Origin of the sequence: Streptomyces sp. NPDC057623, from assembly GCF_042800355.1 — a bacterium.
Taxonomy (GTDB): domain Bacteria; phylum Actinomycetota; class Actinomycetes; order Streptomycetales; family Streptomycetaceae; genus Streptomyces.
Window position 1 is genome coordinate 56,409 of the sequence record NZ_JBHVGZ010000025.1, and the last position, 48,929, is coordinate 105,337.

Genomic DNA, 48,929 nt, shown 5'->3' on the forward strand with positions numbered 1-48,929 from the left:
TTCCCCTCTGGCCACGGTTGCCTCCTCCATCGTCTGTTCCCCCCAGAACCCCGTCCCCCCTTCCTGGTCGGCGGCCGCCTCCGCGACTCCTGCGATGGTCGAGCAGGTGCACAGCACGGCCCGCGCACCCTGCGCGACCGCCTGCTGGAGGGCCGCCCGGACGTCGTCCGTGACGGACTCGGCGCCTTCACGGCGGGCGCGGTCCAGCAGCTCCGCGTCGACGAAGTGCCGTAGGTCCAGACCCTGGTGGTCCTCGTCGCGCAGCGCGTCGAAAACCGGGATGTGCAGGGGCGAGGTGTGCAGCAGGGCGAGCATCAGAACCGACCGGGATGCGCCCGCAGCCAGTCCTTCGCCGCCTCCAGCAGCTCGGGGTCGGCAGCCGGGGCCGCGTCGGGGTGGCGTTCGGCCCACTTCACGACGTAGGGGCACAGCGGCGCGACGACTGCTCCCTCGCGCGCCGCGATGCCGTACAGCTCACGGGCCAGGGAGCCCGCGATGCCCTTCCCTTCGTGGGCGCCTTCCACGACGGTGTGGACGGGGACGAGCGCGCGGGCCGGGGCGGTGAGGACGAAGTACTCGATACGGCCGGTGACTTCGTCCCCCTGGAGGGCCTCCAGACGGCCCGCCGCCCGGTCGTCGCGGATCTCTGTGTCGCTCATGCCACGCACGCTCCTGTCCGTCGTCAGGCTGAAGAGCCGAAGCCGAGTGCGGTCAGGCCACCGGCACGGCCTGCGGGCTGCGCTCCTGGTCGGAACCCGGCACCGGCTCGGACGGGTCGGCGCCCAGGGCCACGATGCGGTTGGCACCGTCCACGTGCACGACCCTCGGCTCGAACTGCCGCGCCTCGGCGTCGGTCATCTGAGCGTAGCTGATGATGATCACCAGGTCGCCGGGGTGGACGAGGTGGGCGGCGGCACCGTTGATCCCGATGACCCCCGACCCGCGCGCGCCCTCGATGACGTACGTCTCCAGGCGGGCGCCGTTGGTGATGTCGACGATGTGGACGAGCTCGCCGGGGAGCAGGTCGGCGGCGTCGAGGAGGTCGGCGTCGATGGTCACCGATCCCACGTAGTGCAGGTCGGCCTGGGTGACGGTGGCGCGGTGGATCTTCGACTTGAACATTGTGCGCAGCATGAGGCGCTCCGAGTGGTCGGCTCCCTGCCTGGTCGCCAGGTCAAGGGCTCTGTGGTGCACGGGCGCGTCCAGGGTACTGACCGGGGTCCCGGCAGCGCACCGAGACCCCGGTCACGTCGGGTCACTCCACGGCGGTCGGCCTGCGTGACGCCCTCATCGCCTCGTCGACGTCGGCCAGGGGGCGCAGTCGGTAGGTGTAGGCGTAGTCGCGGCTCGCGAACAGCTTGTACTCGTCGTGGGTGTGGGCGCCCCAGCTGTTGTCGCCGCCCAGGCCCATCTGGCGGTGGTTCACGCGCAGGACGACCTCGTCGCGCGGGGCGAGCTGGTAGTCGTGGCGGACGCCGGACGAGAGGTCCTCCGGGGTGAAGTGCGAGGCGTTGACCTCCAGGAGGGGTTCGCCGGAGACGAGGAGGCCGGTGCCGGCGGCGTCGGTCAGGGCGATCCAGCGGACGTCGGTCTTGTTGCCGTTCTCCTGGGGGCGGATGTACGGGGTCCACTGGCCGGAGACGGTGCCGGAGTAGACGCCCACGTCGGTGCCGTCCTTGCGGTCGAAGTAGTTCTCCTCGGGCCCCCGGCCGTAGTAGCGCAGGCGCTCGAAGCGGCCCGGCAGGAAGAGCATGGTGCCGATCTCCGGGATGTACGGCAGGGACGTGGCGCCCGGGTGCAGGGTGTTGTCGACCTTGATCTCGCCGTTGCCGAACACCGTGTAGGTGGTGCTGTACGTCGACTCGGCCGTCGTCGGCAGGGTGCCGCTGACCTTGATCTCGACGGCCTTGTCCCCGAGGGCGCGCACCGTCACGTCCGTCACCTTGCGCCGGTCGCCCGCGTCGCGCCAGGTCTGGTTGCGGGTGTGCTGCCCGTTGCCGCGGTCGTTCTCGGTGGGCGCCCGCCAGAAGTTCGGCACCGGTCCGGAGGTGATGAGCCGGGTGCCCCGGGCCTCGTACGACGTGATGACGCCGTTGCCCTTGTCGACGGTGACGGAGAAGCCGTTGCCCTTGACCGTGACGTCCGCGTCCCTGTCGGTGTGGCGGAGGGCCGGCACGGTGGCCAGCGGTACGGGGGTCACGGCCGGGCTTTCGGCGTCGACGGGGAGCTGCCGCTTGGCCACCTCGAAGCCGGCCTTCGCCCAGGGGGTGGATTCCTTGGTGGTGAAGGACAGCTGGAGGAAGTACTCGGTGCCCGGGGGCGGGGTGGTCGGCAGTTTCACCGGGACCGTGATGTCCTTGCTGCTGAGCGGCGGGACGTCCAGCTGGGTGCGGCTCAGCCTGCCGCGCCGGATCACCTCACCGTCGGCGACCAGGGCCCAACGGGCGTCGAACTCACGGAGGTTGGTGAACAGGTACTCGTTGGTGAGGGTGATCGGCGTTCCGGGAGCCAGTGCGTCACCGGAGGCCGGTGCGATGCCCACGGCCTGGTAGATCTGCTTGACCTCGGCCGCCTTGCCGGTGAGCCGGCGGTCGGCGGTGATGATGCCGTCCGCGTTGGAGGTCCCGTCGTTGGGGTTGTCGCCCCAGTCGCCGCCGTACGGGAAGAAGGTCTTCTCACGGGGCCGCTTCTCGGTGAGTTCGACGGTGGCCGCGTCGAACCAGAACCGTACGCCCTCGTCGCCGGGGCCGCGGCTGTCGGAGTCGAGCTCGGCCGCGGTCAGTGCGCGGGCGTACACGCGGGCGCGGCGGATCGTGCCGCTGAACTCGCGGGTGGAGTTGTCCACGTCGGTGGCGAGCGCGAGGGGCGCGGTGTTCGCGGCGGGTCGCCGTGTGGTGGTCCGGGTGGCCTTCACCGCGCCGTCGACGTGGAGGGTCAGCGTGCCCGCGTCCGCGTCGAAGACACCGGCGATGTGGTGCTCACGGCCGGTCCAGTCGTCCGGGAGGGCCCAGTTCGCGGTGATCCACTGGCCGCCGCCGTAGAGGAAGAACTCCAGGGTCCGGTCCGACTGCTTGAGGGCGTACTGGGTGTCGCCCTTGGCGATGATCGGCTGGTGGTAGCCGGTGACGTGCGGGGTGACCCAGGCTTCCAGGGTGAGCGAGCCCGTGAGGTCGAGACGCTCGTCGCGGGCGAAGACGGTGGCGCCGGACAGGCCCTCGGCACGGTCGAAGGTGCCGCTCGCGGTGAGGATCTCGCCGCGCAGGGCGCCGGGCCCGGACTCGGTGAGGATCTTGCGCGCGGGGACGGGCCAGCTCAGGGACTGGTCGACGAAGTCCCAGATCCAGCCGCCCTGGAGGACGTCGTAGCGGCGGACGATGTCCCAGTACTTCTTGAAGTTGCCGTTGGAGTTCCCCATCGCGTGGGCGTACTCGATCATGACGTACGGCCGGGTGTCGGCCGTGTCCTTGGCGCGCTGCTCGACGCGGGACGGACTGTCGTACATCTCCGAGCGGATGTCGCTGATCGTCGGACGGTCGTCGCCCTCGTACTGGATGACGCGTGTCGGGTCGTAGGACTTGATCCAGTCGTGCATGGCGACGAAGGTGCTGCCGCCGCCGGCCTCGTTGCCCAGTGACCAGATGACCACCGAGGCGTGGTTCTTGTCCCGGTGGACCATGTTCTGGGCGCGGGCCACGCACGCCTTCGTCCAGTCCGCGTGGTTGCCGGGGTACTCGCCGCGGATGCCGTGGGTCTCCAGGTTGGTCTCGTCGACGAGATACAGGCCGTACTCGTCCGCGAGTTCGTACCACAGCGGGTTGTTGGGGTAGTGCGAGGTGCGGACGCTGTTCATGTTCATCCGCTTGATGATCTCGATGTCCTTGGCCATGTGCGCCCGGGTGAGCGTCATGCCGCTGTCGGGGTGCATCTCGTGGCGGTTGGTGCCGCGGAAGGAGACGGGCTGCCCGTTGATCCGCATCAGGCCGTCCCTGAGCGCGAACTCGCGCAGGCCCACGCGGTGCGAGAGCGTCTCGACGACCTTGCCGGCCGGGTCGCGCAGGCGCAGGACGGCGGTGTAGAGGTTCGGGTGCTCGGCCGACCACAGCTTCGGCTCGGGGACCGCTCTGCTCGCCCGGACGGTGACGTCCTCGCCGGCGGTGGCGGACGCGAGGTCGACGGGCTGCTGGAGCGGGCGGGACCAGACAGCGTGGCCGCGGGAGTCGTACAACTGCGTCTCGACGGAGTAGCCGCCCTCGCTCCGGCCCGCGTACGAGCGCACGTGGGCGGTCACGGACAGTTCGGCGGCCGTGTAGTCGTCGCTCAGCGGGGTGTCCAGCTTGAAGTCGCGCAGGTGGACTTCGGGCGTGGAGTAGAGGTAGACCGAGCGGAAGATGCCGCTCAGCCGGATCATGTCCTGGTCCTCGAGCCAGTCTCCGTCGGAGAAGCGGTACACCTCCACGGCGATCTGGTTGGTGCCCGGCTTGAGGTGCTCGGTGATGTCGTACTCGGCGGGCGTGAACGAGTCCTCGGCGTACCCCACCAACTCGCCGTTGATCCACACGTAGTGCGCGGACTTGACTCCTTCGAAGTGCAGGAAGGTCCGCCGTCCCGCCCAGCCGCGCGGCACGGTGAAGGTCCGCCGGTACTGCCCCACCGGGTTGAAGCGCGTCGGCGCCGCCGGGGGCTGTGCCTCCTCGCCGAGCCCGTTGGGTCCCCACCACGGGTAGGTGATGTTGACGAAGATCGGGCGGTCGTGGCCGTGCATCTGCCAGGCGGAGGGGACGGGGATGGTGTCCCAGTCGCTGTCGTCGACGTCGGTGCGGTAGAAGTCGGTGTCCCGGTCGTCGGGCCGGTCCGCGTAGGCGAACTTCCACTTCCCGTCGAGGCCGAGTCGGTACGGCGAGCGCGTCCGGTCCGCCTCCAGGGCCTGTCTGACGTCCGCGTACGGCATGAGTGTGGTGTGGGGTGGCTGGGTCCCGATTTGGAAGACGTCGATGTGCCCGTTCCACTCCGGGGTGGCGGCCGCCGTCGCGGCTTTGTCGGCGGCGTGCGCGGTGGCGGCGGACGATCCGGACAGGGCCAGTGCGCCGAGGACGGCGGCTCCTCCCTCCAGGAGGCGGCGCCGGCTGACGGGCACACCCTGCGGGTGGGGCGTGGCAGGAGACTCGGGAGAGTGCGGCATGACCGTGGCCTTCCTCGGGACGACAGTGCGCTGCGCGGCTGGAGGGAGCGTCAGATCCTGTGCGGTGCTGTTGGGAAACCGAACGCACACTAGGTTGTGAACACAGTCGAAGCAATGATGCTGTCGATGTTTGTGTGTTCCTGACGGGTCCTGCCGAGGACGTTGGCCGAATCCCGGCCACGCGCCGTCGCACCGAGGGTCCCGGTTCCTTCACGGGCCGACGGAAGGAAGCGGGACTGGCCCCCGGTGACGAACGGTCGGCTATGCGGCCTCTCCCGCGACTACGGCCTCGGCCTCCTCCGCCATTCCAGCGGACCCCTGCTCGAACTGCGTCCGGTACAGCTCGGCGTAGCGTCCCCCGGCCGCCAGCAACGCGTCGTGCGTGCCGCGTTCCACGATCCGGCCGGCCTCGACCACCAGGATCTGGTCCGCCGCCCGCACGGTGGACAGCCGGTGGGCGATCACGACCGCGGTCCTGCCCTGGAGCGCCTCGGTGAGCGCCTCCTGCACAGCCGCCTCGGAGGTGTTGTCGAGGTGGGCGGTGGCCTCGTCGAGGATGACGACGCGCTGGCGGGCCAGCAGCAGCCGGGCGATGGTCATCCGCTGGCGTTCACCCCCTGAGAGTCGGTAGCCGCGCTCACCGACCACGGTGTCGAGGCCGTCGGGCAGGGACCGTACGAGGTCGTCGAGGCGGGAGCGGCGCAGGGCGTCCCAGAGTTCGGGGTCGGTGGCGGCGGGGCGGGCCAGCAGCAGGTTGGCGCGGACGGTGTCGTGGAAGAGGTGGCCGTCCTGGGTGACCATGCCGAGGGTGGAGCGCAGGGACTCGGCGCTCAGGTCGCGGACGTCGGCTCCGCCCACGCGGACGGCGCCCTCGTCGACGTCGTACAGCCGCGGCAGCAGTTGCGCGATGGTCGACTTGCCCGCGCCGGACGAGCCGACCAGGGCGACCGTCTGCCCGGGTTCGGCGCGGAAGGAGATCCCGTGCAGCACCTCGGCGCCACCGCGGGTGTCGAGGGACGCCACTTCCTCCAGGGAGGCGAGGGAGACCTTGTCGGCGGACGGGTAGCCGAAGCGGACGTTGTCGAACTCCACTGACACCGGGCCGTCGGGGACTTTCCCCGCGTCCGGCCGGTCCTCGATCAGCGGCTTGAGGTCGAGCACCTCGAAGACCCGCTCGAAGCTGACGAGGGCGCTCATGATCTCGACGCGGGCTCCGGCGAGCGCGGTGAGCGGCGCGTACATACGGGTCAGGAGCAGGGCCAGCGCCACGACGGCGCCCGGCTCCAGGGTGCCGCGCAGGGCGAACCAGCCGCCGAGACCGTAGACCAGGGCGAGGGCCAGGGCGGACACCAGGGTGAGCGCGGTGATGAACACGGACTGGGCGGTGGCCGTCCGTACGCCGATCTCCGCCACCCGCCCGGCCCGGCTCGCGAACTCCCGCGACTCCTCCCCCGGGCGCCCGAAGAGCTTGACCAACGTGGCGCCGGGGGCCGAGAAGCGCTCGGTCATGCGGGTGCCCATCGCCGCGTTGAGCTCGGCCGCCTCCCGCTGCATCAGGGCCATACGGTGGCCCATGCGCCGGGCCGGGATCACGAACACCGGGAGCAGGACGAGGGCGAGCAGGGTGATCTGCCAGGACAGGGTGAGCATGACGGCGACGGTGAGCAGCAGCGTGACGAGGTTGCTGACCACTCCGGACAGGGTGTTGCTGAAGGCGCGCTGCGCGCCGATCACGTCGTTGTTGAGACGGGAGACGAGCGCTCCCGTACGAGTGCGTGTGAAGAACGCGACCGGCATGCGCTGCACATGATCGAACACAGCCGTCCGCAGATCGAGGATGAGGCCCTCACCGAGAGCGGCCGACAGGCGCCTCGCGATGATCCCGAGGGCCGCCTCCACCACCGCGATCAGGGCGATCAGCAGGGCCAGGCGGACGACCCGGCCCTCGTCGCCGCGCGTCACGATCGCGTCGACGACCTGTCCGGCCAGAACGGGGGTCGCGACGGCGAGCAGCGCCGTCATCATCCCGAGCACGACGAAGAACGCGATCCTGCGGCGGTGTGGGCGGGCGAACGCGCCGATGCGGCGCAGCGTGGCGCGGGCGAACGGGCGCCGCTCCCGCTCGGCGTTCATGACGCTGTACAGCTGTGTCCAGGCTGTGGTCTCCATGCTCATGGAGTGGACCGTAGAACCTCAAGCGACGTTGAGGTCAACTGCCATCCGCAGCCGGTCCGTAAGCCGCCGTCTCCGCTGCCGCAACCCCGCGTTGGCGCGGCGCGGAGAGCCTCTCCGAGTGTGACAGCCGTACTACTCCCCGCGGGACGCCTTCTCGGACGTCTCCCGCTCCGCCGGATCCTGTGCCTGCTTCCGCTCGTCCTCGTCGTCGTGGTCGCGGTGCGGCACCGGGCCGTGCTCGCCGAGGGCATCGGCCATATGGCGTCGGCCAAGTGGCCGTGGCTGCTCGCAGCGGTCGGTGCCACCTGTCTGACCTGGGTCGCGGCGGCGGTGACCCGGCAGGGGGCCGTGATCGACCGGCTGCCCAGACTCCGGCTGCTCGTCACCCAGTTCGCGGCGGGCTCGGCCAACCACCTGCTGCCGACCGGGCTGGGCGCGAGTGCGGTCAATCTGCGTTTCATGACGGTGTGCGGGCTGCCGCTCGCCCGTTCCTCGGCCGCGCTGGCGTTGTACCTGCTCGCGGAGAGCGTGGCGCGGATCGGCCTGCTGGCCGCGCTGTTGATCGCCTTCCCGGACGCACTGCGCCTCGGGCCGCTCCTGCCGGACGGGGCCTGGGGCCCGCTGCTGCTGGCCGTCGGGGCGGCGGCGGTCGTGGTGGTGGCCGTCTTCGCACTCGTACGGCGGCTGCGCACCGCAGTGTTCTCGTTCCTGCGCACCGCGCTGGACGAGGCGCGCTCGGTGCACACCCGTCCGGCCCGGGCGCTGGCGCTGTGGGGCGGTTCGCTGGCCTTTCCCGTACTCCAGGCGGCCGGGCTGGTCCTGGTCGGGCTCGCCCTGGGGCTGCCGGTGCCGCCGGCCCACATGGCGCTCGCGTACCTCGCGGCGACCGTCGCCGTCGCCCTGGTGCCCACGCCGGGCGGGATCGGCTCGGTCGAGGCGGCGCTGATCGTGGCGCTGGTGGCGGCGGGCGGCCCGGTGGCGGTGGCGACGGCGGTGGTGCTGGCGTACCGGATCATCACGGTGTGGCTGCCGCTGCTGCCGGGGGCGTTGACGCTGGGTGCGCTGGTGCGGTGGAAGGTGATCTGACCGGTCGTTCGGGTGGTGGGTCATGTGACCGCTCAGTAACCTGCGGGGTCCGACCACAGAAAGGGGTCCCGCCATGCCGGTCCGTGTCGAGCGCCAGGGACACGTCAGCACCGTCGTCCTCTCCCGGCCCGAGGCCCGCAACGCGGTCGACGGACCCACCGCGGCCGAACTCGCCGCCGCCTTTAGGGAGTTCGAGGCCGACGACGCGGCACGGGTGGCGGTGCTGTGGGGTGAGGGCGGCACCTTCTGCGCGGGCGCCGACCTCAAGGCGCTGGGCACGGAGCGGGGCAACCACGTCACCGAGGACGGGGACGGTCCCATGGGGCCGACCGGCTGCGGCTGTCGAAGCCGGTGATCGCCGCGGTCGCCGGGCACGCGGTGGCCGGGGGCCTGGAACTGGCGTTGTGGTGCGATCTGCGGGTCGCCGAGGAGGACGCCGTCTTCGGGGTGTACTGCCGCCGCTGGGGCGTGCCGCTGGTCGACGGCGGCACGGTACGGCTGCCCCGGCTGATCGGCACGAGCCGCGCGATGGACATGATCCTCACCGGACGTCCGGTACCGGCGGGCGAGGCCCACGACATGGGGCTCGCCAACCGTGTCGTGCCGACCGGACGGGCCCGCGCCGAGGCGGAGGAACTGGCCGCCACGATCGCGCGGTTCCCGCAGGCGTGTCTGCAAGCCGACCGGGCCTCGGTGCTCGACCAGGAGGGGCTGGACGAGGCGGGCGCGATGCGGGGTGAACTCCGGCACGGCATGGGCGTGCTGGCGCAGAGCCTGGAGGGCGCGTCCCGCTTCGCGTCCGGTGCCGGGCGGCACGGCTCGTTCAGGGACGTCTGACACGGTCGTTCAGGGACGTCTGGAACACGATGCGCCACTCGGCGCCCCCGCGCCCCGCCCCGGGGCACGTGCAGCGTGAAGCGCCCCTCGCGCGCCGCCCGAACGCCGAGCGAGCCCCAGGAGGCGGGCGATGGGCCCTCGGCGCCGACGGGAGTCCGGGAGAGAATGCCCGAAAGCGACCGATGCGGCCGTCCGGCCGACGATCCTGGCACGAACACATGTACCCGATACGGCAGGATGAGCCCTCGCGTCGGTCTCGGGGGATGGGGTGGCCGGCGCGACGGCACATCGCGGAATCGAGCAGGTGACAACGTGACGAGACTTCACATCCGGCCGTCGGCGAAGGGGTTCGCCGCAGCATTTCTCCCCGGAGGTGACCGGTGAACCGAGCGCTCACCGTGGACGACCTGGTCATCGCCGGAATCGCGGTGGCCGCGGGGCTGCTCGCCGCGGTCCTGCTGCGGATGCTGCTGCGCTGGCTGGGCAAGCACGCCGACCGCACCCGCTGGAGCGGCGACGACCTCATCGTGGACACCCTGCGGACCGTGGTGCCGTGGGCGGCCTTCCTCGGCGGCGCGGCCTCCGCCGGCGCGGTGCTGCCGCTGACCCGGACGGTCCAGCACAACGTCAACCAGATCCTGACCGTGCTGCTCATCTTCGTCGTGACGCTGGCCGTGGCCCGCGGGATCGCCGGACTGATGCGCACGGTCACCCAGTCCCGGCCCGGCGTCGCCGGGTCGGCCACGATCTTCGTGAACATCACCCGGATCCTGATCCTGGCCATCGGCTTCCTGGTGGTGCTCCAGACCCTGGGCATCTCCATAGCGCCCCTGCTCACCGCCCTGGGCGTCGGCGGTCTCGCGGTGGCGCTCGCCCTCCAGGACACGCTCGCCAACCTGTTCGCGGGCATCCACATCCTCGCCTCCAAGACCGTCCAGCCCGGCGACTACATCCGGCTGAGCAGCGGTGAGGAGGGCTACGTCGAGGACATCAACTGGCGCCAGACGACGGTCCGCAACCTGTCCAACAACCTGGTCGTGATCCCCAACGGGGAACTCGCCAAGACGAACATGACCAACTTCATGCGTCCCGAGCAGCAGTTGACGATCCTGGTCCAGGTCGGTGTCGCCTACGACAGCGACCTGGACCACGTCGAGCGGGTGACGAACGACGTCATCGGCGAGGTGATGGCCGAGGTCGAGGGAGCCGTACCGGACCACGAGCCGATCATCCGCTTCCACACCTTCGGCGACTCCCGGATCGGCTTCACCGTGATCCTGGGCGTCGGCGAGTTCAGCGACCAGTACCGGATCAAGCACGAGTTCATCAAGCGCCTGCACCGGCGCTACCGCAAGGAGGGCATCCGCATCCCCGCACCGACGCGCACGGTGGCGATCCAGCAGGGGACGGTGGCCATTCCGCAGCAGCGCGTCCCCGGCGAGGCGGACGAGATGGTGGCCCCCGTCCGCCTCGACTGACCTGCTCCGACGTGTCTAGAGGGTGGCCGAGTTGTCGTGGGACCGGCTGCCCTTGCGGCTGTGCGGCGCGGCGAGCGCCGGGTTCACCGGCGTGACCGTCCAGTCCGGATGTCCGGGCATCCGCGGTGTCTTCGTGCCGTAGAGCCAGTCCCGCAGGAATCCGGTCAGATCCTGGCCGGAGATCTCCGAGGCGACGGCGATGTAGTCCGCCGTGGACGCCGAGGAATTGCGGTACCGGGCGAGGAAGGCGCGCTCAAGGGCGGTGAAGGCGTCCTCGCCGACGAGGTTGCGCAGTGCGTACAGGACGAGGACGCCGCCCAGATAGCGCTGGCTCTCGAACAGGTTCACCGCGTTCGGCGCCGCGACCGGCCCCCAGTCGCGGCGCCACTGGTCGCCCTGGGCATAGGTGTTCTTCATCCGGGCTTCCATGGTGGTCATGCCCAGGGAGTCGGCCCAGCCGCGTTCGTAGCGGTAGAGCAGCCCGTAGAAGTCCGCGTGCCCCTCATTGATCCACAGGTCGGCCCAGCCGGCGGGGCTGACGCTGTTGCCGAAGTAGGAGTGGACCAGCTCGTGCATCATGTGCGAGCCGATCTTCGGCTCCGCCTGGAGCAGATAGTTCGGCTTGTAGATGGTCAGGGTCTGGCTCTCCAGACCGGTGAAGTCGAAGGCGTTCTGTGCGTCGGAGTTGCAGGGCAGCAGGCCGTACGTCTCGAAGGGGTAGGCCCCGAGCCGCGCCTCCAGCCACTCGACCAGGTTCGGCGTCAGCGCGAGCGCCGGCTCCAGTGCCTCGGCGCGCGAGACCGGGACGACGTCGCGCAGCGGGAGGCCGTGCGGGCCCTGCCGCTCCTTGATCACGTAGTCGCCGACCGTGATCTGCACCAGCTCGGTGGCCATGGGCTCGCGGGAGCGGTACGTGTACGCGGTACGGCCGCCGGAGAGGCTCTCGGTGCGTTCGAGCAGGCCGGAGGCCACGCCGCGCAGGCCGCCGGGGACGGTGACGCGGAACGTGAAGTCGGCCTTGTCGGAGGGGTGGTCGTTACACGGGAAGACGGTGTGCGCCAGGTTCGGCTGGCAGCAGACCGCGAACCCGTCCAGCGTGTCGACCCAGCCGGTGTTCGGCTGCGGAATACGGCGCGGGTCCGCCGAGTACTCGACGCACACGGTCACCCAGGACTTGTTCGGCAGCGTCCGTGCGGGCGTGATGCGCAGCTTCTCGGCCACCTGCTCGAACGTCGCCGTGCGGCCGCCGACACGCACGGAGCGGATGTCGAGGCCGAGGGAGTCCAGGGAGAAGCGGGACAGTGCCTGGGTGGTGCGGATCTTCAGGGTCGCGGTGGCGTCGACCAGCCGCTTCGTGGCGTCGTAGGAGAAGTCGAGGTGGTAGGCCGCGACGCGGTAGCCGTCGTTGCCGAGGGCCGGGTAGACGGGGTCGCCGAGGGTCTCGGGGCCCGGGGTGCCGGAGGTCTTGGCGGCCGACGTCCCCGTACGGGCCGGCGTCGCGTGGGCGGAGGGGGCGGCGGCGAGGGCCGCAGCAGTGCCGATCAGGGCGGCCGCGGGGGCCGTCACTCGGGTGCGATATCTCATGGTCCGCTTTCGCTGGGGCGGCCGGGTGGTCAGGACCGGCCACCGGATCGGTGATCTCCTTACATGACTGTGGGACCAGGTGATCAGGTTGCACGGAGGCAGTTCCTCCGTTTGCGCGGATCCGCGATCTCGGCACACATCCCGCACCGGTGTGCGGACCCCTGTCGAGCCGAGGTCGATCACGAGATATCTTGATGTCGAGCAATGTTGCAGACGTGGAGCGGAGCACCCGGTGACTGACTCGACCATCATCTATACGCACACTGACGAGGCCCCGGCCCTGGCGACGTATTCCTTCCTGCCGGTGGTCCAGGCGTACGCCTCGCAGGCGGGTGTTCCCGTGGAGACGCGGGACATCTCGCTGGCCGGCCGCCTCATCGCGGTGTTCCCGGAGTACCTGACCGAGGACCAGCGGATCCCGGACGCCCTCGCCGAGCTCGGTGAGCTCGCGAAGACGCCCGCGGCCAACATCATCAAGCTGCCGAACGTCTCGGCGTCGATCCCGCAGCTCAAGGCCGCGGTCGCCGAGCTCCAGGGCCAGGGCTACGCGCTGCCGAACTACCCGGACGACCCGAAGACCGACGAGGAGCGGGAGATCCAGGCCCGCTACGACAAGGTCAAGGGCTCCGCGGTGAACCCGGTCCTGCGTGAGGGCAACTCCGACCGGCGCGCCCCCGCCTCGGTCAAGAACTACGCCAAGACCCACCCGCACCGCATGGGCGCCTGGACCTCCGAGTCCAGGACGAACGTGGCGACCATGGGCCAGAACGACTTCCGCTCCACCGAGAAGTCCGTCGTGATCTCCGAGGCCGGCGCGCTGAAGATCGAGCTCGTCGCCGCGGACGGTTCCACCACCGTCCTGCGCGAGTCCGTACCGGTCCTGGCCGGCGAGGTCGTCGACGCCTCCGTGATGCGCGTCGCCGCGCTGCGCGAGTTCCTGACCGCGCAGGTCGCCAAGGCCAAGGCCGAGGGCGTGCTGTTCTCCGTGCACCTCAAGGCCACGATGATGAAGGTCTCCGACCCCATCGTCTTCGGTCACGTCGTGCGCGCCTTCTTCCCGAAGACCTTCGAGAAGTACGGCCAGGCGCTCGCCGCCGCCGGTCTGTCCCCGAACGACGGTCTGGGCGGCATCCTCAAGGGCCTGGACGCGCTGCCGAACGGCGCCGAGATCAAGGCGTCCTTCGAGGCGGAGATCGCCGAGGGCCCGGAGCTGGCCATGGTCGACTCCGACAAGGGCATCACCAACCTGCACGTGCCGTCCGACGTGATCGTCGACGCCTCGATGCCGGCCATGATCCGCACCTCCGGCCACATGTGGGGCCCGGACGGCCAGGAGGCCGACACCCTCGCGGTGCTGCCGGACTCCTCGTACGCCGGTGTCTACCAGGCCGTGCTCGACGACTGCCGTGCCAACGGCGCCTACGACCCGTCGACCATGGGCTCGGTCCCGAACGTCGGCCTGATGGCGCAGAAGGCCGAGGAGTACGGCTCCCACGACAAGACCTTCGAGATCAAGGCCGCCGGCACGGTGCGCCTGGTCGACCAGGCCGGGAACGTGCTCATCGAGCAGCCGGTCGCCGAGGGCGACATCTTCCGCGCCTGCCAGACCAAGGACGCCCCGATCAAGGACTGGGTGAAGCTGGCCGTCACCCGTGCCCGCGCCACCGGCGACCCGGCCGTGTTCTGGCTGGACGAGACCCGCGCGCACGACGCCAACCTGATCGCCAAGGTCAACGCGTACCTGCCGGAGCACGACACCGAGGGCCTGGACATCCGCGTCCTCGCGCCGGTCGACGCGACCAAGCTGTCGGTGGAGCGCATCCGCCGCGGTGAGAACACGATCTCGGTGACGGGCAACGTCCTGCGTGACTACCTCACGGACCTCTTCCCCATCCTGGAGCTGGGCACCAGCGCCAAGATGCTGTCGGTCGTCCCGCTGATGGCGGGCGGCGGCCTGTTCGAGACGGGCGCCGGTGGTTCCGCGCCGAAGCACGTCCAGCAGCTGGTCAAGGAGGACTACCTGCGCTGGGACTCCCTGGGTGAGTTCTTCGCGCTGGTGCCGTCCCTGGAGCAGTACGCGACCACGACCGGCAACACCCGCGCCCGGGTCCTCGCCGACACCCTCGACCGCGCCACGGCGACCTTCCTCAACGAGGACAAGTCCCCGACCCGCCGCGTCGGCGGTATCGACAACCGCGGCAGCCACTTCTTCCTGTCCCTGTACTGGGCGCAGGAGCTGGCCAAGCAGACCGACGACGCGGAGCTGGCCAAGGCCTTCGCCCCGCTCGCCGAGACGCTCACCGCCAACGAGCAGAAGATCGTCGACGAGCTGAACGCCGTCCAGGGCAAGCCGGCCGAGATCGGCGGCTACTACCAGCCCGACCCGGCCAAGGCCGCCGCGGTCATGCGCCCGTCGGCCACCTGGAACGAGGCGCTCGCGTCCCTGAGCTGACGCACCCCGCTCCCAGCCTCCGCCCCGGCCGACACCACGTCGGCCGGGGCGGAGTCGTCCCACCGGCCGGCGGTCAGGGCGTCACCCGTCCCGGGTGGCCGTCGATGAAGCAGAGAGGCCAAGCTGATGGTGCACCACGCCGCTGACAGCCCCGGGAGCAGCCGTATGAACTCCGCCGTGCCGCCGTTCGCGTTGCTCCCCGGGGCCGAGGGGTCGCCGGTGATCCTCCATGTGCCGCACTCGGCGCGGGAGATACCGCCCGAGGTGCGCGCGGGGATCGTGCTGGACGACGCCGCGCTGGAGCGGGAGCTGGACCACATCGTCGACGCGCACACCGAGCGGATCGCGGCGGAGGCCGCGGCCGCGTCGGAGGTCACCCCGTGGCGGTTCGTCAACCGGCTCTCGCGGCTGGTCGTCGATCCGGAGCGGTTCCCGGACGAGCGGGAGGAGATGCTGGCCGTGGGGATGGGCGCCGTGTACACCCGGACCACGCACAAGGCGCCGCTACGGCCCGCCGACACCGACGCCGAGCCGCTCGTCGAACGGTACTTCCGGCCGTACGCGCGAGCCATGACGGAAGCCGTGGCCGATCGCCTGGCCGCCACCGGCCGGGCCATGATCATCGACGTCCACTCCTACCCCACCGCCCGGCTTCCCTACGAGCTGCACGGCGAGGGCCGGCGCCCGGCGGTCTGCCTGGGAACGGACTCCTTCCACACCCCGCCCGCGCTGGTCTCCGCGGCCCGGGAGGCGTTCGCGCCGTGCGGGGAGACGGCGCTCGACAGCCCGTTCAGCGGTACGTACGTCCCGCTGGAGTACTACGGCGCGGAACGGCGCGTCAGCGCCCTGATGATCGAGATCCGGCGGGACACCTACATGACGGAGCCGGGCGGTCCGGCCGGTCCCGGACTCACCCGGCTCGCGAAGGCCCTGGCGGCGCTGGCGGACGCCGCCTCCCGCTGACGCGGCGGTCAGGCGCGCAGCCACTCCGTGACCACGACGTCGCCGCCGGTGCGCAGCCGCAGGGCGAAGGGGCCGTTCGGCGGTGCGTCGCTGGTGAAGCGGCCCATGTCGTCGGCGACGACCGGCACGGCCGACTGCGGGCCGCCCAGCACCTCGATCCACGCCTGCCGCGGCGGCAGCACCTGCCCCATCAGGCCCTCCCCGGTCACCTCCACGTCGATCGTCACCTCACCCGCGCGGAAGGTCAGCATCCGCGGCACGTCCGTCGCCCCCCTGACCGGAATGGCGTCCATCACCGAGTCGAAGGTCAGCTCGGCGATCCTGGCGTCGAGGTCGAGCAGCGCGAAGGCCTCGACGGCGATCTGCCGCAGCTGGGCCGGTACGGGGTCCAGGATGGCGGCGGCCTGGCGGAGCTCCTCCTCCAGCAGCTCCACGTCGAACCCGTCGCCCCCGTCGTCCCCGTCGTCCCCGAAGGGCTCCTGGCCCGTCACTTCGTCGTGCATGTCGTTGTTCACAGCGCTCCCCGTGCGTCGAGTCGGGCCCGCAGTCGGCGCAGACAGCGCTGGCGCAGCGGCCCGATGCTGCCCACGGCGATGCCCAGTGCGGCGGACACCTCCTGGTAGCTGGGCGGCGGCGAGGACATCAGGACCCGCAGCAACTGGCGGCAGCGGTCGCCGAGTTCCTCGAACTCCTGCCACATCCAGCGGATCCGCTCGGACTCGGCGGCGGCCTCCTCGGAGTCCAGGACCGACTGTTCGGGCGTGCGGTCCTCGCTGACCCGGTCCAGCAGTTGCGGATCGCTCGTCACGGTCAGTCGCCTCAGGCTCTTGAGCACCTTCAGGCATTCGTGCCGTGCGGTGCTCGCGAGCCAGGACCCGGCCTTCTCGGGTTCGCGGATCCGCCCGAGGTGCTGGGCGAAGCGGAACCACACGGTCTGGTACACCTCGTGGGCGTCGGCGTCGGAGAGCCGGTGTGCGCGCACGACGGACCACACCAGCGGGCTCAGCCCCTCCACGAGCGCCTTCCAGGCCGCCGCGTCACCGTCGACGGCGGACTGGACCAACGCACCGACATCTGCACGGTCCACAGCCCCACCCCTCGTGTACGGCAAGTCATCGTACGCCGCGGAGGGGATGGTTCCGACCCTCATGACCGAGGAGCCGGGGGCATGACGGAGACAGGGCGCCAGGTCGCGGGGCGCAGGGCCGGCACATGCGCCCCCCGCACCTCGGCGAACCCGGAGTTCGCCGCGAGCATCTTGTACCGGGCCACCCGCGGGTCGTTCTCCTGCTGCGCGGACATGTGGGTGGCGATCATGCCGGCGACGAGGGGCGTGGCGAACGAGGTGCCGCTCCAGTGCGCGAACCCCTCGAACATCACCTGGTCGGGCTTGGCGGCGCCGCCCTCCTCGCTCAGCACGCCGGTGTGGCGCGGGGCCTGGCAGGTGCAGGAGTAGCCGAAGCCGTACCGGCAGGCGTCGTAGGTGGAGTGCTGGTACCGGTAGGGCACGGGTGCGTCGAAGCCGGTGAGGGCGCTGGTGAGGCGCTCACCGGGCGCGTACACCTTCACCCAGCCGCCGTGGTTGCTGAAGCAGGCGCCGAACTCGCCGTCGCCGCGCAGCGCGCCGACCGACAGCACGACGTCCTGGTAGTCGGGCAGGTCTGCGTAGGCGGCGGGCCAGAAGGGCGTGGCGCTGCCGTTGTTGCCGGCCGCCGCGACGAGCAGGGTGCGCTGGTCGCGCAGTTCCCGCATGAACGCCTCGACGCCGAGCAGACCGTCGGTGCGGCCGTTGGAGGTGCCGGCGGAGAGGCTGAGGATGTCGGGCCAGCCGCCCGCGTCGACGGCCTCGAAGAGCTTCTCGCCGAACTCGGACTCCAGGATGGCGCCCGCGTCGTGGAGGGTGTTGCGGACGGTGATGTCCGTGTTGGGTGCCACGGCGGCGACGAGCCCGGCGATGAAGGTGCCGTGGCCGACGTACTGCTGGAGGACGCCCTCACCGTCGCACTCCTGGGTCTGGGCGTCGCCCTCGGTGTGGGCCAGCAGCGGGAAGGAGCGGTAGTCGTGCATGAGGCCGGTGTCGATGACGAGGACCCCGACGGCGGTGTCCGGGTCGTGGACGCCCTCGGCCGCCGCGGGGTTGGTCCCGTCGGCGAGCGGGGCGGGCGCGGGTTCGTCTCCGGGGCAGGAGTTGACCTGTCCCGTGATCCCGACGAGGTGGTTGCGGCTGACGAGCCGCCGTCCGGTGCGGCCCTCCGTCTCGCGCAGGGCGCGCAGGGCGTGCGCGACGGTGAGGTCGCCGCTGCGGTCCCCCTCGCCGGGGTCGCCGACCTGGATGCGGGTGATGCCCGAGCGGTTGGTCCGCGGGCTCGCGCGGCGCACGTTGTCCTGGACCAGGCCGGGGTCGGCGGTGAAGTGCGCCCGCACGGTGTCCTCGACCACGCGGGCGTCCTCGCCGTCGCGGACCAGCACGTACCCCTTCTCGTAGATGAACTCGGCGGAGTCGTCCGGTCCCATCGCGAGGGGGACGTCGGGCATGGAGCGCTGGATCTGCTCGAACTGCTCGTGGAATCGCTGTGGTGCCATGGCGGGTCCTCCCCCTGAGGCGACGTTCGTCAGTCAGAGCCGTGCGGTCGCCGATTGATACAGCGCCAAACCGGTGTGGCACGGTTCCGGGGCAACTACCATCCGTGAAGTGACAGCGGGAAGCGACTCAGTTCTCGAACTGCTGCCGATGGTGTTCGCCGCCCCGAACGACGCGTTGGCGAGGGCGGAAGGGGTGCTCGACGCCGATCCGTCGCCGTTGCACGCCTCCGTCGCCCACCAGGTGATCGGCATCTGGCAGCGGGACTGGGGCGACATGCGCATCGCCCTGTATCACCTGCGGCGTGCCCGAAATCTCGCGGCACGCGCGGAGTCGGCCGACCGGGAGGCGGACGTCCTGGCCGCGCTCGGCGTCGCGTTGGTGCACGCGGGCCGCACCCAGCAGGGGCTCGCCGCGCTGGAGCGCGGGATCGAGCGGGGCAGCGGACACACCCGTGCGCGCGTGTTGTACCGCCGGGCCTACGCCCGCTGGGTCCTGGGCCGGCACCGGGAGGCGTTGGAGGACGTACGCCGGGCGATACCCGTGCTGCGGCAGGTGGACGACGTCATCTGGACGGCGCGGGCGCTGACCCTGCGCGCCACCGTGCACCTGGCGCTCGGCGCGGTGGACCGGGCGGACGCCGACTTCACCGCGGCCGAGGCGCTGTGGGGCACCACGGGCCAGGAGCACGACAAGGCCGACGCGGTGGAGAGCCGGGGGCTCGCGGCGTTCCGGTCCGGCGACATCCCGGCCGCGCTGCGGCTGCTCGACGAGGCCGAGGAACGGTACGCCAAGCTCGGCACGCCGACGTTCATGCTGAACATCCGCCGGTGCGAGGTGCTGATGGCCGCCGGGCTCGCCCCGGAGGCGCTGGCCGAGGCCGACACGGCGATCGGCGTGCTCGACGGCATCGGCGGCCAGTCCACCCGCAAGGCCGAGCTGCTGCTGGTCGCCGCGCGTGCCGCCCGGCTGGCGGGTGACGCGCACACCGCGATCGCACGCGCCGACATGGCCGTCCGGCTGTTCGCCGGGCAGCGGCGCAGCTGGTGGGAGACGCATGCCCGGCTGGTGCTGAGCGAGGCGCGGGTGGCCGCCGGGCGCAGTTCGGGCCGGCTGGTCGCCGACACGGCCGCGGTCGCCGAGCGGCTGGCCTCCTTCGGCGCGCCGGCCGCGCCGGAGGCCTCGCTGCTCGCGGGCCGGATCGCGCTCACCCTGGGCTGGCGGGCCGACGCCGAGCGGCATCTGGGCGTCGCCGCCCGCAGCCGGCACAGCGGGCCGCCGCTGGCGCGGATGACGGGCTGGGCGGCGCAGGCGCTGCGGGCCCGGGCGGCCGGGTCGGGGCGCGGTGTGGCGGAGGCCTGCCGGCGCGGCCTGGACGTGCTGGACGCCCACCGGATGACGCTGGGCGCCTCGGAGCTCAGGGCCCGGGCCACCGCGCAGGGCGCCGAGCTGGCCGCGCTGGCCCAGCAGGCCAGCCTCGACTCCGGCAGTCCGCGCCGGCTGCTGGTGTGGAGCGAGCGCTGGCGGGCCACCGCGCTGTCGACGCCGCCCACCAGGCCGCCGGCCGATCCGGGGCTCCAGAGTGTCCTGACGGCGTTCCGGGAGATCGCGGCGCGTGCCGAGGAGGCCCGCAGCGAGGCCCGTCCGGTTCCGGCGCTGGAGCGCGAACAGCGGCGCCTGGAACGGGAGATACGCGCCCGGACCCTGCACCTGCGCGGCGACACCCCCGGCGACGGCTTCCGCTTCGACCCGGGCCGGCTGCTGGCACGGCTCGGCGAGGACGACGTGCGCCTGGTGGAACTCGCCGTGCTGGACGGGCGGGTGCAGGTGCTGCTGTGCGGGCAGGGGCGGGTGCGCCGGTACGAGGGCGGGCTGCTGGCCGACGCGGAGACCGAGGCCGAGCATGTCCAGGCCGGGCTGCGGCGGCTGGCCCACCCCGGGGCGGACGGACGCCTGCCGGTGGTCGAAGCGGCGGGGCGGCGGCTGGAGGAGTTGCTGCTCGGTCCGGCCGCGGCGCATCTGGGCGACGGCCCCGTGGTCGTGGTCCCGCCGGCCCGGCTGCACCGCGTGCCGTGGGCGCTGCTGCCGTCGCTGCGCGAGCGGGTGCTCAGCGTGTCGCCGTCGGCGAGCAGCTGGCTGCGCGCCCGGGAGACCGAGCCGCCGCCGGGCGGCCGCCAGGTGCTGGTGCGCGGGCCGGGTCTGGCGACCGGCGGGGCGGAGGTGCCGCATCTGGCCGGCCGGTACGGCGGGGCCGTCGTCCTGGAGCACGCCGACGCGCGCGTGCCGCGCGTGCTGGAGGAGCTCGACGGCGCCGCGCTGGCCCATATCGCCGCCCACGGTACGTTCCGCGCGGACAGCCCCCTGTTCTCGTCGTTGCGGATGGCCGACGGGCCGATCGTGGTGCACGACTTCGAGCGTCTGGACCGCAGCCCGTACCGGATCATCCTCTCCTGCTGCGACACGGCCCGGTTCGCGTCGGTGGGCGCCGACGAACTGCTCGGCCTGGTCACCGCCCTGCTGCCGCTGGGCACGGCGGGGGTGGTGGCGTGCACCGCGCCGGTCAACGACGCCGCGGTGGTGCCGCTGATGCTCGCCCTGCACAAGGGACTCAGCCAAGGGCTCGCTCTGGCGCAGGCGCTGCGCGACGCCCGGGCGGCCCTGCCGGGCGACGCGCTGCACCAGGCGACGGGGTGGGCGTTCTCGGCGTTCGGCGCGGCCTGACCGGTTCGGGGAAGGCCCGCCTCCCTTACGCCGACCGTGTGTCCGGCAGCTCCACCAGCCAGGGCAGTGCGCCCCGGTCACCGGCGCCGAGGCGGGCGTAGGCGCTGTAGAGGTGGTTGCCGACGGTGCGGACGGACAGGGTGAGCTTCTCGGCGATCTGGCGGTTGCTCAGTCCGGCGGCGGCCAGGTTGACGATCTGCCGTTGCCTGGCGGTCAGTTCGCCCAGGACCAGGCCGGAGAGCGCCGGGGTGCGCGCGCCCTGGCAGCGGCGGGCCAGGGCGACGGCACGCGTGCGTGCGGTGCGGGCGGCGCTCGGGTCGCGGTGGGCCCGTACGGCCTGGGCGTGCGCCTCGGCGGCGAACAGCAGGAAGCCGCGCTCCTCCAGTTCCCCGGCCACCCGGTCCAGGGCGGGGCCGTCGCCGCGGTCGAGCGCGGCGGCGTGCGCGGCGAAGACACCGGTGAGGCGGCCCGCGGCCCGCTCGGGGGCACCGAGGCGGACGGCGTCGTACGCGTCGCCGGTGATCGCCTCCACCGCCCCGTCCGCGGTGCCGCGGGACGCCGCCGGCCGGGTGACCGCCCCACCCCCGTGGGAGCGGCCACCCAGGATCGTGTGCGCGGCCGGGGCATCCCCCGACTGCGCTGCGGCGAGACCGAGTTCGAGGCGGCAGGACGGATCGTCGCCGCCGTCCCGCAGCCCCTCCCGCGCCCATGCCGCCGCCTCCCGCAGCTCCCCGCGCAGCCGCGCGAACCGGGCGCGTACGGCGGCGTACGCGGCTGGTACCGGCGCGCCCTCCGCGACCAGCCACTCCCCCACGGGCGTGGGCATCGTCCGTACGTCCGCCTCCTCGATGCGGCGGGTCAGTTCGGCCCGCTCGGCGTCGAGGGCGGGGCCGCACTGGTCCGGCGTCCGCGACAGCCGCCTCGCCCGCAGCCCGCCGGCCGCGGCCCGCAGCACCGGGCCGTGCAGGGGGTGGGCGAGGCGGACGGCGCCCCGGTCGTCGACGTGGACCAGGGAGTCGGCCTCCAGGTGCTCCAGGGCACGGAGGGGGAACGCGGCCAGGTCCAGGGGCAACGGCTCGGCGAACGCGAGGCGTTCGAGGCTCTCGCGCTCGTCGGGGCAGGTGCGGCCGAGGACGTGTGCGGTGCGCTCGCGTACGGCCGCGGTGACCGGTACCGGGCCGCGCCACGCCCACGCGTCCGAGTCCGGGACGCGGCTGAGCAGCCCGCGCTCACGCGCCCCGACCACCAGGTCGCGCAGCAACCGCAGGTCTCCCCGGGACAACCGGTGCAGCCGGTTCACGGTGAGCGGTTCCAGGCCGTCGCCGTCCGTTCCGCCCGCCAGGATCCGGGCGGTCTCCTCGCGGGGCAGCGGCTCCAGGCTGAGGCGGGGCAGTAGTTCGCCGGTCCACAGCCGGGCGATCGCGCCCGGGACGGGGGCGCCGTCGGTGGTGACGACCAGGAGCCGGGTGCGTCCCTGTACGGCCAGCTGGTGGACGAGGGCGGCGGAGGCGTCGTCGAGCAGATGCGCGTCGTCGACCAGGAGCAGCCGTACGCCCGACAGGTGCTGGAAGGCGCCGTGCAGGGAGGCCGACTCGGGGACGAGGTGCGCGAACGCGGCGAAGCGGATCCGGTGGGTCTCCGGGGTGCCGGCCACCCGGACGCGGTCGCTGCCGCGGACGGCCTCGGTGACGAGCCGGGTCTTGCCGCAGCCCGCGGGGCCTGTGATCACGATGCCGTTCCGACCGGCGGTCAAGGACCCACGGACCAGTTCGAGTTCGCCCTCGCGGCCGGTGAACGGCCAGGGCGTGTCCAGGGTCTTCGCGTCCCGTTCGAAAGTCATCACGGCAATAGGAGCGCGGTGACTCACGCCTGATACAGGGGTACTTGAGTAGCCCTCGACTCAGGCGCCCGCGGTGTCCCGACGGCAGCCTGTTCGCATGACCGCACGCTACTGCTCCCTCGCGCAGCAGCCGGTCCCCGTCTTCGCACCGGGACTGGCCGCCGAGCGGCTCAGTGCGCTCATCGGCGGAAGCCGGATGTGGGTCAACGGCACCGTGCTGCACTACTACTTCTTCGACCGGGACTCCGACGGATCCGTGATCCCCGATCCGGGGACCGGCCGGACCCGGCGCGTCTCCTGGGTCGGCGGCAAGGAGCAGCGCGACGTCGTGCGCGAGTGCTTCCAGGAGTGGCAGGGCCTCGGTACCGGGCTGTCGTGCGTGGAGGTGGGCGACCGGTCGGAGGCGGAGCTGCGCATCGGGTTCCAGGTCGGTGACGGCTCCTGGTCGACCGTGGGCAAGGACGCGCTCCAGGTCGGTCTGAACGAACGCACCATGAACTTCGGCTGGGACCTGACCGTGCCCGGGGAGCGCGGCACGGCCCTGCACGAGATCGGGCACGCGCTCGGCATGCTGCACGAGCACCAGAGCCCGTTCGCCGGTATCCACTGGGACGACGAGGCCGTGTACACCGAACTGGCGGGCCCGCCGAACTACTGGAGCCGGGACAAGACGTTCTTCAACATCCTGCGCAAGCTCGACCCGAACGAGGTCAACGGCTCCGTCTGGGACCCGCTCTCGATCATGGAGTATCCCTTCTCGGCCGGGCTGATCCTGGAGCCGGAGCAGTTCCGCGCGGGCCTGAACCCGCCCGGTGCGCTGTCCAAGGCCGACAAGGAGTTCGTCCGCCGCTGGTACCCGCCGGCCGAGTCGCCGGGGCCGCGGGAGCTGGTGCCGTTCCGTTCGGCAGCGCTGCGGCTGGGGCCGGCGCAGCAGGCCGACTTCGTCGTCGAGCCGCCGGAGACCCGCGAGTACACGGTGGGCACCTTCGGTGCCGGCGACACGGTCGTCGTGGTCTTCGAGGAGCGGGACGGCGAGCCCCGCTACGTCACGGCCCAGGACGACGGCGGCACCCCGCACAACGCCACCGTCAGGGCCCGCCTCGTCAAGGGCCGCCGCTATTTCGTCCGCGTGCGTCTGTACGCCAACTGGGGTTCGGGGGAGACCGCGGTCATGTGCTGGTGACGGCACGGATCCGCTGACGTACGCGGATGCGACAGTCCACTGTCCGGCGCCGGGGGAAGCGGCCGGCGCACGCCGCCTTCGGGGGAGGGCGACGTGCGCCGGCCATGCCATTCGGTGACCGCGGTGGTCTCCGTGGCCTCGCCGTCGCCATTCGTCGGCGAGCAGTTCGTACGAGCGCACCCGGTCGACCCGGATGCTGCTCACCCACAGGTCGTGACCGGTGGCGAGTTCGCGGGCGGTCGCGTCGTCCTCGGCGACGACGACGTCGGCGGAGACGCTGACGGGCAGTGCACGATCAGAGTGACGGGGCGGAACTTCACGACGCCGCCCGCTGGTTGCCGCCCACCTGGTCGGGGTGGGTCAGGCCCAGGTGGTCGCGGAGGGTCGGGCCCTCGTACTCGGTGCGGAAGACGCCCTGTTCCTGGAGCAGCGGGACGACCTGGTCGGCGAAGGCGTCGAGGCCGCCGGGGGTGAGGTGCGGGACGAGGATGAAGCCGTCGCTCGCGTCGGCCTGCACGAAGTCGTTGATGGTCCTCGCGACGGTCGCCGGGGCGCCGATGAAGTTCTGGCGGTTGCCGGTCTCGATGACGAGGTCGCGGATGGACCACTTGTTGGCGGCCGCGAGCTCACGCCATTCGCGGGCGGTGGCCAGCGGGTCGCGGTACATGCGCACCTGGGCACGGCCGCGGGAGATGTGCTCCTCGCTCACCACCGGGTCGACGTCGGGCAGCGGGCCGTCGGGGTCGTACGAGGACAAATCCCGGTTCCAGACGAACTCCAGGTGCTTGATGGCGGTGGCGCCGCTGACCTGCGCGCGGCGTACCTCCTTGGCCAGTTCCTCGGCCTCCGCGTCGGTGTCGCCGAGGACGAAGCTCGCCGCGGGCAGGATGAGCAACTGGTCGGACCGGCGGCCGTACTTGGCGAGGCGGCTCTTGACGTCCCGGTAGAAGGCCCGTCCCGGCTCCAGGGCCGCGTACCGGCTGAAGATCGCGTCGGCGGACGAGGCGGCGAACTCGCGGCCCTCCTCGGAGTCGCCGGCCTGGAAGACGACCGGTCGGCCCTGGGGCGAGCGCGGGACGTTGAACTGGCCGTGGATGTCGAAGTGCTGCCCGGTGTGGACGAAGGCGCCGGCCTTGGCGTCCCGCAGGAACGTGCCGGTCTCCTGGTCGGCGAGGATCTCGTCGCCGTGCCAGGAGTCGAGGAGTTCGTTCGCCGTGGCCAGGAACTCCTTGGCGCGGGAGTAGCGCTCCTCCTGCGGCAGGAAGCCGCCGCGGCGGAAGTTCTCGCCGGTGAAGGCGTCCCAGGAGGTGACGACGTTCCAGGCGGAGCGGCCGCCGGAGAGGTGGTCCAGGCTGGCGAACTGGCGGGCGACCTCGTAGGGCTCGTTGAAGGTGGAGTTGATGGTGCCGGTCAGCCCGAGGTGCTCGGTGACGGCGGCGAGCGCGGCGAGGACGGTGAAGGTGTCGGGGCGGCCGACGACGTCGAGGTCGTAGATCTGCCCGCCCTGTTCGCGGAGCCTGAGTCCCTCGGCGAGGAACAGGAAGTCGAACTTGGCGCGTTCGGCGGTCCGCGCGAAGTGGACGAAGGAGCTGAACTCGATATGGCTGCCGGCCCTCGGGTCGCTCCACACGGTGGTGTTGTTGACGCCCGGGAAGTGCGCGGCCAGATGGATCTGCTTCAGCGGCTTGCTCATGTCGGTGCGGTCCTTCCGGCTCAGGCGGTGGCGGCGTAGCGGTTGGCGGGGCGGGCCAGGCCGAGCAGACCGCGCAGGGTGTCGGCCTCGTAGGCCCGGCGGAAGGCGCCGCGGCGCTGGAGTTCGGGGACCAGGTGCCGGGTGATCGCCGGGAGGTCGTGGCCGACGACGGCGGGACGCAGCCGGAAGCCGGTCAGTCCGCCGCCGCTCAACTCCTGGAGGAGATCGGCGAGTTGGGCTGCTGTGCCGGTGAAGACCAGGGCGTCACTCGGGTACGGCTGTCCCGCGAGCGCGTCGAGCCGTTCCCGGCGTGCCGTCGCGGCGGCGGGGTCGTCGTCGAGGAAGACCAGCAGATCGCCGAAGACGTGCAGGGGCTCGGCGGCCCTCCCGGCGGCGTTCTGCTCGGCACGGATCCGGGCGACGAGGGCACGGGCCTCGTCGACGTCGTACGGGGTGACGTAGCCGATGTCGGCGGCGCGGGCCACGAGCCGGTACGGCACGGTGTCGTGGGCGAGGGCGGTGACGATCGGCTGGCCCTGCGGCGGGCGGGGCGTGATGGAGGGGCCCTTGACGCTGAAGCGGCGGCCCTCGAAGTCGATGTAGTGCAGCTTGTCGCGGTCGATGAAGCGGCCGGTGGCGGCGTCCCGGATCTCGGCGTCGTCCTCCCAGCTGTCCCAGAGGCGGCGCACCACCTCCACGTGGTCGGCGGCCTCGTCGAAGAGGTCGGTCACCACTTCCTGGGCGGCCGGGCTGTCGTAGGCGTCGATGCGCGGGATGGTGCGGCGCCCGAAGTGCGCGGCCTCGTTCGGGCGGGCGGTGATCTGGACCCGCAGGCCGGCGCGTCCGTTGCTGACATGGTCGAGGGTGGCGATCGCCTTGGATATGTGGAACGGCTCCGTGTGGGTGGACACCACCGTCGGCACCAGACCTATGTGCCGGGTCAACGGGGCCACACGGGAGGCGATGAGGACCGCGTCGAGGCGGCCGCGTACCTGGTCGGTGCGCTCGTCCGGGTCCAGGAAGTGGGAGGACTGCGGGCCGAGGCCGTCCTCGATGGTCACGAAGTCGAGCAGTCCGCGCTCGGCCTCGGTGACCAGGTCGGCCCAGTACGCGGCGGTGAACAGATCCCGGGGCCGGGCCACCGGCTCGCGCCAGGAGGCGGGATGCCAGCCGGTGCCGTCCAGGGCGACGGCGAGGTGCAGGGGGGAAGAGGGAGCAGATGACACGCGTCAGTGCCTTCCTGGAAGTCCGTACGAGATCGCCGGCCCTCGTTCAGAGCTGGGCACGGCGGTGGGGCGAGCACGACGAGGGGGGAACGGGGTCCCCGGGTCGCGGGCTGAGGGAGAGTCAGGAGCGACAGAGCGCGCCGGCCACGCGCTGGAGGTCGATGTGGGGCCGGGAGTACAGGTGGGCGGCGTGGAACACGTGCGTCACGTCCGCCCCCTCCGCCCATCGCCTCGCGCGCTGCGGCGCCTCACACATCTCGTGGTCACTCACAACGCCGCGCCCTTTGCGAGTGTTCCCCGACGGCGGTGCCGTTCCTGATTCGGCGACACCGGTCCACGCCGCGGACGGTTCAGGGCCGCTCCACCCGCGGGGCGCCGCTCCCGCCTGCCGCGTGGGCCGCCCAGTCCAGGATCTGCACGGCCGCTCCGGCGGCTTCCAGGCCCCGGCAACGGGCGTGGTGGCGGCGGGCGATGGCGTCGAGGTCGAGGTGCGCACCGAAGGCGGGGTGCGCGGCCAGTCGGCGGGCGTAGGCCCACAGGGCGGGGTGGGCGGCGATGCGGTGCACCGCGGCGGCGTCCAGGTGGTGGCGGTGGACGGTGTCGAGCTGGACCAGGGTGACCCACAACTCGACGTCCGCGGCCGTGATCTGATCCCGGATCATGTACGCACGCCCGTCCAGCCAGCGGTCCAGGGCGCCCAGCGAGCTCAGCAGCGTCTGAAGCCCCTCGTCCCGCTCCGCGCGCTCGGTGCCGACCGCTCCCGCGCTCTGCGCGGCCGCCTCGATGTCCTGGGCGCACATCCGCTCGACGGCCTCGATCTCCGACTCGGCGCCGCTCGGGTACAGGTCCACCCGGCCGGCGCCGAAACGCCGGGCGAGGTCGCGGGTGATGTCGGGTGCGTGCGTACTCACGATGCGCCCCGACCAGTCGTCGCTGAGGACCGGCGCGAGGGCCGGGCCGGTGTACCGGTGGGCGCTGGCGTCGTACAGCGGACGCAGCACGGCGTGTCCGCCGTCGGGGCAGTCGGGGATCGCGGGCAGGAACGTCGCGGGACAGTTGTCGTCGATGCCCAGCAGGCTGTGGGCCACGGCGATGCGCAGGCCGTCCGGGCAGGCGGTCGACAGATGGAGGCGGTAGCGGCGCGGCACGGCGTAGTGCCCGCTCCGTGCGTCGCGGCCGATCCGGCCGCGGAAGGCCGGGGCGGTCCGCGTGGACGAGTGGGCGGCCAGCGGTGTGACGGACATGACTCTCCCCTGGGCAGGCGCGTGGACGTACTCGTGGCGGAAGCGGCTGAGGCTCAGCTCAGGGGACTGGTCGCGCTGGAGACGCGGAGCAGGTCGATGTGGCGGCGGGACGTGAGAAGGGGGCCACGGCTCATGCGGCCGGTGACCGACTCGGCACTCTCCACACTTCCCTACCAATTCACTAGGAAACCTGATGGGAGTGTCGGCCCGTTCGCGGCCGGCGTCAAGAGGGCGTCCGAGGAACGAACACCGACGGGCCCTTCGTACAATTTGAACCCGAACGACACCAGGAGGGTGCCCATGCCCGGCCAACGATCGATCACCGAAGCCGAGAAGCTGGCCGAGGCCAAGCTCGGCGGCATTTCGCTGCACCGGGAACAGATGGCCGTGGTCGCGAACATCTACCGCGCGGCCTCGACGGTCCGGCAGCACCTGGAGAACTCCGTGCTGCGCGGGGCCGATCTGACCTGGACGGCGTTCGTGGTGCTCTGGGTCGTCTGGGTGTGGGGCGAGTCGGAGACCCGGCATGTCGCGGAGGAGGCCGGCATCTCCAAGGGGACACTCACCGGCGTCGCCCGGACGCTGGAGGGGCGCGGGCTGATCAAGCGGGCCGGGCATCCCACCGACGGCCGGCTGGTACTGCTCAGCCTGACCGAGGAGGGCGAGGCGCTGATGCGGCGCCTGTTCCCGGCCTTCAACGAGGAGGAGGCCTTCGTCGCCGGACAGCTGAGCGCCGAGGAGTGCCGGAGCGTCGCGGAGGGTCTGCGCAAGGTGGTGCTCCAGGTCGAGGAGCAGGGCGAGGAGCGCCGCCTCGCCCTGCTCGACGGCGCCGAGCCGGCCCCCCGGCGCAGCGGCCGCCGCCCGCGCGCCTGAGCGGCGCCGGTCCGCTCGCCGGCGCTCGGACCGGGCGACGCCCGCGGTCAGCGGCGCTCGCGTGCGGCCCGCACCAGGGCGTCGAAAAGGGCCTGCTGCACCGGATCCCGGTGGGCCGTGTCCTCGGGGTGCCACTGCACAGCGGTGAACCACCCTTCCGCGCCCGGGAGTTCGAGCCCTTCCACCGTCCCGTCGGCCGCGCGCGCGGTGACCGTGAGTCCTGCGCCGACACGGTCCACCCGCTGGTGGTGGTAGCAGGAGGCTTCCGCCTTCCCGGCGCCGGTGGCGCGTTCCAGCAGGGTGCCGGGCCGGATCGGCACGGGGTGCACGAGGTGCCGGTGTTCGCGTTCGGGGCCGCCCATGTCCTGCTCCAGCGTGCCGCCGAGGGCGACGTTCACGACCTGGAGGCCGCGGCAGATCGCCAGCAGCGGGATACCCAGATCCAGTGCCCGTCGGGCGGCTTCGAGGTCGAAGTCGTCCTGGAGGCCGTCCACGTCGTAGACGCTGGGGTGGATGCCGGTGGCGCCGTAGCGGTACGGGGCGAGGTCGCCGCCGCCGGGGAGCAGGACGCCGTCGAAGCGGGCAAGCCGTTCCGCCACGTCGGCGCCGGCCTCGGCGGGGTCGGCCGGATGGATGCTCACCGGTTCGCCGCCCGCTCGCCACACGGCCTCGACCAGGGCACGGGCGCTCACCTCGGCGGCGTGGCGCAGCGCCGAGGTGGTGGCGGAGAAGCGGGCGGGTACGGCGATCAGCGGGCGGGTCACAGCTGGATCCAGGTGGTCTTGAGCTCGGTGTACTTCTCCAGGGCGTGCGCGGACTTGTCGCGGCCGTTCCCGGACTGCTTCATGCCGCCGAAGGGCACGGTCAGGTCGCCCTCCTCGTAGCAGTTGACCCACACCGTGCCGGCCTTCAGCGCACGGGAGACCCGGTGGGCGGTGGAGAGGTCGGAGGTCCACAGGCCGGCGGCGAGGCCGTACTCGGTCGCGTTGGCCAGCCGTACCGCCTCGTCCAGGTCGTCGAAGGCGAGGACGGACAGGACAGGGCCGAAGATCTCCTCGCGGGCGAGCCGCATGCCGGGGTCCACGTGGTCGAAGACGGTCGGCTGGAGGAAGCTGCCGCCGGTGTCGGCGAGGGCGCGGGAGCCGCCCGTCAGCAAGCGGGCGCCCTCGCTCACGCCGGTGGCGATGTGGTCCCGCACGCGGCCCAGGTGAACCTCGCCGACCAGGGCGCCCATCTCGGTGGCCGGGTCGAGGGGGTCACCGACCCGCAGCTCCCGGGCCCGCCGGACGATCGCCTCGGTGACCCGGTCGGCGATCGAGGAGTGCACCAGGAGCCGGGAGGGCGCCGTGCACATCTCGCCCTGGTTGAAGAAGATGCCCCAGGCGGCGGTGGCCGCGGCCCGGTCCAGGTCGGGGGCGTCGGGGAGGACGATGTTCGGCGACTTGCCGCCGAGTTCGAGCCAGACGCGCTTGAGGTTGGAGTCGGCGGCGTAGTGCAGGAAGTGACGGCCCACGGCGGTGGAGCCGGTGAAGGCCAGGACGTCGACGTCGGGGTGGAGACCGAGGGCGCGTCCGGCGACGGGGCCCTCGCCGTTCACGACGTTGAGCACGCCCGGCGGCAGCCCGGCCTCGGTGGCGAGACGGGCAAGCGTCAACGCCGACAGCGGGGAGTTCTCCGACGGCTTCAGTACGACGGTGCAGCCGGCCGCGAGTGCCGGGGCGATCTTCCAACCCGCCAGCGTCAGGGGGAAGTTCCAGGGCACGACGGCGCCCACGACACCGGCCGGCTCACGGGTGACCAGGGCGAGGGCGTCGGGGGCGGTGTGCGGCGACTCGTCGGTGAGCTTGTCGGCGAGCTGGCCGTACCAGCGGAAGGTGGCGATGGCGGCGCGCAGTTCGATGTCGTACGCGTCCGTGATCGGCTTGCCCATCTCCAGGCTGACGGTCAGCGCCAGTTCCGCGCGCCGCTCCTGAAGCAGGTCGGCGAGCCGCAGCAGGACCCGGCCGCGTTCGGCGGGCGCGAGCCGCGGCCACGGTCCCGCGTCGAAGGCCCGGCGGGCGGCGGCGACGGCCGCGTCCACCTCGGCGGCGCCCCCGTCGGCGACCTGGGCCAGCACCTGGCCGTCCCGCGGCGAGACGACCGCGAAGTGCCCGCCCCCGCCCGGCTCGTCGGCGCCGTCGACGTGATGGGCGCCGGACAGTTCCAGGGACTTGGCGCGACGCAGCCACTCCTCGTGGGTGGCGTCCAGCATGCGGAACCTCCAGAATTCGTTTGATATCAAACTATTAGGTCAGGGGGCGGCCCTGAGCCGGGCCGGCATCCGCCCGCCACCCGGCCGGCCACGCTCGACCGGGTGGCGGGCACCCGCTACCGGCGGGCCGGGCGCGTCAGTCGACCGGCCACGATGCCCAGCACCAGGACGGCCGGAACCGTCAGCTGGAGCCATACGGCGGTGGCCCGTTCGCCGCCGATGAGGGTCGTGAAGTTCTCGACGATCAGCCAGATGGCACCGGCGATCCCTAGCGCGCCCAGCACCGGGGCGATCAGCGTGTTCCACGGCCGCGTGTCGAGGCGCTCGCGCCGGAAGAAGACGACGACCGAGACCGAGGTCAGGAAGTACAGGAGCATGATCGCCAGCACGGCTACCCCGCTCCCCCACGAGAACAGGGTCACCACCGGGTCCTTGCCGGCCAGCGCGAACGGGGCCACCAGCAGCACGGCGATCGCCGTCTGCACGAAGCCCGCGACGCCGGGTGAGTGCCGGCGGTTGACCGCCGACAGCCTCCGCGGCAGGAGGCCCTCGCGACTGAGCGAGAACAGGTAGCGGTTGGCCGAGTTGTGGAAGGCGAGGATGCCCGCGAAGAGCGAGGTGGCCAGCAGGACGGGCAGCACGTCGTTGACCCAGGTGCCGAACTGGGCGGCGATCGGCGCGAAGACGAACGTCGTCGAGTCACCGCCCTCCAGGGCCTGCCCGGCGGCCGCGGCCGCTTTCGAGGCGCCGTAGGAGGAGATCAGCATCCAGGAGGCGAAGGCGAAGAAGCCGGTGACGAGGACGACCGCCAGATAGGTGGCACGGGGCACCGTTCGGCGGGGTTCGCGCGCCTCCTCGCCGTAGATCGCGGTGGCCTCGAAGCCGATCATCGACGCCACGGCGAACATCAGCGCCACACCCGGAGCCCCTTCGAGGGCCGCACCCGGCGAGAACGTGTCCGCGAGGCCGAGCCCCTCGGGCCCCCCGCCCTTGACGAGGCTGACGACCGCGAAGGCGGCCAGGATGCTGAACTCGGCCAGCACGAACACGGCCAGCACCTTGGCGCCCATCTGATGCCGAGCGCACCGAGGACCTGCACGACCGCCATGGTGAGCAGGGCACACGCCCACCAGGGCACGTCCGCCTCTGGGTAGTGCGCCAGCAGCCCGCTGACGGTGGCCCCGTACAGGCCGTACATGGCGGCCTGGATCGCGCAGTACGCGAAGAGGGCGATGCCCGCGCTGCCGTTGCCGAGATGGGGGCCGAGCCCTTTGCCGATGTACCGGTAGAAGGCCCCGGCGTCCACCACATGCCGGCCCATGGTGACGAAGCCGACCGAGAACAGCAGGATGATCACGCCTGCCGCGAGGTAGGCGGCGGGGGCGGCGGCCCCGTTGCCGATGGCCACGGCGATCGGGACGGCGCCCGCGACACCGGTCAGCGGCGCCTGGGCGGAGAGGACGAAGAAGAGGATGCCCAGCACGCCTAGCGAGTTGGGCTTGAGCTTGCCTGCGGTGGAGGGGTCGGGCGCGGTCTGGTTCCGGACCGCCGTCTGACTGTCCACTCGGATCACCTGCCTGGGGAAGAGGACTTCGTTTCAGGCCAAACGAGTTGCCTCATGGTGGGCTGGAACTATCCGTTTGGCAAGGGCTGGCGCGAAGAATTGGTACGGCTGTGGATCCGGGACGGCGAAGCGGGGGTCCGGCCACCGCGAAGGACCCCGGGCCACGGGTGCCCGGGGTCCTGAAAGACGCAGGTCAGACCTCGTTCTCCGGCACCTCGTGACCCTGGTTCTCTTGCCCGTCCGCCGAGAGGAGCCGGAGCAGGCCCCGCAGCTCCTCGATCGCGGCGTCGGTGGTCTCGGGCTCCCCGAAGACGAGCTGGTGCAGCACGAGCCCGTCCAGGGCGGCGAAGACCAGCCGGGTCAGCGGGCGGTCGGCGCCGCCGGGCAGCATGCGGGACAGCTCGCGCTCGGTGGCGTCGAAGTAGTCGTCGTACAGGGCGCGGATCTGCGGGAGCAGTTCGGGGCGACGGCGGGCCTCCAGCAGCAGCTCGTACTGGAAGGCCTGGATGTCCGGATTGGCCGTGACCATGTCGGAGACACCGACCGAGAAGTCGGCGACCTCGCCGGTGCCCGGTTCGAGCGCGCTGGTGCTGAGCGAGGTGCGGATCGCGTGGGCGAGGGCCTCCTCGATCAGCGCGTCACGCGAGCCGAAGTGGTGGACGACGAGGCCGTGCGTGGTGCCCGCCTCCTGCGCGACCGCCCGGTAGGTGAGCTTGCGCAGCCCGCCCCGCGCCACGACCCGCACGGCGGCGTTCAGCAGGGCCTCGCGGCCCTCGCCGTAGTTCATGCGCCGGCGCGGCTTACGGCCCTCGGGGCCTTCGGAGCCCTCGGGGCCCGTCGATCCCTCGGTTCCCTCGGCGGATGCGGTCATGTTCGCGACCTTACCCGCCGGGTCGGACACCGCCGTGGGCCCGGTCGACGCCGTTCGCGCGGTCAACGCCGGGGCGGGCGGATGCCGCGGAACTCCCAGTCGCCGCCGAGGGCGGTGGACAGCACCTCCTCGGACTCGGTCGGCTGGGCGCCCACATCGGTGCGGATGGCGGTGGGGCCGGTGACGATGTGGTTGGTGAGCCGGCCGAGGCCCTCGACCTCGACCTCGACGACGTCGCCGGGCCGCACGGGCCGGGAGTTGGCGGGCGTGCCGGACAGCAGCACGTCGCCCGGGTACAGGGTGATCGTGCGGGCGATGTCGGCGACGAGGTAGTGCATGTCCCACTGCATCTCGTCGGTCGAGCCGTCCTGGACCACCTCGCCGTTGACGTACGTCCGCAGCCGCTTGCCGTGGAAGTCCCAGTCGGTCACCAGCCCCGGTCCGAGCGGGCAGAGGGTGTCGGAACCCTTCACACGGAGCATGGACCCGGCGTCCGTGTCACGGAAGTCGTGCAGCCCGTAGTCGTTGGCGACGGTGTAGCCGGCGATGTACCCGCCCGCCTCGGCCGGTGAGATGTTCCGCGCGGTCTTCCCGATGACGATGGCGACCTCGCCCTCGTAGTTGAGCCACTTGCAGCCCTCGGGGCGGACGACGGCGCCCTGGTGGGAGTTGAGGGAGGAGACCGGCTTGTGGAAGTAGGTCGGGGTCCCGGGAAGGTCGGTCCGGAACTCGTCGACCCGGCTGCGGTGGTTGAGATGGACGGCGATCACCTTGGAGGGGACCACCGGGGGCAGATGCCGGGCGTCCTCGGTCTTGACGCGGCGGCCGTCCCCGGCGACGAGTTCGTCCCCGTCGACGGTGACCTCGACGGCGGCGCCGTCGAGGAGGATGCGGCGGAGTTCGGGCATGTCTCAGACCTCCTGGGGGCGGCTGTGCGGGGTGCGCTGGTGTGCCGGGGCGGGCCGGCCGGTGCCGGTCCAGCCGTCGGCGGGCCGGTCGAACCAGAGATGGACCTGGCCGGTGCCGACGGAGTTCTCGTACTCCCCGTACTGCCGGGCCCGGGCGGTGCAGGCCCGCCCACCGAGAGCGCCGGCCATCATGAGGTAGTGGAAGAACTTCGCCTCGGGCTTGAACTTCCAGAACGCGTCCATGGTGTCGAGGACCTTGTCGTGGCGGCCCTCCTTGAACCAGGCGATGCGCTCGTGGTCGGCTTCGCGGGCCTCGGGGGTGCGGATGTGGACGGGATCACTGGCCTCGTGGTCCCGGATCTCCCGCAACGGCCAGAAGGTGTGCGAGAGGGCACCGGAAGCGATCACCAGCACCCGGCGGCCCGGCGTGGCCGCGATGCCGTCGGCGAGCGCCCGGCCGAGGCGCAGATGGTCTTCCATGTCACCGGTCTGACAGACGCCGATGGTCACCCACCGCTTGTCCGCCAGCCCTTCCCCCAGGAACTTCCAGAGGTTGATGGTGGCGTAGTAGACCGGCAGGTACTCGTCCTCGATGGCGGTGATCCAGGTGCCGTGCCGGTCCGCGAACTTCTCGATGTTGCGGGCGAGTTCGGGGTCGCCCGGGAAGTCGTACGGCATCCGGCACATCCCGCGTGGCAGTTCCTCGGAGGTGAAGAGCCCCGCCCGGCGCTGTTGTGCGCTGACGACGAACTCGACGGTGGTGGCCCAGTGGGAGTCGAGGACGACGACGGTGTCGTATTCGTTGGCGGCACCGCGCTCGAACACGTCGGCGCGGAGCTGCTGGAGCCCGGTGACGAGAGTGATCTCCTTGCCCTCGTTCAGTTCCAGGCGGTCTGCCTTCGGGAGCACGATGGTGGGGACGTGGGCGAGCAGGCCCGCCCCGACGATCTCACCCATGGTTGTCGTTCCATCCCTTCGGAGCGGTCACGGTGTTCTTCAGGTCGCAGTAGAAGTCGAAGCTCCAGGTGCCGCCCTCGCGCCCGACACCGGACTGGCGCGAGCCGCCGAACGGGGCCTGGAGATCGCGGACGAAGAAGCAGTTGACCCAGACGGTCCCGGCGACGAGCCGGGCGGTGACCCGTCCGGCGCGCTCGGTGTCGCCCGTGGCGACGGTGGCGGCGAGCCCGAAGCGGGTGTCGTTGGCGAGCCGTACGGCCTCGTCCTCGTCGGCGAAGGTCTGGAGGGTGAGGACCGGCCCGAAGACCTCTTCCTGGACGATCTCGGAGTCCTGGGCGACGTCCGTGAGCAGAGTGGGCGCGTAGTACTGCCCGTTCCCGCGATGCCCGCCCACGACCGCGCGCGCCCCGGCCGCGATCGCCCTCCGTACGAAGCCGTCGATCTTCTCCAGCTGACGGGGATGGATGGTGGGCCCGATGTCGGTGGACTCGTCTCGGGGGTCACCCTGCCTCAGCCGCCCGGCCTTCTCGACGAAGCGGCGCGTGAACTCCTCGGCGACCGATTCGTCGACGAGGATGCGCGTCGCGGCGAGACAGACCTGTCCCGCGTTGTCGTACTGCTCGACGGCGAGGTCGACGGCGAGGTCCAGGTCGGCGTCGGCGAAGACCAGCAGGGGCGACTTCCCGCCCAGTTCGAGGCTGAGCGGCGTCAGGTTCGCGGCGGCCGACCGCGCGATCCGCTGGGCGGTCGGCACCGACCCGGTGAAGCTGATGCGGCGTACGTCCGGGTGCGAGGTGAGCGCGTCGCCGATCTCGGAGCCGTACCCCTGGACGACGTTGAGGACCCCGGCGGGGAGCCCTGCCTCGGCCGCGATGTCGGCGAGGAGGGAGGCGGTCAGCGGGGACCATTCGGCGGGCTTGAGGACGACGGTGTTCCCCGCCGCGAGGGCGGGGGCGACCTTCCAGGTGGCCAGCATCAGCGGGGCGTTCCAGGGGGTGATGAGGACGCAGGGGCCCGCGGGGTCCCACGAGACGTGGTTGGTGTGTCCTCGCGTCTCGAAGTCCTCGTGGTCGAGCGTGAGCAACCAGTCGGCGAAGAACCGGAAGTTGTGCGCGACGCGCGGCATCACTCCGCGACGGTGCGAGCGCAGGAGAGCGCCGTTGTCGGTGGTCTCGACGATGGCGAGCTCTTCGATCCGCTTCTCGACCCCGTCGGCGACGGCGTGGAGGACACGGGCACGTTCGGCGCGGGGGGTGGCGGCCCAGGCGGGGAACGCCTCACGGGCGGCGCCGACAGCGGCATCGGCTTCGGCGGGGCCTCCCCGGGAGATCTCACCGAGAAGACTGCCGTCGATCGGAGAGCTGTCCGTGAAGGTGTCGCCGGAGGCGACACGCTCGCCACCGATCCAGTGCCGGGTGTCGACGGAGACACCGGCGACAGAGATTTTCTCAGGCATACGAAGGGCTCCATTTCAGACAAGGGGAATCGGAGATAGTCAGGGGCGCGGGGGAACCGTGCGACCCACCACGACGCGACCCGCAGCCCGCCACCGGCCTCACCCGGCAGCCGCTTGCGACGTGCCGACCTCCAGCAGCCGCCCCCCGTCCCAGACCACCCCGACCTGCCGGTAGTACGCGGCGATCGGCTCCCGGACCTCCAGCCGGGCCAGCTCCTCCGTCGGCGCCTCGAACAGCTCCAACTCGGCCTCCCCGACCCACGGTTGGCCCCCCTCGAAGGAAGCCGCCCCCGACTCGATCAGCTCGTCGAGGGCCAGCCCCTTGCCCTTCTCGATCGAGGGAAGCCACCGGTGATGAGCCATCGGATGCGCGTTCACAAACCCGTTCGACTCGGCCGGCTCCCGCAGAGTCACCACCGCTTGCGCCAGCCGCCGATCCGCGGCGGCGAGCGTCGCCCCGAACCGTGCCCCCGCCTCGATCCGGGGCGCGGGACCGAACGGATGCGGCCGGGTCTGATGAACGGACCCGAGCTTCTTCGGATACCCCTGATGCAGGCCGCGCGCGATGGCGAAGTCCTTGTCGACCCAGATGTGGACGCACCGTGTGTAGGTCTGCCCCTTGTACTGGCACCGGACGACCGCGAAGGCCTCCTTGTACTGGGCCAGCACAGGATCGAGCAGCTCCGCCCCCGACTCCGAGCACGACTGCCAGTCCGCCCAGATCAGGGCGACGGCACCGGGATCCTCGTCGGCCAACTCCAGTGGCGCGGGCAGTAGTTCCCGCACCCGCGCCGGGTCCGTCCGGTACTCGACGGTCAGCAGGTCACCGGAGTACCGCCACGGCGGCGCCGGAATCAGCGACGAGACACCACTGCCGGTCTTGGGGTGGAAGTAACCACGAACTGGGGACATGACGGGGTTCCTTACGCGGTGAGGGCGGGTTGCTTCAGCAGCTGTGCGCGATACCGGGCGGCACCCGTGGCGGCGCTGTGGCCACCGAGCGCCACGACGCCGACCAGCCGGTCGTCGGTGTGGTAGCCCACCAGGACGTCGCCGTCGGGGTCGCCGTCCAGGACGCGTACGTCGTCGAGTCCGAGGACGGGTGCCCCGAACGACTGGAGCCGGAAGTCGTGCTGGTCGCTCCAGAAGGTGGGCAGGGGCGCGAAGGAGGCCAACTCCCCTTTCGTGCCGGTGAGATGAGCGACGAGCGTCTTCGCGGCGTGCTTGGCGGTGTCGGTCGGGATCGACCAGTGCTCGACGCGCCGGGGCACGCCGTCGTAGCGGGCGTTGGGGAAGCGGGCGACGTCGCCGACGGCGACGACGTCCGGGCGGCCGCCGACCCGCAGCCGCCCGCAGGTGAGGACGCCGTCGCAGAGGTCGAGGTCGTTGCCCTGGAGCCACTCGACGTTGGCGACCGAGCCGACCGACTCCACGACCACGTCGGCGGCCAGCACGGTGCCGTCACCGAGGACGACACCGGTGACACGGTCCTCGCCCTCGAAGGCGGCGACTTGTGTGCCGAGCGCGAAGCGCACCCCGCGCTCCTCGTGCCGCCGCAGCAGGGCGCGGGCGAGCAGTTCGCCGAGCGGTCCGACCATGGGCAGGGGCAGCGGATCGACGACGGTCACCTCGCGGACGCCGAGCGCCACGGCGGTCGCGGCCACCTCGCAGCCGATGAACCCGGCGCCGACCACGACCAGGCGGGCACCGGGACGGGTCAGTTCGTCCCGCAGGCCACGGGCGTCGGCGAGCGTGCGGACCGTGTGGCGGCCGGTGAGCGGGCCGGGGCAGGTCAGGCGCCGGGGGCGCATGCCGGTGGCGACGACCAGCCCGTCGTACGGGATTTCCGTTCCGTCGTCGAGGGCGAGGGCCTGCTCGGCCAGCCGTGCCGCGACGACTCTCGTGCCCAGTCGCCACTCCACGTCGGCCGCGGCCGCCTTCGGGGTGAAGGCCAGCGATGCGAAGGGCGCCTTGCCCGCGAGAACCTCCTTGGAGAGCGGAGGCCGGTTGTACGGCATGTGCGGCTCGTCGCCGATGACCGTGATCGCTCCGGTCCAGCCGGCCGCGCGCAGCTGTTCCGCGGCACGCAGGCCGCCCATCGAGGCGCCGGCGACGACGATGCGTGCGGTCATCGGCTCAGTCCTCGATCCGGATGGCCTGGAGCGGGCAGACGTCGGCGGCTTCCTCGACCTCGTCGCGCAGCGCGTCGTCGGGGTCGCGGACGTACCCGAGGTGTCCGTCGTCGTCCATCGAGAAGACGTCGGGAGCCGCGAAGACGCACTGACCGTGGTCCTGGCACTTGTTCATGTCGACGACGACCTGCATGGCCGGTCCTCCTGGAAGTGAGGGGCGTCGGAGCGGGGGCGAAGGGACGGCGGGGTCCGGCCGGCCTGCGGCCGGACCCCTGGGCCAAAGGGGTGCGAGATCCGCACCCCCTACTCGTTTGGCTTCAAACAACATAGGAAGCGGCCGGACCCTGGTCAATACCTGTCCAGGTGGATAAATTTTTGGGGCCGCCCTCTTGCGGGACGACCGACCCCTCCATACCGTTCGGGTTCAAACGACGACCTCCGGGGCGCGCCTTCCCGCCCCGCGCTCTTCGCTCAGGCCGTCCTCACGCCACCCCTTCCCATCCGCCGAGGAGACATCGGTGAGCGCTCACGACATCCCAGACATCCGCCGGCACATGGAGCGGCTCACCGCCGAGGGGGTGGACGTGGTCCGGGTGATGTACCCCGACCTCATCGGCACCGACCGCGCCCGTGACGTGCTGGTGGACCATCTGCCGTCGGCCTGCGAGCACGGTCTGGCCTTCTGCCGGGCCGTCTACCACACCAGCCCGCAGGGCGACGTGGTCCCGGTCGCGGGCGGCCTGGACGCCGGCCTGCCGGACGTGACCGTGCGCCCCGACCTGTCCACCCTGACCGTGCTGCCCTGGGAGCCGGGCGTCGCGGCCTGTCTCGGCGAGGTGACCGACCCGGCGACCGGGGCCCCCGCCCCGGAGTCACCGCGCGACCTGCTGCGCTCGGTGCTGGCCCGCTGCGCCGAGCGGGGGCTGCGTCCCGTCGTCGGCCCGGAGCTGGAGTACTTCCTGCTGGAGCACACCGCCACCGGCTGGCATCGCTGTCCCGAGACGACCGGCGCCGTCTACACGGCCGGGCTGCGCGCCGACCCCGGGAACCATCTGCTGCGCACCCTGCGGCAGCTGCGCGACCTGGACATCGGCGTGATCACCGGCAACCACGAGTTCGACGGCGGCCAGTACGAGATCAACCTGACACACTCCGGGGCGCTGGACGCGGCCGACCGCTCCTTCCGCTTCAAGTCCGCCGTGAAGGAGCTGGCCCGTAAGGAGGGCCGGCTCGCCACCTTCATGGCCAAGCCGTTCAACGACGCGGGCGGCTCCGGCTTCCACCTGCACCTGTCGTGCGAGCACGCGGACTCGGGCAACGCCTTCGACGACCCCGCGGGCCCCTACGGCCTCTCGGCCACCGGTCGGCACGCGGTCGCCGGGGTCATCGTCCACGCCCCCGCGCTCGCCGCGCTGCTCAACCCGACGGTCAACTCCTACAAACGCTTCGGCCCGGACACCCTCGCGCCCTGGCTGATCGACTGGGGCCTGGACAACCGCAGCGCCATGGTCCGCATCCCGCCCGAGCGCGGCGCCGGTGCCCGCCTGGAGCTGCGCCTGGGCGACGCGAGCGCCAACCCGTATCTGGCCATCGCCGCGACGCTGGCCGCCGCACTCCTCGGCATCCGGGCCGGCGAGGAACCCCCGCCCCCACTGGAGGGGTACGGCTACGACACCTCCCGGGCCGCGACGCTGCCCACCGGCCTGTCCGCCGCGCTCGACGCGCTGGAGGCGGACACCGACCTCGCCGAGCTGCTCGGCAAGGACTTCACCGCTTCCTATCTCTCCTACAAGCGCAACGAGGTCGAACGCTTCCAACGGCACGTCACCGACTGGGAGTTCACCGAGTACGCCTACCACCTGTGATCCCCAGGAGCCATCGATGACCTCCGCATCCGAGCCGATGCCGCTCGCCGACGTGAACCTCGCCGACCTCGACCACTTCACCGACGGCGTGACGCCCTGGCGCATGTTCCACACCCTGCGCCACGAGGACCCGGTGCACTGGCAGCCGGAGGAGGCCCCCAACTCCGGTTTCTGGGCGGTGACCCGGCACGCGGACATCGCCCGCGTCGACCGTGACTCCGCGACCTTCACGTCCACGAAGTTCGTGAACCTGGAGGAGGTCGACGAGGACCAGATCAGCAAGCGTGCCTCCATCCTGGAGATGGACGGCGTCCGCCACCGGGCCCTGCGCAGCGTCATCCAGCGGCAGTTCGGCGCCGGCGTCATCAACAGCTACGCCGACTTCCTGCGCGGCCTGACCGCGACGACGCTGGACGCGGCCCTCGCCAAGGGCACGTTCGACTTCGTCGCCGACGTCTCCGCGGACTTCCCGATCAACGTCCTGGCGCGGCTGCTCGATGTGCCGCCCGAGGACAACCAGAAGCTCATCGACTGGGGCAACCGCATCATCGGCAACACCGACCCCGACTACGCGGACGTGCTGCTGCACAGCGCGGAGAGCGAGAAGTACCGGGACCTGCCGTTCCGCTCCCCCGCGTCCGTCGAGGTCTTCGAGTACGGCAGGGAGCTGGCCCGCGAGCGGCGCGGCGGCGACGGCACCGACCTGGTCTCGCGGCTGGTCAACACGGTGCCGCGAGACGGAGTCCCGCTCTCCGCCCAGGACTTCGACAACTACTTCCTGCTCCTGGTGGTGGCCGGCAACGAGACCACCCGGCACACCATCTCCCACTCCATGCTGGCCCTCCTCCAGCACCCCGAGCAGCTCGCCCGCCTCCAGGAGGACCCCTCCCTGATCCCCACGGCGGTCGAGGAGTTCCTGCGCTGGGCGTCCCCCGTCTACCACTTCCGCCGCACGGCCACGCGTGACGTCGAGCTCGGCGGCAAGCGGGTCAGGGAGGGCGACAAGGTCGTCATGTGGTTCGCCTCCGGCAACCGTGACGAGGAGGTCTTCGGCAACCCGTACGACTTCGACGTGGCCCGCACCGACAACGACCACGTCACCTTCGGCAAGGGCAGCCCGCACCTGTGCCTGGGCAACCTGCTGGCCCGTACCGAGATCCGCATCATGTTCGAGGAGCTGATCCCGCGGCTCGCGGACATCCGCCTGGCCGGCGACGTGCCGCGGGTGCGTTCCAACTTCGTCAACGGGATCAAGAAGCTGCCGGTCGAGGTGACGCTCGCCTGACGGTCGCCCGCCGCGCCTCAGGCCGCGCGTACCGAAAGGGCGTGCTGGAAGACGTCGCGGGGATCCCACTTCGCCTTGACGCGCTGGAGCCTGGGGTAGTTGTCGCCGAAGTACAGGGTCTGCCAGGGCGCGCCGGTGTTGCGGGCGGGGTCGGCGAGATCCGTGTCCGGGTAGTTGACGAACGCGCCGTCGGCGGCGGCGGGGGCGCCGCCGGTGTCGGCGTACAGGTCCTCGTAGAGCTCACGCAGCCAGCCGATGTGCCGGGCGTCGTCCCGGGGGTCCTCCCAGCCGTTGGCGTAGAACATCTTGATGCTCGCGTCCCGGTGGGGTGTCGCGGTCGCGTCCGCGGCCACGGTGTTGACCTTGCCGCCGTGGGTGTAGAGGCTCAGGCTGCCGCCGGGGTGGTCGTAGTCGGGCCGGGTCAGGTGGTGGTGCAGGGCGTCGATCTGCCGGTCGGTGAAACGTCGGCGCAGATAGCCGGACTTGACCTTGAGCCGGTAGACGGGCCCGGGGTCGCCCGGTGAGCCGGCCAGGGCCGCAGCCAGCCAGGACTGGTCGCGCACGCTGCGGACCGGCTGGACCCGCACGCCCCGGCTGACCGCGGCGATGTGCTCGTCCAGCATCCGTTCGGCTCCGGAGTCCGCCGCCACCTGGCCGATCATGAGGACCGTCCCGGACGGGCGGCGGGTGAGCGCGAGTTCGCTGTAGAGAGCGAGGTACGGGGAGTCGGGGGCGCTGTGCCGTTCGGCCCACGCGCCGTGGTTGCGGACCAGCCGGGCGAAGGACGTCTTGTCGAGCTGCTGCCAGTCCCAGGAGACCGAGAAGCTCAGCACTTTGGACGGCGGGGCGGGCAGCAGACCTGACGGGTCGTCGCCGTGGGCGCCGGGCGTGCGGAACCAGTAGCGGGTGACGATGCCGAAGGTTCCGGCCCCGCCACCCGTGTGCGCCCACCACAAGTCCCGGTGGGGATCCGACGGTTCGCGGGTGGCCACCACGCTGCGGGCCTTCCCCGCCCGGTCCACGACGACCACTTCGACCGCGTACAGATGGTCCACGGACAGGCCCATCAGCCGCGACAGCGGACCATAGCCGCCGCCCAGGACATGGCCGCCGACGCCGACGTCGGCGCACCAGCCGGCCGGGACCGTCACGCCCCAGCCGAGGTACAGCCTGCGGTACACGTCGCCCAGCAGGGCACCGGCCTCGACGGCGAAGGCGCGGCGGCCCGGATCGTACGAGACGCCCGTCATGGCGGACAGGTCGACGACCACCTCCACGGCCGGGTCGGCGACGAAGTCCTCGAAGCCGTGGCCGCCGCTGCGGACCGTGATCCGCCGGCCGCTGTCCACCGCCTGCTGCACGGCCCCTACGACGTGCGCGGTCGTGCCGACCACCCAGACGTGCTCCGGCCTGCCCACGAACCGGCGGTTGTAGCCCCGGGACGCCAGGGACCGGTACCGCGGATCGCCGCGCCCGACCATGGCCGGTCCGGGCGCCGGAGGGCAGGACGGCCCGTCCGCCGCCGCGGCCACCCCCGCGCCCAGCCCGGGCACCTCGACCCCCGCCGTCGTGGCGACCAGGCCCCCGCGCAACACGTTCCTCCTGCTGAATGCACTCATGACAGCTCTCCCAGGTCGGCCTTGGAACTCCTCGATTCCCTCAGCAACGAAGCTAGGTGGCGAGGTCGGCGAAGGCAGTCGGCCCAACCCCCCGGTCACGGTGGTGCCAACACCCCGATCGGCAGCCCGGCCGAAAACCCGCGTGCCCGGGGACGGCGGCCGGCAGTACGGTCGCGGCGTGATCGATGACGACGGCTACTTCGGAGAGAACGTCGCGGCCGGCTACGACGAGTCGGCGGCGGACATGTTCCGTGCCGATGTCGTGGGCCCCGCGGTGGACGTACTGGCCGGCCTCGCCGGCGACGGCCCGGCACTCGAACTCGGTGTCGGGACCGGCCGGATCGCACTGCCGCTGGCCGGGCGCGGGGTCCCGGTGCACGGCATCGACATGTCCCGGGCCATGGTGGACCGGCTGCGCGCCAAGCCGGGTGGCGAGGCCGTCGGGGTGACGGTCGGGGACTTCGCGACGACGCGGGTGGCGGGCGAGTTCGCGGTCGCCTACCTCGTCTTCAACACGATCGGCAATCTGACCACCCAGGACGCCCAGGTGGACTGCTTCGTCAACGCGGCCGCCCATCTGCGGCCCGGCGGCTGCTTCGTCATCGAGGTGGGTGTTCCCGACCTGCGCCGGCTGCCGCCGGGGCAGAGCGCCGTACCGTTCCACATCAGCGACACACGCTGGGCGTTCGACACCTACGACGTCGCCACCCAGGCGATGAGCTCCAACTACGTCACCATCGCCGACGGGCGTGCCGAGCACCGGTCCATCCCGTTCAGGTACGTCTGGCCGGCCGAACTGGACCTGATGGCCCGGCTCGCCGGCCTCCGGCTGCGCGACCGCTGGGAGGACTGGACGGGCGAGCCGTTCACGAGCGAGAGCGGCAAGCACGTGTCGGTGTGGGAGAAGCCGGCCGGGCATGATTCCGACCGCACGTGAAGGCCCGGGCCGTCGCGGGCGGGGACGGTACGCCCTGACGGAGTCGGAGCACGGCCACCTCTGGGGTGACTGTGCCGAGGTGGAGGGGCTGTTCGGGGAACCCGAACGCGGGACGTACGAACTCCTCGGCTGGGTGCCGGACGGCGCCGGGGTACGCGGCTGGGTCGGAAGCCGGGCGTGGCTGGTACCGCAGGACACGGAACTCGGCCCCTGGCTGCTGGAGGACGCGGAAAGCCTCGGGACGCACCCGCGGACCGGTGCTCTCGTGCTCACCGGCATGGACGACCACATGGGCCCGCCGGAGGGACACCGAGGTCCGGTCCGCCTGCACGACGGGTCCCGGTGGCTGGGCTCGGGCCGGGAGTTCGCGCGTGTCCTGGCCGACGGGCGGGCCGCGCCCCCACTCGTCCTGCGGGGCCTCTCACCGCACGACCGGCTCCGGCGGGCGCTGGCCGCCGGCACCCGCCGCTCGCTGGACCTGGACGAGGCCCGGCTGGAGATCCGGGACGACCACGGCGAGCCACTCACCGACCGGCTGCTGAGGCCCAGGGTGCGTACGTGGCGCCCGTCCTCCCACGGGCCCGACCTGATCGACCTGGAACTCGACGAGGTACTCGACCGCCCCGTGCCCGCACATGCCCGTCCCGTCTGGGACCGCTGGCTCGCCGGCCCGCCCGAGGTCCCCGGCGAATGGACCGCTCTGGACACCCGGCAGCGCGGGGCGTGGCTGGAGCTCGTCCGTGAGCGGGGCTGCCGGCTCGAACACCGGGCCCGGCCGGCCGGGCACGTCTACGAGCTGGACGGCCGGCACATCACCGACGAGCCGAGCCTGTTCCTGGCACTCGGCGAAGCCGTCAACGGGCCGGGCGGCTACTTCGGCGGCTGCGTGGACGCCCTCGTCGACTGTCTGCGCGGCGGCTTCGGCTGCACCACCCCCGCGACGCTGCACTGGCGGGACGCCGCGACGGCGCGTGAGCATCTGTCCCGCGTCCTGACACCGGAAGGCCGGCCGTACGACCTGGTCGCCCTGGTGCTCGAAGTCCTCGCCGAGGGGCGCATGCACGTCACCTCGGCATGAACGCGGCGCCGCGCGTCGGAGCGGTCCCGGGCACCGTCAGGGATTGGTCCACGCGTCGGGGTCGTCGGCGAGGCTCAGGACGTCGTCGGGCAGTTTGGCCGCCGCGACATGGGCCAGGGTGACCTCGCCGAGGATCTTGCGGACGTTGGCACGCACGGCGATCCACAGCGGCAGCAGGGACTCCGCGGGGCCGGTGTAGGAGAGGTCGGGCGGGCGTACGCCGCGCACCGAGACCAGGGGGCCGTCCGCCACCCGGATCACGTCCGCGATGGGGATCGCGTCGGCCGGACGGGCGAGCCGGTAGCCGCCCTTGCCGCCGCGCTGACTGACCACGAGTCCGCCCCGGCGCAGGTCGCCGAGGATGCCCTCAAGGAACTTGTGCGGGATGCCCTGCGCCTCGGCGATCGCTTCGGCCTTGAGTGAGGTGTCCTCCCCCGCCGCGGCCAGCTCCAACGCCGCCCGCACCGCATAGTCCGCCCTCGCCGAGATCCGCATGCTGAGATTATCCATCACTGCCGCGCCCGGACCGCGCCCGCCCGCCCCCTCGGTCAGGCGGGGAGGCTGAAGGGAGGGTGCGCGCCGTTGAGGAAGTAGTCCCCGACCTCGCGCAGCCGGTGGGCCACCGGCTCACGCAGGGTGTGCGTGCGGGTGTCGCGCCAGAAACGGTCCAGGCCGTGCCGCGCGAAGGCGGCGGGCACCCCTACGGCGTCCAGGGCATGGGTGCTGATCTCCTGCGCGGCGCGGGCGGCGGCCGCCTCGGCCGCGCTCGCGAGGACGGCGATCTCCGCGCACTCCTCGTCGTCGAGGTCCGCACCCCGCGCGAGGCCGCGCGTCAGGGCCGTCACCGCCTGGTCGGCGAGGGCGGACGCGGCGCGCGCGGCGACGGCGAGTTCGCCGTAGGACGTCAGAATGTACGGGTCCTGCGGCGGGCTGCCCGGCCAGGGCTGGGGCGAGAAGGGCTGCCAGGCGGACTGCGCCGCCCGTCCGTGCTCACGGACCTCGCCGAGCAGCCCCTCGCCCGCACCCAGACAGCAGTGGGCGGAGACCAGCCGGGCGGTCGGTGCGGCGAGTCCGGCGAAAGGTGTCAGGGCGCCGTCGTCGGCCGAGAGGGAGCCGAGCACGTCGTCGGCCGCCACCGGCACGGAGTCGAATCCCACCCCGCCGGCGGCCGCCAGCCGCTGGCCGAAGGTGTCGCCGCCGCTGCCGCTCACCAGGCCCGGGTGGGCGGTGTCGACGAGCACGGCGAGGGGCTCGCCGGTGCCGGGTACGGCGGCGCGGACCACCAGTCGGTCGGCGACGCCGACCCCGGAGCCGTACCTCTGATGGCCGTCCAGCAGAAAGCCGTTCGCCGTGGGGGTCAGCATGAGCGGCGGTTCCTGCGAGGCGATGCCGCCTCCCCAGTACCACTCCCCCGCCGCGGACGCCCGCTCGATGCGTGCGGCACGGTCGGGGCCGGCGAAGAAGCGGACGCAGTAGGACAGGAAGTAGTGGCTGCCGAGCAGATGGCCGACGGCCCCGTCGGCCGCGGCGACGGTCCGTACGACCGCGTAGGCGGTACGCCAGTCGGCGCCCCCTCCGCCGTGTGCGGCCGGTACGAGCAGGGTGAGCAGCCCCGATTCCCGCAGCCGCGCGATCTCGTCGAGCGGCGGCTTGCCGGCCTGCTCGCGCTCGACCGCGTCGGTGGCGAGGTCGTCGGCCAGCTCACGGGCCGTGTGCAGCCGGTCGACCGGCCGGGCTCCTGCTTCGGTCGCCTCGTCGGCCGGTGGTGCGCTTGTCATGGCGGACTTCCTTCACGGCAGAAGAGAACGCTGTCCCGGGTTGCCCGGCCGACCCGGTCAGCGTCATCCTCACTCGCCCGACCGAGAGGGGTCAACACTTCCCTAGTAAATCGATAGGAAATCTAGGGAATATGCGTCGGCTTGGCCGATTCCCGCTCCACGAAGGGCACCTGAGCCGCGGACTGTCCGGCCGGCGCACCCCGGAACGGGTGGTTCCACAGCCCCTGCGCCTCCAGCCGCGGCAGCACGCCCTCGCCGAACCAGTACGCCTCCTCCAGGTGCGGGTAGCCCGACAGCACGAACTCGTCGATGCCCAGCCGGTGGTACTCGGCGATCCGCTCGGCCACCTCCTCGTGACTGCCGACCAGCGCCGTGCCCGCGCCGCCGCGGACGAGGCCGATGCCGGCCCACAGGTTCGGGTAGATCTCCAGCTCGTCACTGCTGCCGCCGTGCAGGGCCAGCATGCGCTGCTGCCCCTCGGACTCGCTGCGGGCGAGCCCGGCCTGCACGGCCCGTACGGTGTCCGTGTCGAACCCGGTCAGCAGCCGCCGGGCCTCCGCCCACGCCTGCTCGCTCGTGTCCCGGGTGATGACGTGCAGACGGATGCCGAAGCGGACGCTGCGGCCCTCCTTCTCGGCGAGCGCCCGGATCCAGGCGATCTTCTCGGCGACGGCGGCCGGCGGCTCGCCCCACGTGAGATAGACGTCGACGTGCCGGGCGGCGATCTCCCCGGCGATCGGCGAGGACCCCCCGAAGTACACCTCGGGGACCGGGTCGGGCACCCGGGCCAGCCGCGCGTCCTCGACCTGGAGATGCTCGCCGACCAGGTCGACGGTCTTGCCCTCCCACAACCCTCGGACGATCTGCAGGAACTCACCGGTACGGCGATACCGGTCGTCCTTGTCGAGGAAGTCGCCGTAGGCGCGCTGCTCGTGGCTCTCCCCGCCCGTCACCACGTTCAGCAGGAGCCGTCCGCCGCTCTGCCGCTGGAAGGTGGACGCCATCTGCGCGGCGAGGGTCGGCGAGACGAAGCCGGGCCGGAAGGCGACCAGGAACTTCAGGCGCTCGGTGTTCTGGCTGACCATCGCGGTGGTCAGCCAGGCGTCCTCGCAC

38 protein-coding genes and 3 pseudogenes are annotated in these 48,929 nt (G+C 72.0%); 12 read left to right on the forward strand and 29 right to left on the reverse strand.

Translation table 11 applies throughout. The features are described from left to right. The 5 genes and pseudogenes from ACFU95_RS24890 to ACFU95_RS24910 all read right to left on the reverse strand — a co-directional run. A pseudogene (locus ACFU95_RS24890) lies at positions 1–315 on the reverse strand (arylsulfatase); the annotation flags it as partial. Continuing rightward, complete coding sequence (locus tag ACFU95_RS24895; RefSeq protein WP_383831466.1) at positions 315–659, reverse strand: GNAT family N-acetyltransferase; 345 nt, start codon at positions 657–659, stop codon at positions 315–317. The pseudogene ACFU95_RS24890 and the gene ACFU95_RS24895, both read right to left, overlap by 1 nt. A gap of 52 nt (positions 660–711) precedes the next feature. Continuing rightward, positions 712–1,134 carry an aspartate 1-decarboxylase gene (gene panD, locus ACFU95_RS24900; protein ID WP_383831468.1) on the reverse strand — a complete coding sequence of 141 codons (423 nt, stop codon included), beginning with the start codon at positions 1,132–1,134 and terminating at the stop codon, positions 712–714. A 121-nt stretch (positions 1,135–1,255) separates the two neighbouring features. After that, entirely contained in the window at positions 1,256–5,179 is a 3,924-nt protein-coding gene (locus ACFU95_RS24905) for a glycoside hydrolase family 2 TIM barrel-domain containing protein (protein WP_383831470.1), read from the reverse strand. Between the two features lie 261 nt (positions 5,180–5,440). Further along, positions 5,441–7,348 (reverse strand): ABC transporter ATP-binding protein, encoded by a 1,908-nt coding sequence (locus tag ACFU95_RS24910; protein WP_383831570.1) that lies wholly within the window; start codon positions 7,346–7,348, stop codon positions 5,441–5,443. 126 nt (positions 7,349–7,474) lie between these two features. Between ACFU95_RS24910 and ACFU95_RS24915 the strand changes: the two genes are divergently transcribed. The 3 genes and pseudogenes from ACFU95_RS24915 to ACFU95_RS24925 all read left to right on the forward strand — a co-directional run bounded on the left by ACFU95_RS24915 (position 7,475) and on the right by ACFU95_RS24925 (position 10,755). Continuing rightward, entirely contained in the window at positions 7,475–8,440 is a 966-nt protein-coding gene (locus ACFU95_RS24915; RefSeq protein ID WP_383831472.1) for a YbhN family protein, read from the forward strand. Positions 8,441–8,513: 73 nt separating this feature from the next. Further along, a pseudogene (locus ACFU95_RS24920) lies at positions 8,514–9,277 on the forward strand (crotonase/enoyl-CoA hydratase family protein). A gap of 380 nt (positions 9,278–9,657) precedes the next feature. Continuing rightward, a complete protein-coding gene (locus ACFU95_RS24925; protein ID WP_383831474.1) occupies positions 9,658–10,755 on the forward strand; it encodes a mechanosensitive ion channel family protein in 1,098 nt (365 codons plus the stop codon). A gap of 15 nt (positions 10,756–10,770) precedes the next feature. Here ACFU95_RS24925 and ACFU95_RS24930 read toward each other — a convergent pair whose 3' ends face one another. Further along, entirely contained in the window at positions 10,771–12,339 is a 1,569-nt protein-coding gene (locus ACFU95_RS24930; RefSeq protein ID WP_383831476.1) for a M1 family metallopeptidase, read from the reverse strand. A gap of 232 nt (positions 12,340–12,571) precedes the next feature. On the opposite strand from ACFU95_RS24930, the gene ACFU95_RS24935 reads away from it, so the two are divergent. After that, complete coding sequence (locus tag ACFU95_RS24935) at positions 12,572–14,791, forward strand: NADP-dependent isocitrate dehydrogenase (RefSeq protein ID WP_383831478.1); 2,220 nt, start codon at positions 12,572–12,574, stop codon at positions 14,789–14,791. 165 nt (positions 14,792–14,956) lie between these two features. Continuing rightward, positions 14,957–15,754 carry an N-formylglutamate amidohydrolase gene (locus ACFU95_RS24940; RefSeq protein ID WP_383831480.1) on the forward strand — a complete coding sequence of 266 codons (798 nt, stop codon included), beginning with the start codon at positions 14,957–14,959 and terminating at the stop codon, positions 15,752–15,754. Positions 15,755–15,762: 8 nt separating this feature from the next. Here ACFU95_RS24940 and ACFU95_RS24945 read toward each other — a convergent pair whose 3' ends face one another. Genes ACFU95_RS24945 through ACFU95_RS24955 form a run of 3 tightly spaced genes read right to left on the reverse strand, consistent with a single transcriptional unit; the run spans position 15,763 to position 18,337 of the window. Next, positions 15,763–16,257, reverse strand: coding sequence for a hypothetical protein (locus ACFU95_RS24945; protein WP_383831572.1), 495 nt, complete (start codon positions 16,255–16,257; stop codon positions 15,763–15,765). 8 nt (positions 16,258–16,265) lie between these two features. Further along, complete coding sequence (locus tag ACFU95_RS24950; RefSeq protein ID WP_383831482.1) at positions 16,266–16,841, reverse strand: RNA polymerase sigma factor; 576 nt, start codon at positions 16,839–16,841, stop codon at positions 16,266–16,268. Between the two features lie 59 nt (positions 16,842–16,900). Further along, positions 16,901–18,337, reverse strand: coding sequence for a S8/S53 family peptidase (locus ACFU95_RS24955; protein ID WP_383831484.1), 1,437 nt, complete (start codon positions 18,335–18,337; stop codon positions 16,901–16,903). A gap of 148 nt (positions 18,338–18,485) precedes the next feature. On the opposite strand from ACFU95_RS24955, the gene ACFU95_RS24960 reads away from it, so the two are divergent. Beyond that, positions 18,486–21,056, forward strand: a complete 2,571-nt coding sequence (locus ACFU95_RS24960; protein WP_383831574.1) for a CHAT domain-containing protein — start codon at positions 18,486–18,488, stop codon at positions 21,054–21,056. Between the two features lie 25 nt (positions 21,057–21,081). Here ACFU95_RS24960 and ACFU95_RS24965 read toward each other — a convergent pair whose 3' ends face one another. Beyond that, positions 21,082–22,896 (reverse strand): LuxR C-terminal-related transcriptional regulator, encoded by a 1,815-nt coding sequence (locus ACFU95_RS24965; RefSeq protein ID WP_383831486.1) that lies wholly within the window; start codon positions 22,894–22,896, stop codon positions 21,082–21,084. 97 nt (positions 22,897–22,993) lie between these two features. On the opposite strand from ACFU95_RS24965, the gene ACFU95_RS24970 reads away from it, so the two are divergent. Then, complete coding sequence (locus tag ACFU95_RS24970) at positions 22,994–24,079, forward strand: M12 family metallopeptidase (protein WP_383831488.1); 1,086 nt, start codon at positions 22,994–22,996, stop codon at positions 24,077–24,079. A 316-nt stretch (positions 24,080–24,395) separates the two neighbouring features. Here ACFU95_RS24970 and ACFU95_RS24975 read toward each other — a convergent pair whose 3' ends face one another. From ACFU95_RS24975 to ACFU95_RS24995, 5 genes are all read right to left on the reverse strand, one after another. Beyond that, positions 24,396–25,772 (reverse strand): NtaA/DmoA family FMN-dependent monooxygenase, encoded by a 1,377-nt coding sequence (locus ACFU95_RS24975; protein ID WP_383831490.1) that lies wholly within the window; start codon positions 25,770–25,772, stop codon positions 24,396–24,398. 20 nt (positions 25,773–25,792) lie between these two features. Beyond that, complete coding sequence (locus ACFU95_RS24980; protein ID WP_383831492.1) at positions 25,793–26,998, reverse strand: LLM class flavin-dependent oxidoreductase; 1,206 nt, start codon at positions 26,996–26,998, stop codon at positions 25,793–25,795. 121 nt (positions 26,999–27,119) lie between these two features. Then, complete coding sequence (locus ACFU95_RS24985) at positions 27,120–27,254, reverse strand: putative leader peptide (protein WP_383831576.1); 135 nt, start codon at positions 27,252–27,254, stop codon at positions 27,120–27,122. Between the two features lie 94 nt (positions 27,255–27,348). Beyond that, positions 27,349–28,242 carry a glutathione S-transferase C-terminal domain-containing protein gene (locus ACFU95_RS24990; protein WP_383831493.1) on the reverse strand — a complete coding sequence of 298 codons (894 nt, stop codon included), beginning with the start codon at positions 28,240–28,242 and terminating at the stop codon, positions 27,349–27,351. A 53-nt stretch (positions 28,243–28,295) separates the two neighbouring features. Further along, on the reverse strand, positions 28,296–28,376 hold the full coding sequence (locus ACFU95_RS24995; RefSeq protein WP_383831578.1) for a putative leader peptide: 81 nt from the start codon (positions 28,374–28,376) through the stop codon (positions 28,296–28,298). A gap of 166 nt (positions 28,377–28,542) precedes the next feature. Here ACFU95_RS24995 and ACFU95_RS25000 point away from each other — a divergent pair, with 166 nt between their 5' ends. Continuing rightward, positions 28,543–29,115, forward strand: a complete 573-nt coding sequence (locus ACFU95_RS25000) for a MarR family winged helix-turn-helix transcriptional regulator (protein ID WP_383831495.1) — start codon at positions 28,543–28,545, stop codon at positions 29,113–29,115. 47 nt (positions 29,116–29,162) lie between these two features. Here ACFU95_RS25000 and ACFU95_RS25005 read toward each other — a convergent pair whose 3' ends face one another. The 10 genes and pseudogenes from ACFU95_RS25005 to ACFU95_RS25050 all read right to left on the reverse strand — a co-directional run bounded on the left by ACFU95_RS25005 (position 29,163) and on the right by ACFU95_RS25050 (position 39,447). Further along, positions 29,163–29,879, reverse strand: coding sequence for a gamma-glutamyl-gamma-aminobutyrate hydrolase family protein (locus ACFU95_RS25005; RefSeq protein ID WP_383831496.1), 717 nt, complete (start codon positions 29,877–29,879; stop codon positions 29,163–29,165). Beyond that, a complete protein-coding gene (locus ACFU95_RS25010) occupies positions 29,876–31,366 on the reverse strand; it encodes an aldehyde dehydrogenase (protein ID WP_383831498.1) in 1,491 nt (496 codons plus the stop codon). Before ACFU95_RS25010 ends, ACFU95_RS25005 begins: the two co-directional genes overlap by 4 nt. A gap of 116 nt (positions 31,367–31,482) precedes the next feature. After that, positions 31,483–32,930, reverse strand: a pseudogene (locus ACFU95_RS25015) (APC family permease). A 193-nt stretch (positions 32,931–33,123) separates the two neighbouring features. After that, positions 33,124–33,717, reverse strand: coding sequence for a TetR/AcrR family transcriptional regulator (locus tag ACFU95_RS25020; RefSeq protein WP_383831580.1), 594 nt, complete (start codon positions 33,715–33,717; stop codon positions 33,124–33,126). Positions 33,718–33,863: 146 nt separating this feature from the next. Beyond that, complete coding sequence (locus tag ACFU95_RS25025; protein ID WP_383831500.1) at positions 33,864–34,709, reverse strand: fumarylacetoacetate hydrolase family protein; 846 nt, start codon at positions 34,707–34,709, stop codon at positions 33,864–33,866. Between the two features lie 3 nt (positions 34,710–34,712). Further along, entirely contained in the window at positions 34,713–35,666 is a 954-nt protein-coding gene (locus tag ACFU95_RS25030; protein ID WP_383831502.1) for a 3,4-dihydroxyphenylacetate 2,3-dioxygenase, read from the reverse strand. Continuing rightward, positions 35,659–37,122, reverse strand: a complete 1,464-nt coding sequence (locus tag ACFU95_RS25035) for an aldehyde dehydrogenase (protein WP_383831504.1) — start codon at positions 37,120–37,122, stop codon at positions 35,659–35,661. The genes ACFU95_RS25030 and ACFU95_RS25035 overlap by 8 nt, the downstream gene beginning before the upstream one ends. 99 nt (positions 37,123–37,221) lie before the next feature. After that, positions 37,222–38,034 (reverse strand): acetoacetate decarboxylase family protein, encoded by an 813-nt coding sequence (locus tag ACFU95_RS25040; RefSeq protein ID WP_383831506.1) that lies wholly within the window; start codon positions 38,032–38,034, stop codon positions 37,222–37,224. A gap of 11 nt (positions 38,035–38,045) precedes the next feature. Continuing rightward, positions 38,046–39,254, reverse strand: a complete 1,209-nt coding sequence (locus ACFU95_RS25045; RefSeq protein WP_383831508.1) for an NAD(P)/FAD-dependent oxidoreductase — start codon at positions 39,252–39,254, stop codon at positions 38,046–38,048. Positions 39,255–39,258: 4 nt separating this feature from the next. After that, entirely contained in the window at positions 39,259–39,447 is a 189-nt protein-coding gene (locus tag ACFU95_RS25050; protein WP_383831510.1) for a ferredoxin, read from the reverse strand. A 325-nt stretch (positions 39,448–39,772) separates the two neighbouring features. On the opposite strand from ACFU95_RS25050, the gene ACFU95_RS25055 reads away from it, so the two are divergent. Both ACFU95_RS25055 and ACFU95_RS25060 read left to right on the forward strand, forming a co-directional pair. After that, positions 39,773–41,119, forward strand: a complete 1,347-nt coding sequence (locus ACFU95_RS25055; protein ID WP_383831512.1) for a glutamine synthetase family protein — start codon at positions 39,773–39,775, stop codon at positions 41,117–41,119. Between the two features lie 16 nt (positions 41,120–41,135). Beyond that, on the forward strand, positions 41,136–42,404 hold the full coding sequence (locus tag ACFU95_RS25060; RefSeq protein WP_383831514.1) for a cytochrome P450: 1,269 nt from the start codon (positions 41,136–41,138) through the stop codon (positions 42,402–42,404). 17 nt (positions 42,405–42,421) lie between these two features. Here ACFU95_RS25060 and ACFU95_RS25065 read toward each other — a convergent pair whose 3' ends face one another. Then, entirely contained in the window at positions 42,422–44,023 is a 1,602-nt protein-coding gene (locus ACFU95_RS25065) for an FAD-binding oxidoreductase (protein WP_383831516.1), read from the reverse strand. A gap of 178 nt (positions 44,024–44,201) precedes the next feature. Here ACFU95_RS25065 and ACFU95_RS25070 point away from each other — a divergent pair, with 178 nt between their 5' ends. After that, entirely contained in the window at positions 44,202–44,960 is a 759-nt protein-coding gene (locus ACFU95_RS25070; protein WP_383831517.1) for a class I SAM-dependent DNA methyltransferase, read from the forward strand. Continuing rightward, on the forward strand, positions 44,941–46,038 hold the full coding sequence (locus ACFU95_RS25075; RefSeq protein WP_383831519.1) for a barstar family protein: 1,098 nt from the start codon (positions 44,941–44,943) through the stop codon (positions 46,036–46,038). The genes ACFU95_RS25070 and ACFU95_RS25075 overlap by 20 nt, the downstream gene beginning before the upstream one ends. 36 nt (positions 46,039–46,074) lie before the next feature. On the opposite strand, the gene ACFU95_RS25080 is transcribed toward ACFU95_RS25075, so the two are convergent. From ACFU95_RS25080 to ACFU95_RS25090, 3 genes are all read right to left on the reverse strand, one after another. Then, a complete protein-coding gene (locus ACFU95_RS25080; RefSeq protein ID WP_383831521.1) occupies positions 46,075–46,533 on the reverse strand; it encodes an RrF2 family transcriptional regulator in 459 nt (152 codons plus the stop codon). Between the two features lie 53 nt (positions 46,534–46,586). Beyond that, the gene (locus tag ACFU95_RS25085) at positions 46,587–47,816 is read right to left on the reverse strand and encodes an acyl-CoA dehydrogenase family protein (protein WP_383831523.1); all 1,230 of its coding nucleotides are present in this window, start codon (positions 47,814–47,816) and stop codon (positions 46,587–46,589) included. A gap of 122 nt (positions 47,817–47,938) precedes the next feature. Then, the coding region (locus ACFU95_RS25090) for an LLM class flavin-dependent oxidoreductase (protein ID WP_383831526.1) at positions 47,939–48,929 on the reverse strand (991 nt) is incomplete at its 5' end.

What these genes read in the sequence shown, in the direction of transcription:
- ACFU95_RS24895 (WP_383831466.1), bottom strand. Translation starts at nt 659, where the DNA reads ATGAGCGACACAGAGATCCGCGACGACCGGGCGGCGGGCCGTCTGGAG.
- panD (WP_383831468.1), bottom strand. Translation starts at nt 1,134, where the DNA reads ATGCTGCGCACAATGTTCAAGTCGAAGATCCACCGCGCCACCGTCACC.
- ACFU95_RS24905 (WP_383831470.1), bottom strand. Translation starts at nt 5,179, where the DNA reads ATGCCGCACTCTCCCGAGTCTCCTGCCACGCCCCACCCGCAGGGTGTG.
- ACFU95_RS24910 (WP_383831570.1), bottom strand. Translation starts at nt 7,348, where the DNA reads ATGGAGACCACAGCCTGGACACAGCTGTACAGCGTCATGAACGCCGAG.
- ACFU95_RS24930 (WP_383831476.1), bottom strand. Translation starts at nt 12,339, where the DNA reads ATGAGATATCGCACCCGAGTGACGGCCCCCGCGGCCGCCCTGATCGGC.
- ACFU95_RS24940 (WP_383831480.1), top strand. Translation starts at nt 14,957, where the DNA reads ATGAACTCCGCCGTGCCGCCGTTCGCGTTGCTCCCCGGGGCCGAGGGG.
- ACFU95_RS24945 (WP_383831572.1), bottom strand. Translation starts at nt 16,257, where the DNA reads ATGCACGACGAAGTGACGGGCCAGGAGCCCTTCGGGGACGACGGGGAC.
- ACFU95_RS24955 (WP_383831484.1), bottom strand. Translation starts at nt 18,337, where the DNA reads ATGGCACCACAGCGATTCCACGAGCAGTTCGAGCAGATCCAGCGCTCC.
- ACFU95_RS24960 (WP_383831574.1), top strand. Translation starts at nt 18,486, where the DNA reads ATGGTGTTCGCCGCCCCGAACGACGCGTTGGCGAGGGCGGAAGGGGTG.
- ACFU95_RS24965 (WP_383831486.1), bottom strand. Translation starts at nt 22,896, where the DNA reads ATGACTTTCGAACGGGACGCGAAGACCCTGGACACGCCCTGGCCGTTC.
- ACFU95_RS24970 (WP_383831488.1), top strand. Translation starts at nt 22,994, where the DNA reads ATGACCGCACGCTACTGCTCCCTCGCGCAGCAGCCGGTCCCCGTCTTC.
- ACFU95_RS24975 (WP_383831490.1), bottom strand. Translation starts at nt 25,772, where the DNA reads ATGAGCAAGCCGCTGAAGCAGATCCATCTGGCCGCGCACTTCCCGGGC.
- ACFU95_RS24985 (WP_383831576.1), bottom strand. Translation starts at nt 27,254, where the DNA reads ATGTGTGAGGCGCCGCAGCGCGCGAGGCGATGGGCGGAGGGGGCGGAC.
- ACFU95_RS24990 (WP_383831493.1), bottom strand. Translation starts at nt 28,242, where the DNA reads ATGTCCGTCACACCGCTGGCCGCCCACTCGTCCACGCGGACCGCCCCG.
- ACFU95_RS24995 (WP_383831578.1), bottom strand. Translation starts at nt 28,376, where the DNA reads ATGAGCCGTGGCCCCCTTCTCACGTCCCGCCGCCACATCGACCTGCTC.
- ACFU95_RS25000 (WP_383831495.1), top strand. Translation starts at nt 28,543, where the DNA reads ATGCCCGGCCAACGATCGATCACCGAAGCCGAGAAGCTGGCCGAGGCC.
- ACFU95_RS25010 (WP_383831498.1), bottom strand. Translation starts at nt 31,366, where the DNA reads ATGCTGGACGCCACCCACGAGGAGTGGCTGCGTCGCGCCAAGTCCCTG.
- ACFU95_RS25020 (WP_383831580.1), bottom strand. Translation starts at nt 33,717, where the DNA reads ATGAACTACGGCGAGGGCCGCGAGGCCCTGCTGAACGCCGCCGTGCGG.
- ACFU95_RS25025 (WP_383831500.1), bottom strand. Translation starts at nt 34,709, where the DNA reads ATGCCCGAACTCCGCCGCATCCTCCTCGACGGCGCCGCCGTCGAGGTC.
- ACFU95_RS25030 (WP_383831502.1), bottom strand. Translation starts at nt 35,666, where the DNA reads ATGGGTGAGATCGTCGGGGCGGGCCTGCTCGCCCACGTCCCCACCATC.
- ACFU95_RS25035 (WP_383831504.1), bottom strand. Translation starts at nt 37,122, where the DNA reads ATGCCTGAGAAAATCTCTGTCGCCGGTGTCTCCGTCGACACCCGGCAC.
- ACFU95_RS25040 (WP_383831506.1), bottom strand. Translation starts at nt 38,034, where the DNA reads ATGTCCCCAGTTCGTGGTTACTTCCACCCCAAGACCGGCAGTGGTGTC.
- ACFU95_RS25045 (WP_383831508.1), bottom strand. Translation starts at nt 39,254, where the DNA reads ATGACCGCACGCATCGTCGTCGCCGGCGCCTCGATGGGCGGCCTGCGT.
- ACFU95_RS25050 (WP_383831510.1), bottom strand. Translation starts at nt 39,447, where the DNA reads ATGCAGGTCGTCGTCGACATGAACAAGTGCCAGGACCACGGTCAGTGC.
- ACFU95_RS25060 (WP_383831514.1), top strand. Translation starts at nt 41,136, where the DNA reads ATGACCTCCGCATCCGAGCCGATGCCGCTCGCCGACGTGAACCTCGCC.
- ACFU95_RS25065 (WP_383831516.1), bottom strand. Translation starts at nt 44,023, where the DNA reads ATGAGTGCATTCAGCAGGAGGAACGTGTTGCGCGGGGGCCTGGTCGCC.
- ACFU95_RS25075 (WP_383831519.1), top strand. Translation starts at nt 44,941, where the DNA reads ATGATTCCGACCGCACGTGAAGGCCCGGGCCGTCGCGGGCGGGGACGG.
- ACFU95_RS25080 (WP_383831521.1), bottom strand. Translation starts at nt 46,533, where the DNA reads ATGCGGATCTCGGCGAGGGCGGACTATGCGGTGCGGGCGGCGTTGGAG.
- ACFU95_RS25085 (WP_383831523.1), bottom strand. Translation starts at nt 47,816, where the DNA reads ATGACAAGCGCACCACCGGCCGACGAGGCGACCGAAGCAGGAGCCCGG.